38 protein-coding genes, 1 tRNA gene and 3 pseudogenes (1 of these 42 running past the window's edge) are annotated in these 57,671 nt (G+C 35.3%); 21 read left to right on the top strand and 21 right to left on the bottom strand.

The features are described 5' to 3' along the window. A protein-coding gene (locus ACEN2H_RS08250; protein ID WP_441731857.1) for a Gfo/Idh/MocA family protein crosses the window boundary here: on the top strand, positions 1–502 show its 3' portion. It extends 485 nt beyond the left edge of the window; the window shows 502 of its 987 coding nt (coding positions 486–987); its start codon lies off the left edge, out of view; its stop codon occupies positions 500–502. Between the two features lie 73 nt (positions 503–575). On the opposite strand, the gene ACEN2H_RS08245 is transcribed toward ACEN2H_RS08250, so the two are convergent. From ACEN2H_RS08245 to ACEN2H_RS08210, 8 genes and pseudogenes are all read right to left on the bottom strand, one after another. Continuing rightward, the gene (locus ACEN2H_RS08245; RefSeq protein ID WP_441731856.1) at positions 576–2,240 is read right to left on the bottom strand and encodes a sodium/sugar symporter; all 1,665 of its coding nucleotides are present in this window, start codon (positions 2,238–2,240) and stop codon (positions 576–578) included. 44 nt (positions 2,241–2,284) lie between these two features. Then, positions 2,285–3,298, bottom strand: a complete 1,014-nt coding sequence (gene galE / locus ACEN2H_RS08240; RefSeq protein WP_441731855.1) for a UDP-glucose 4-epimerase GalE — start codon at positions 3,296–3,298, stop codon at positions 2,285–2,287. A 10-nt stretch (positions 3,299–3,308) separates the two neighbouring features. Beyond that, a complete protein-coding gene (locus ACEN2H_RS08235) occupies positions 3,309–5,531 on the bottom strand; it encodes an alpha-galactosidase (protein WP_441731854.1) in 2,223 nt (740 codons plus the stop codon). A 38-nt stretch (positions 5,532–5,569) separates the two neighbouring features. Beyond that, positions 5,570–6,619, bottom strand: coding sequence for a UDP-glucose--hexose-1-phosphate uridylyltransferase (locus tag ACEN2H_RS08230; RefSeq protein WP_441731852.1), 1,050 nt, complete (start codon positions 6,617–6,619; stop codon positions 5,570–5,572). 1 nt (position 6,620) lies between these two features. Next, a complete protein-coding gene (galK, locus tag ACEN2H_RS08225; RefSeq protein WP_441731851.1) occupies positions 6,621–7,793 on the bottom strand; it encodes a galactokinase in 1,173 nt (390 codons plus the stop codon). A gap of 918 nt (positions 7,794–8,711) precedes the next feature. Further along, positions 8,712–11,137, bottom strand: a pseudogene (locus ACEN2H_RS08220) (DUF4982 domain-containing protein). A 320-nt stretch (positions 11,138–11,457) separates the two neighbouring features. After that, positions 11,458–12,510: a glycoside hydrolase family 53 protein gene (locus tag ACEN2H_RS08215; protein ID WP_441731850.1), complete on the bottom strand. Its 1,053-nt coding sequence runs from the start codon at positions 12,508–12,510 to the stop codon at positions 11,458–11,460. Between the two features lies 1 nt (position 12,511). After that, entirely contained in the window at positions 12,512–13,549 is a 1,038-nt protein-coding gene (locus tag ACEN2H_RS08210; protein WP_441731849.1) for an aldose epimerase family protein, read from the bottom strand. Between the two features lie 117 nt (positions 13,550–13,666). Between ACEN2H_RS08210 and ACEN2H_RS08205 the strand changes: the two genes are divergently transcribed. Further along, a complete protein-coding gene (locus tag ACEN2H_RS08205) occupies positions 13,667–14,677 on the top strand; it encodes a GntR family transcriptional regulator (protein WP_441731848.1) in 1,011 nt (336 codons plus the stop codon). A 65-nt stretch (positions 14,678–14,742) separates the two neighbouring features. Here the strand turns inward: ACEN2H_RS08205 and ACEN2H_RS08200 are convergent. Next, positions 14,743–14,822 (bottom strand) — tRNA-Leu (locus ACEN2H_RS08200). Positions 14,823–15,110: 288 nt separating this feature from the next. Here ACEN2H_RS08200 and ACEN2H_RS08195 point away from each other — a divergent pair. The 3 genes from ACEN2H_RS08195 to pth all read left to right on the top strand — a co-directional run bounded on the left by ACEN2H_RS08195 (position 15,111) and on the right by pth (position 17,736). After that, complete coding sequence (locus ACEN2H_RS08195; RefSeq protein ID WP_441731846.1) at positions 15,111–16,052, top strand: ribose-phosphate pyrophosphokinase; 942 nt, start codon at positions 15,111–15,113, stop codon at positions 16,050–16,052. A gap of 118 nt (positions 16,053–16,170) precedes the next feature. Next, positions 16,171–16,785, top strand: coding sequence for a 50S ribosomal protein L25/general stress protein Ctc (locus ACEN2H_RS08190; protein ID WP_441731845.1), 615 nt, complete (start codon positions 16,171–16,173; stop codon positions 16,783–16,785). Positions 16,786–17,061: 276 nt separating this feature from the next. After that, positions 17,062–17,736 carry an aminoacyl-tRNA hydrolase gene (gene pth, locus ACEN2H_RS08185; RefSeq protein WP_441731844.1) on the top strand — a complete coding sequence of 225 codons (675 nt, stop codon included), beginning with the start codon at positions 17,062–17,064 and terminating at the stop codon, positions 17,734–17,736. Positions 17,737–17,781: 45 nt separating this feature from the next. Here pth and ACEN2H_RS08180 read toward each other — a convergent pair whose 3' ends face one another. Beyond that, the gene (locus tag ACEN2H_RS08180; protein ID WP_441731843.1) at positions 17,782–20,442 is read right to left on the bottom strand and encodes a zinc-dependent metalloprotease; all 2,661 of its coding nucleotides are present in this window, start codon (positions 20,440–20,442) and stop codon (positions 17,782–17,784) included. A 183-nt stretch (positions 20,443–20,625) separates the two neighbouring features. Between ACEN2H_RS08180 and ACEN2H_RS08175 the strand changes: the two genes are divergently transcribed. The 3 genes and pseudogenes from ACEN2H_RS08175 (at position 20,626) to ACEN2H_RS08165 (ending at position 22,804) form a co-directional block, all read left to right on the top strand. Further along, complete coding sequence (locus ACEN2H_RS08175) at positions 20,626–21,549, top strand: bifunctional riboflavin kinase/FAD synthetase (protein ID WP_441731842.1); 924 nt, start codon at positions 20,626–20,628, stop codon at positions 21,547–21,549. A 122-nt stretch (positions 21,550–21,671) separates the two neighbouring features. After that, positions 21,672–22,109, top strand: coding sequence for a hypothetical protein (locus tag ACEN2H_RS08170; protein WP_441731840.1), 438 nt, complete (start codon positions 21,672–21,674; stop codon positions 22,107–22,109). Positions 22,110–22,258: 149 nt separating this feature from the next. After that, positions 22,259–22,804: pseudogene (locus ACEN2H_RS08165) on the top strand (hypothetical protein). Positions 22,805–22,863: 59 nt separating this feature from the next. On the opposite strand, the gene ACEN2H_RS08160 reads toward ACEN2H_RS08165, so the two are convergent. Then, positions 22,864–26,490, bottom strand: coding sequence for a T9SS sorting signal type C domain-containing protein (locus ACEN2H_RS08160; RefSeq protein WP_441731839.1), 3,627 nt, complete (start codon positions 26,488–26,490; stop codon positions 22,864–22,866). A 515-nt stretch (positions 26,491–27,005) separates the two neighbouring features. After that, entirely contained in the window at positions 27,006–31,265 is a 4,260-nt protein-coding gene (locus ACEN2H_RS08155) for a PA14 domain-containing protein (RefSeq protein ID WP_441731837.1), read from the bottom strand. Between the two features lie 392 nt (positions 31,266–31,657). On the opposite strand from ACEN2H_RS08155, the gene ACEN2H_RS08150 reads away from it, so the two are divergent. After that, the gene (locus ACEN2H_RS08150) at positions 31,658–32,137 is read left to right on the top strand and encodes a regulatory protein RecX (RefSeq protein ID WP_441731836.1); all 480 of its coding nucleotides are present in this window, start codon (positions 31,658–31,660) and stop codon (positions 32,135–32,137) included. 505 nt (positions 32,138–32,642) lie between these two features. Here the strand turns inward: ACEN2H_RS08150 and ACEN2H_RS08145 are convergent. Continuing rightward, positions 32,643–32,897: pseudogene (locus ACEN2H_RS08145) on the bottom strand (aminotransferase class I/II-fold pyridoxal phosphate-dependent enzyme); the annotation flags it as partial. Between the two features lie 253 nt (positions 32,898–33,150). Between ACEN2H_RS08145 and ACEN2H_RS08140 the strand changes: the two are divergent. Then, positions 33,151–33,654: a DUF2975 domain-containing protein gene (locus tag ACEN2H_RS08140; RefSeq protein ID WP_441731835.1), complete on the top strand. Its 504-nt coding sequence runs from the start codon at positions 33,151–33,153 to the stop codon at positions 33,652–33,654. A gap of 2 nt (positions 33,655–33,656) precedes the next feature. Then, positions 33,657–33,863: a helix-turn-helix domain-containing protein gene (locus ACEN2H_RS08135; RefSeq protein ID WP_441731834.1), complete on the top strand. Its 207-nt coding sequence runs from the start codon at positions 33,657–33,659 to the stop codon at positions 33,861–33,863. An 89-nt stretch (positions 33,864–33,952) separates the two neighbouring features. On the opposite strand, the gene ACEN2H_RS08130 is transcribed toward ACEN2H_RS08135, so the two are convergent. After that, positions 33,953–35,773, bottom strand: coding sequence for a TonB-dependent receptor plug domain-containing protein (locus tag ACEN2H_RS08130; protein WP_441731833.1), 1,821 nt, complete (start codon positions 35,771–35,773; stop codon positions 33,953–33,955). 77 nt (positions 35,774–35,850) lie between these two features. On the opposite strand from ACEN2H_RS08130, the gene ACEN2H_RS08125 reads away from it, so the two are divergent. From ACEN2H_RS08125 to ACEN2H_RS08110, 4 genes are all read left to right on the top strand, one after another. Next, complete coding sequence (locus tag ACEN2H_RS08125; protein ID WP_441731832.1) at positions 35,851–37,347, top strand: aminotransferase-like domain-containing protein; 1,497 nt, start codon at positions 35,851–35,853, stop codon at positions 37,345–37,347. 226 nt (positions 37,348–37,573) lie between these two features. Next, positions 37,574–38,113 carry a hypothetical protein gene (locus tag ACEN2H_RS08120; protein WP_441731831.1) on the top strand — a complete coding sequence of 180 codons (540 nt, stop codon included), beginning with the start codon at positions 37,574–37,576 and terminating at the stop codon, positions 38,111–38,113. Positions 38,114–38,404: 291 nt separating this feature from the next. Then, positions 38,405–39,526, top strand: a complete 1,122-nt coding sequence (locus ACEN2H_RS08115; protein WP_441731830.1) for a hypothetical protein — start codon at positions 38,405–38,407, stop codon at positions 39,524–39,526. Positions 39,527–39,714: 188 nt separating this feature from the next. Further along, positions 39,715–40,137, top strand: a complete 423-nt coding sequence (locus ACEN2H_RS08110; protein WP_441731829.1) for a DoxX family membrane protein — start codon at positions 39,715–39,717, stop codon at positions 40,135–40,137. Between the two features lie 82 nt (positions 40,138–40,219). Here ACEN2H_RS08110 and ACEN2H_RS08105 read toward each other — a convergent pair whose 3' ends face one another. The 7 genes from ACEN2H_RS08105 to ACEN2H_RS08075 all read right to left on the bottom strand — a co-directional run bounded on the left by ACEN2H_RS08105 (position 40,220) and on the right by ACEN2H_RS08075 (position 51,317). After that, positions 40,220–40,501, bottom strand: coding sequence for a F0F1 ATP synthase subunit epsilon (locus tag ACEN2H_RS08105; RefSeq protein WP_441731828.1), 282 nt, complete (start codon positions 40,499–40,501; stop codon positions 40,220–40,222). A 74-nt stretch (positions 40,502–40,575) separates the two neighbouring features. Beyond that, complete coding sequence (gene atpD / locus ACEN2H_RS08100; RefSeq protein WP_441731826.1) at positions 40,576–42,087, bottom strand: F0F1 ATP synthase subunit beta; 1,512 nt, start codon at positions 42,085–42,087, stop codon at positions 40,576–40,578. A gap of 246 nt (positions 42,088–42,333) precedes the next feature. Further along, a complete protein-coding gene (locus ACEN2H_RS08095; protein ID WP_441731825.1) occupies positions 42,334–43,872 on the bottom strand; it encodes a G-D-S-L family lipolytic protein in 1,539 nt (512 codons plus the stop codon). Positions 43,873–43,907: 35 nt separating this feature from the next. After that, positions 43,908–46,742 carry a TonB-dependent receptor domain-containing protein gene (locus ACEN2H_RS08090; RefSeq protein WP_441731824.1) on the bottom strand — a complete coding sequence of 945 codons (2,835 nt, stop codon included), beginning with the start codon at positions 46,740–46,742 and terminating at the stop codon, positions 43,908–43,910. Between the two features lie 303 nt (positions 46,743–47,045). Then, positions 47,046–48,893 carry a glutamine--fructose-6-phosphate transaminase (isomerizing) gene (glmS, locus tag ACEN2H_RS08085; protein ID WP_441731823.1) on the bottom strand — a complete coding sequence of 616 codons (1,848 nt, stop codon included), beginning with the start codon at positions 48,891–48,893 and terminating at the stop codon, positions 47,046–47,048. Positions 48,894–48,902: 9 nt separating this feature from the next. Further along, positions 48,903–50,489: a DUF4270 domain-containing protein gene (locus ACEN2H_RS08080; protein ID WP_441731822.1), complete on the bottom strand. Its 1,587-nt coding sequence runs from the start codon at positions 50,487–50,489 to the stop codon at positions 48,903–48,905. A gap of 21 nt (positions 50,490–50,510) precedes the next feature. After that, on the bottom strand, positions 50,511–51,317 hold the full coding sequence (locus ACEN2H_RS08075; protein WP_441731821.1) for a glycogen/starch synthase: 807 nt from the start codon (positions 51,315–51,317) through the stop codon (positions 50,511–50,513). Positions 51,318–51,395: 78 nt separating this feature from the next. Between ACEN2H_RS08075 and panC the strand changes: the two genes are divergently transcribed. From panC to ACEN2H_RS08045, 6 genes are all read left to right on the top strand, one after another. Next, positions 51,396–52,274: a pantoate--beta-alanine ligase gene (gene panC / locus ACEN2H_RS08070; RefSeq protein WP_441731820.1), complete on the top strand. Its 879-nt coding sequence runs from the start codon at positions 51,396–51,398 to the stop codon at positions 52,272–52,274. 14 nt (positions 52,275–52,288) lie between these two features. After that, the gene (panD, locus tag ACEN2H_RS08065) at positions 52,289–52,639 is read left to right on the top strand and encodes an aspartate 1-decarboxylase (protein WP_441731819.1); all 351 of its coding nucleotides are present in this window, start codon (positions 52,289–52,291) and stop codon (positions 52,637–52,639) included. Between the two features lie 108 nt (positions 52,640–52,747). Continuing rightward, entirely contained in the window at positions 52,748–54,109 is a 1,362-nt protein-coding gene (gene radA, locus ACEN2H_RS08060) for a DNA repair protein RadA (protein ID WP_441731818.1), read from the top strand. Between the two features lie 164 nt (positions 54,110–54,273). Further along, positions 54,274–54,684, top strand: a complete 411-nt coding sequence (locus tag ACEN2H_RS08055; RefSeq protein ID WP_441731816.1) for a hypothetical protein — start codon at positions 54,274–54,276, stop codon at positions 54,682–54,684. Positions 54,685–54,753: 69 nt separating this feature from the next. After that, complete coding sequence (locus ACEN2H_RS08050) at positions 54,754–55,167, top strand: hypothetical protein (RefSeq protein WP_441731815.1); 414 nt, start codon at positions 54,754–54,756, stop codon at positions 55,165–55,167. A gap of 268 nt (positions 55,168–55,435) precedes the next feature. Then, a complete protein-coding gene (locus ACEN2H_RS08045) occupies positions 55,436–57,397 on the top strand; it encodes a transglycosylase domain-containing protein (RefSeq protein ID WP_441731814.1) in 1,962 nt (653 codons plus the stop codon). Positions 57,398–57,671 lie beyond the last annotated feature (274 nt).

Below are 57,671 nucleotides of genomic sequence, written 5' to 3'. Positions count from 1 at the left end.
TTCAAGTCAGGATCTTTCTGGTAGCTATCATTGGAGAACAGATTCCAAAATTGCAATAGCAGGGTATTTTGATGATTTGGCCAGTCATGGATTGGATTTATTTACCTTCTTACTAGGAGATATAAAGGAAGCTTCAGGAATAAGTTTGAACCAGCAAGGCTTATATTCTGCCAAAGATGCTGTATCGGCAAGTTGGCTCCATGAATCAGGAATCACAGGTTCCGGGAGTTGGAATTTTGGTTCTTATACTAGAGAAGACCTCGTTGAAATATACGGTAGTAAAGGGAAAATCACATTTTCCGTCTTCGAAAATGAACCGCTATTGCTAAGAAATGATGAAGGTGAAACTAGACTTTTTATAGAACACCCAGAAAACATTCAATTACACCATGTGCAAAAGATGTGCGAAAGCCTCACCTCTGTCAATAAACATCCATCTAATGGAAAGACGGCAACTCATACAAGCTGGGTTATGGACAAAATTGTCGGGAATGTATTATAAAAACCTAAGCAGTCGAAAAAAAAAGTGCAATTAAACGAATTTAATTGCACTTTTTTTGACTTAAAAAGATCTTTTATTTCCAGAAAATAGCGTAAATCACAACAATCAATATCATTATAGCAAAGGAACAAATATTAAAAAGAGGACTCGTTTTAAACAACTCTTTATTTAATGAAATTCCTTTTGCATCATTATTCCCTTTATTTTGAAACAAACTAATCACGATAATTAATAGCATTGTTAAAATAGCGGTATATCCCATTTGATCCATCCATGGCAACGTTGGGAAAATAGACTCTAAACCACTACCTTCAGCCCAAGATTTTGGTCCTACTTTAAAGAACATCGCAATAGGAATAGAAACTAATGCTCCCCAAATAGCAGCTATATTAGTTGTTTTTTTCCAAAATAATCCTAAAATGAAGACGGCTAAGATTCCAGGACTGACCACGCCCGTATATTCTTGTATGAACTGAAATGCTTGATCAATCCCTCCTAAAAGTGGCGCCATGATTACGGCAATTAACAATGCAACTCCACCCGAAAGGCGTCCTACATTAACTGTCGTTTTATCGTTTGCATTTTTATTGATGTATTGCTTATAAATATCCATTGTAAAAATAGTTGAAGTCGAATTTAACATAGAAGCCAAAGAAGATACAATAGCAGCAGCTAAGGCGGCAAATGCTAACCCTTTTAAACCTGCAGGCAAGAAATGCAACAACCAAGGATAGGCTCTATCAGCAGTACCAAGACCTGGTAAATTGTCTGCAGCTGCAGCACCTAATCGAGCCATAATAGCTGGATCATTTACCATCACATAAGCTGCAATACCCGGTATTACGACAATGAAAGGAATAAGCATCTTTAAAAATGCAGCTAATAATATTCCTTTTTGTGCTTCGCGCAAAGATTTTGCAGCCAAAGTTCTTTGAATAATATATTGATTGAACCCCCAGTAATAAATATTTGCAACCCAAAGTCCACCAACCAATACTCCTATTCCAGGCAAATTCATATATTCTGGATTAGATTCATCCAAAATCATAACAAAACGATCAGGTGCCGCTTCATAGATAGTTTTTAGACCCTGCCAAACACCTGCTCCATCAGAAACGGTATTTAATGCCAAGTATGTAGTAACTAAACCACCTAATACCAAGAATATTACTTGAATAACATCTGTCCAAGCTACAGCAGAAAGCCCTCCATACAAAGAATAAGCTGCTGCAAAAAGTGCTAATCCGATTACGGCATAGATCATATCAACTCCTAATATTGTCTGAATCGCTAAACCTCCAAGATACAACACGGTAGTAAGGTTAACAAAAACATATAAAGCAATCCAAAAAACAGCCAATATTGTTTTAAGGTTAGTTGAAAATCGCTTTTCTACAAATTCAGGAATGGTATAAATACCCTTTTCGATAAAGATGGGTAAAAAATATTTCCCTACAATAATCAGTGTAAAAGCAGCCATCCACTCATAAGAGGCAATCGCTAATCCTAATGCGAAACCAGAACCAGACATACCGATGAATTGTTCTGCGGAAATATTGGCTGCAATTAATGAAGAACCAATAGCCCACCAAGGCAATGATTTACTAGCAAGAAAATAGTCCTCAGCATTTTTTTGATGACCATCTTTATCGCGCGAAACCCATAAGCCAACACCTAAAATAAGCACTGCATAAGCAGTGAAAACTAAATAATCTACAAACCCAAATTCTGTTGTCATACTATTATATTGTGTTAATGAAGTATTTCAAATTAATAATTATATTAACCCCTACTCTTTTGTTCCCATTCCCAAGCACTTGCTATCCCTTCTTCAAGTGTGGATTTTGTTTTCCACCCAAGAATGGTATTCGCTTTATCCGTATTGGCATAAGCCGAAACAACATCTCCTTCTCTTCTGCCAACAATTGCATAAGGCAATTTTTGACCACTTACTTTTTCAAAAGCTTGAATCACCTCTAACACTGAACTTCCCTTACCAGTACCCAGATTAAAAATTTCAACCTTGTCCAAATTATTTTTGTTTACTAATCGTTGTAATGCAATGACATGCGCTTTCGCCAAATCAACAACATGTATATAATCCCGAACGCAAGTTCCATCAATTGTTGGATAATCATCCCCATAAACCGAAAGTTCTTTTCTCAAACCCATTCCTGTTTGGGTAATAAAAGGAACTAAATTTTGAGGTACCCCAACGGGTAATTCCCCAATTTCTATCGATGAATGTGCACCAATAGGATTAAAATAACGCAGTAACACAGCAGTAATGCCGCTTACTTTTGTAACATCGGTAATAATTTCTTCCCCAATTTGTTTGGTATTCCCATAAGGAGACATGGCTGGTTTAATCGATGCACTTTCATTAATGGGCATTTCATCAGCTTGTCCATAAACAGTACAAGAAGAACTAAAGATAAAATGTGACTCTTCCTTTTGTTGCAATTCCTGAAGCAAATATATTAAAGTACTGATGTTGTTTTCGTAATACAATAAGGGATTACTTACACTTTCTCCAACCGCTTTTGATGCAGCAAAATGAATTACATCGCTAATATCAGTATATTTCTTAAAGAAATCCTGGACAGCAGCCTTGTCTCGTAAATCCAACTTTTCAAAAATAGGCGTTTTACCCGTTATAGCAACAATACCCTTTAAAACATCTTCGGTCGAATTAGAAAGATTATCAATAATGACAACTTCAAAACCTTCATTTTGTAATTCAACCACAGTATGGGAACCAATAAAACCTAATCCGCCAGTAACTAGTATTTTCATTTTTATAATTTTACTTCACTTCAGATATTTCAAGAACTACACTTGTTCTTTTCAAATTAACATTCGGATTAAAACCTACTTTCATAAGAAAATCTCCTGAAAAAACGGCCCCAGAATCTATTGATGAAGTTGTACCTGGATACATATTTAGCTCTTTAACTGCATATTTTTTATTTGGATCTAATCCTTTCAAAACTACTGGCAGTGGCGTTGCTGTTATCATAAACCTATTATTAACTAAATAATTGAAAACAACCGCTTTGCTCTTATCCTTATCAACATACATTACCGCCGCAAGATCATTTTCATGAGGATTCACTAAACGATACATATCACCATGCCAAACAATATCTTTGAACGAGTCATAGTTTTGTATCGCTTCTTTGCAAAATAACTTATCAGTATCACTTAAATGACTAACTACAATATCAAACCCTAATTTACCCATACTGGCAACATCAACTCTAAATTTCAAAGGTTGTTTTCCCCAATCAGTCACATGATTATCAGTCGTAATGGAAGGAAAGAAATAAGAATAATCATATTGCATAAATATTCTTTCAATTGGCTCGGTATCATCACTAGGCCAGAATTCTGTGAAATATTTCAATAATTCATAATCGCCTCGGCCTCCTCCTCCTGAACATAACATCATAGGAACTTTTGGGTATTTAGCTCGGATTCTTTCTAGCACTTTATACAAACCTCTAGTATAATCCACATATAAATTTGACTGCAGAATACCTTTTTTATTTAGATAAGCTGAATAGGCATTGTAAATAACTGCGTTACAATCCCATTTTATAAATGCCAATTCAGGATTTTTTACAAAAAGATCATCAACAACCCCAAAGACAAAATCCTGTACTTCTGGATTCGCTAAATCGAGTACTAGTTGATTTCTATAGTATACTTCTGGTCTTTCTGGCTGACGAATTACCCAATCTAAGTGTTTTTCATATAACTCACTTTTAGGATTTACCATTTCGGGTTCAATCCAAATTCCAAATTTAATTCCTTCTTTTTTAGCTTCTTTTACTAAATAACCTAAACCGTGAGGTAATTTCTTTGCGTTTTCTTTCCAATCTCCTAGACCTGCTTTATCGTCATTCCTAGGATATTTATTTCCAAACCAACCATCATCCAACAAAAACATATCTACTCCAATATCTTTAGCCCCTTTGAACAAATCAGCAATTTTATTTTCATCAAAATCAAAATAAGTGGCTTCCCAATTGTTTAACAAGGTAAGACGTTCTCCCTCGCCATCTAAAACTCTATATTTCCTTGCCCAATCATGGAGATTTCTACTAGCTTCACCAGTACCATTATTAGACAATGCATAAATGAAAGAAGGTGTTTTAAAAACCTGATTGGCGGGCAAAAGATACTCAGATGCATATGGATTAACTCCGGCAATCAGGCGAAGATTTTTATACGAATCAATCTCAAAATCTAATTTAAAACTACTGCTCCAAGCCAACTGCCCAAGCATAACTGTACCTTCCGTTTCTGAAGCGGGTTTTCCAAAAGACAAAATAAAATTAGGGTTTTGAAGCAACATTGCTCTTGTACCTAATTTAGAATCTACGGTTCTAATTCCTTGCTCTAACTTTGACTCGATAGGTTGCATTTCTCTTAAATACTGTCCTTGAAAACTAGTCAAATAAAAGTCTTTATTAGTAAAATACAAATTGGCCGAGGCAAATTTCTGCAACAGCACTGGTTTTTTTTCATTGTGTTTTATTTCTGACCATTGCTCGATTATATTTTCTTTTGGCCACACTTTATAAAACAAAGTCACTTCAAATGGGTACACGGGATCTTTTAAAACAATACTGGTAATAGAAGAATTTGCATCTACTTTCTCCGTTTTATGACTTACATATTTAAGCTCCACAGATGGATTCCCATCAGCATGTTTCACTTGAATAGCTGGTTCAGAAAGGTTCCAAGTCCCGGCAGGAGTATAAGCACCATTATAAATCCCAGCATTTTCATCCTTGAAATTATAAGCGGAAGAAGCAGCAGCAAATTCACCAACATTAGCAAGAGGTTTACCAAAATAAATGGTCATCAAACGATTTTCACTATCTGTTTGTAACAACATCATATTACTATTAGTTGCAATAGGTATAGTCACTTTTTGAGCCCATAAACTGATGAAACTAATCATAAGAAATAAAGTAAAAATACCTTTTTTATGGAAACCTGATTTTAATTTTTCATTCATAATAATTCTATTTAAATTTAATAATTCTCAATTTAATTTCAGCGTTGTTTGTAATGCAGATCCGATTGCTCTTTTAACATCTGAGCACTTTTTTCTGGAGTAATATCCCTTTGTGATTCTCCCATCATTTCATATCCTACCATGAATTTTTTTACAGTTGCAGAACGCAATAATGGAGGATAAAAATGCATATGAAACTGCCATTCCGGATGTTCCTCTCCGTCAGTTGGCGACTGGTGTATTCCTGAAGAATAGGGGAATGATGTTTCAAAAAGATTATCATATTTTATGGTTAGTTCCTTAAGAGCAGTAGCAAAAGCCGTTTTTTCTGTTTCAGTAAAATCGGTGATTTTTCCAAAATGACGCGTACTGATTATCATAGTTTCAAATGGCCAAATTGCCCAAAAAGGAACCAATGCTACAAAATGATCATTTTTAATAACAATACGTTCGTCTAGTTTTAATTCTTCTTTCAGATAATCCTGCAATAAATTACTTTGATGTTTAACATAATACCCTTTGAGGTTATTCTGTGTCTTCTCAACTTCTGTAGGCAATGAGGATTGCGCCCATATTTGTCCATGAGGATGTGGATTGCTACAACCCATCACACTTCCTTTATTTTCAAAAATCTGAACGTGATTGATGTAATCGACATTACCCAATTCCGTATATTCATTTTGCCAAGTACTGATAATATTTTCAATCCCAGCAACAGGCATTTCTGGCAAGGTTAAATTATGTTTTGGCGAAAAACAAACCACTCTAGAAATTCCTCTTTCGGGTTGCGCTTTGAAAAATGTATCTTCTTTACTGCTTTCAAATGCAATTTCTTCTTGTTTTAGAGCGGCAAAGTCATTTTCAAAAACAAAAGAACCCTCATAGTTTGGGTTAGCCATCCCATTAGCACGCACATTTCCGGGACATAAATAACAGGTCGAATCATATTCTGGTAAATTACCAGTAATACGTTTTTCGTTTTGGCCTTGCCAAGGACGTTTAGCACGATGTGGCGAAACCAAAACCCATTCATTGATTAATGGATTGTAGCGTCTGTGTGGATCTTCGTTAATATCGAAATTTTTCATTCTAATTATTATTATAAAGTGATGTCCCGTTTCCGATTTTAACATCATAAATTTTTAATTCAATTCCAAATGCGTCAAAATAAAGGGTCGAAAGTTGCTTCTTGATTCGCTCTTCATGTCCTTTTTTAATTAAGTTAATGGTACAACCGCCAAAGCCACCGCCCATTAATCGGCAACCAACTACAGCAGCTTCTTTTTTAAGGGTGTCAACAATCAAGTCTAATTCTGCGCAGCTCACTTCATAATCAACAGAAAGCCCTTCATGAGTTTCATACATCAATTTTCCTACAGTTAGTATATCTCCGCTGTCTAATGCATCACAAGCTAAGGTGACACGTTTAATTTCTTTTACTACAAAATGACATCTTTTAAAAACATCATTACTCATTACATCTTGTAATTCTAAAATATGCTCTTCTTTACAATCTCTGAAACTAGTTATATCCGGAAATTTACTTTTTATAATAGCAAGTCCCTCTTCACATTGCAATCTTCTTTCGTTATAGGCGGATGTCATTAATTCGTGTTTCACATTCGAATCAAATAAAACTAAGGAGTAATCCTTAAAATCAGCATTATGGTATTCATATTCCAATGTCCTGCAATCAATTTTTATAACTTTATTTTCCAGACCCATAACACTCGAAAACTGATCCATGATACCGCAATTGATACCTACCCAGTGCTCTGCCCTTTGTCCCATCAAAGCAATATCTACTGGTTTTATATTCAAATTAAAAAGCTCATTAATTCCGAATAAAAAACCGCATTCTAAAGCCGCAGAGGACGATAAACCAGAACCCACAGGAATATTACTACTGAATACGCAATTAAAACCTTCCAGTGCGAATCCGTTTATCTTCAATTGATTGATCACAGCACGAATATAATTGGTCCAAACAGTATCTGTTAATTCCATTGCGATCGTAATATCAATCTCAAACTCATCATCAAGATCAATCGCAATTATTCTTGACTTATTAGAATTGTTTTTTTCGAAAGCAAAACAAATAATTTTATCAATCGCTGCTGGTAAAACATAACCATCGTTGTAGTCGATGTGTTCACCAATAATATTAATTCTTCCTGGTGAAAGGACAATTTTTTCCGCTTTTGAACCAAAGATTTTCTGATAAAAATCAGTTGTATTTTTAATTAAAATGTCATTCATCATTTAGAAATTGTAAGTGTTCCTTTTATAATCAATCGGAAACGTATGTTATTTTATCGGTTTATTTATAATTGATATTTTTGAGAATAATAGTTGCAATTAACAAAAAATAATAATCTCACAACCTAACATTAAACCAAACAATTCTACTATATATTTTAGTTTAAAAAACTAAAAGTGTTTTATTTAAATTCTTTTATTACGAAATTCGAAATTCAAATTTAAATTATTAATTTATTTTATCATACCAGTACCTACCAGTTTTTGCTCTGTCACACCAAAAATTACTTAATCATGAAAATCAACGCAATACAAATAATCATGAAGCGACAAAATAGAGATAGATAAATACCATATTTAAAAATAACTAGATTAATAAAAAACTGACAGACTATGCGCGCAAACAAAGTCTCTTTGAGTTCCTCTTTTCACAAGGATACAATACCAATCAGGTATAAACCGGATTAAAAAACTCAGAACTAATACCAACATTCCTTACAAATAGTATTACCTAAATGTCTTGCAAGCCTTATCAATAAAGCCTTGTTTAATTTTAAGGCGTTTACATTTTCAAAGGAATACCATGTACTTCATTGCTCAAACAATAAAAAAAAGTTTGATATTTTATAAACCAATTTTAAAAGCCTAGTTTTCCCCAAAGTAAGAAGTAAATTAAAGAAGATACCCTAAGTATTTCATTCGAATTAAAAACATTCCTATCGCTCTATACCGATTATATAAACCCTACCAGTTAATAAAGCTACTAGTTTAAATCAATTCTATCTGATAAATACTAAACTTGCTCGAATGTCTATTCTAGTGATAGGTTTCGTTATTTTAATCGAAGCTTTTATAGCCATTTTATTTTTTAAAATTTTTTTGTCTCAAAATGTAGCTGAGCTATCCTATCCAGCTTTATTTTTATTTTGTAGATACTAAATTCAATTTACCACTCTTAAGACCAGCACCATTTACTTCGAGCTTCATAGCGCCAGCAGTAGTTGTAGATTTTACAAGCACAACTAACTTACCGCTAAAAAGTTTCATGGTCTCTTTATGAAACATTTCAAGCGAAGTGGCATCACCATTGCAGGCTGCCCTATATGTACCTGCTCCTGTAACCTTAAATTCTAATTGGTTAGTTGCCGTAGGGCAAGGAATCCCCTTTTTATCAACTACAGATACGGTTACAAAGGATATATCGTCGCCATTAGCAGTAATTATTTTCCTGTCCGCGTCTAAAACTATTTGATAAGGCTTACCAGCAGTATGTACTTCTTGTTCAGCAACTGCCTTGCCATTGTCATCAAAAGCCACCACTTTTATCGTTCCTGGCTCATATTTCACACCCATCCACATTAAGCGGTAGCGATTTTGCGGGCTACTGTTATTTTTTTTCTGCACTCCCATGCTTTTGCCATTTATAAAAAGTTCAGCACTGTTGTAGTTCGTATATACAAAAACAGGGGTAACCTCCCCTTCACAGCCTTCCCAGTTCCAATGCGGCAAGATATGAAGCGTTGATTCCTTGGTATTCCAGCGGCTTCGGTATAAATAATAGCGGTCCTTAGGCAAACCCGCTAAATCATTAATTCCAAAATAAGAACTTCGGGATGGCCAGCTTTCATCATAAGGAGTCGGTTCGCCTAAATAATCAAAACCTGTCCAGACAAACTCACCAATTACCCATGGTTTATCATCTTGTAATACAAAATCTTCATCCGGTACATTAGACCAGCTACAGGCTTCCAAATCATACGAAGACGACTGAAAATCAGCATATTGTTTCATTTTTTCTTGAACCACAGGGAATTTGTAAATCCCTCTAGAACTTACTGTTGAAGCTGTCTCTGAGCCTAAAATAAATCCTTGCGGAAATTTTGCAAAGGCCTCGTCATATAAATGCACCCGATAATTCAATCCTGGAACATCCAGCACAGCTCCAAAACCAGATTCCATTGTCGCTTTTACTTGATCCATACCCACAGTTACTGGACGTGTTGGATCTTCTCTATGAAATATTTCTTGCAACCATTTAGCTCGTTTTACACCCGCTTCTCCCCATTGATCAGGTACTTCATTTCCAGAACTCCACATCACAATAGAAGGATGATTTCTTGTTGCCTGTACTAAATTCACGATGTCTTTTTCGGCGTATTCGTCAAAAAATCGATGATAGCCATTCTCCACTTTTGGTTTTGTCCATTCATCAAAACTCTCCGCTAAAAACATAAAGCCCATTTCATCTGCTAGCTCGAGTTGCTCAAAAGAGGGCAAATTGTGCGAACTGCGGATTGCATTACACCCCATGTCCTTTAATATCTTCATTTGCCTGCGTAGTGCCGATTTATTAACCGCAACTCCTAAGGGCCCAAATCGTGGTGAAGACAAACGCCTTTAAACTTGGTTACCTTTCCATTAAGGCTAAAACCTTTATTGGGCTCATATTTTATTTCTCGAATTCCAAAAGAGGTTGAAATGGCATCTTTCAGTTCTTTACCAACATACAATTGGGAAACCACTTTGTACAAATAAGGGGTTTCAGGACTCCACAATTTTGGATTTTCTACTTTTATATTTTGATCGAACTCATTTCCGAATTGTATTTCTGATTCCTCTGAATTGAGTTTATGTCCTTCGGCATCAAAAATAGTGGTGACTAAACGACTATTTTCTCCAGAAGTTTTTGTCTTAATATTAACTTTAGCAACTGCTGAACTGATAAAAGGTGTGGTTATAAACTGCCCCCACTGGTCAATGCTCTCGTTATTTTTTATAATAATACTTACATTTCGATATAAACCAGCACCAGGATACCAACGTGAAGCAAATTCTTTATTAGTTAGCTTTACTGCTAAGGTGTTCTCTCCTTCGTTTATAAATTGGGAAACATCAAAATAGAAGTAACTATAACCATATGCCCATTCTCCCACTTTTTTACCGTTCAAATACACTTGAGGTTCGCTCATTGCTCCTTCAAAAAGTAAAATTATTTTTTTTCCTTTTAAATCTTTAGGCAATCTGAATTTATTGCGATACCATCCTGTTCCTATATGAGGCAGCGCCCCTGTGCGTCCTGTTTTTTCTGTAGCTATATTTTCTCCATTTTGAACAATTGCAACACTCTGTTTGTCTACATTTTTATCAAAGGGTCCGTAAATTGCCCAATCATGCGGAACGGTTACGGTTTCCCATTTCGAATCATTAAAATTTACTCTATACGCCTCTTCAAAATCGGCTTTTTGAAATTTCCAATTAGTATCTAACACCTTAACCTCCCGTTTTTGCGACAAAGCCACTTGCGCGAGTGTTGAAAAAAGAACAAGAATGGTTATTAATTTCTTCATTTATAAACCTATTTAATTATTAGATATCTATGAATTGCTGATACAGTATAAAACTGTAATTATAATTCGCTCCCTTCTTCTCTCAATATCCCACCAAATACTGAACGCTATTGAAAGAATCAGTATTTAATTCTAAAAATATAAGTCATATAAGTTAAAAAATACTAGTTTGCCAAATTAGTGATAAAAAGAAAATCTAAGTTTATAAGTTCTTTGCAAGGGCATTTACCTTTGCTTAAATGAAATGTTATTTTTACTTGATTATATTCAAATTAAAAACTCTCATGACTTATATGTTTTAATAATTTTTCGAATCAAAACTATTCTTTAAATGCGTCCAGAGCTGCAGTCGGTTTGCCGTCAGATCCCCAAGCACTTAAGGAATATCCACTCCAAGTGTTCTCTCCTTGTGGTTCCCAATAAATAACACCAAGTCCTTTGTTATTGGGTACATTTTTAACCGCTTTTATTGTTGCTGACAACATATCAAATGTGTTTAGAACTTTATCGTATTCACCTCCCACTTCTACAATCATCACTTCTTTGTTATATCTAGCGGCCATATCTTTAAGATTGTTTTCTAAATCAACAATCGTTTCCGTATAATCTTTCTTAATCCAAAAAGGATAGTATGACAACCCAATGATATCGTACTTTACATTATTTTCTTTAGCACTGTCAAAAAACCATCTGAATTTTTCGTTATTATTTCCTTCATCCAGATGAACGATTACTTTAATTTTAGTATCAACTGCCTTTGTAGCTTCAAATCCCTTATTAAGCAATTGTGCTAATTCCGGCCAATTTTTAGTACTTCCTTCCGGCCATAGCATACCGCCTGGAATTTCATTTCCAACTTGTACCCATTCTGGCGTAACTCCAACCTTTTTTAATGCGATCAAAACATCAAAAGTGTGATTGTAAACATCTGCCAACAATTCTGAAAAACTATGGGTTTCCCAAGCTTTGGGTTTAAATTGTTTTCCAGGATCAGCCCACGAATCACTATAATGAAAATCAATCATGATGCGCATTCCCATTTTTTGAGCTCTCAAAGCCATTACTACAGTTTCTGCTGCATTGCAATGTCCACTTGCCTTATCATTTGATGGATTTACCCAAACACGAAGACGAATTGTGTTGATTCCTCTGTCTTTTAAAATTTGTAGACAATCTTTTTCAGTCCCAGCAGCATCATAAAATTTATATCCTGTTGCTTCCATTTGTGACAACCAACCAACATCTGCCCCTTTAACAAAACCGGTGTCAATGGATACTGGAACTGAATTCTGATACTCATTTGTTTGTGAATTACATGAAGTTACAAACAAAAGACAACCTAACAACAAACCTATATTTTTGATTTTAATCATATTAAAAAGATTGAAATTTATAAATACTTTTATGTTGGTACAACTCTCCTTTTTTCAAAATTGAATTCGGAAAATGATTGTGATTAGGTGCATCGGGAAAATTTTGGGTTTCAAAACAAATTCCGCTTAGCGAATGATAATCCTTATTCTCTTTACCTTTAATTGTATTATAACAGTTACCCCCAACATAAATATGAACTCCAGGTTGACTGGTAAAAACCGTCATTCCTAGATTATTATTTTTATTAAAAAGCGAAACTGCAAATTCATCAGGACTTTGCAAAACAAACGTATTATCAATTTTTGAAGGACATTTTTTAGGCTCACTAAAATCAAAAGGCGAATTAACCGTATCTACAAACTTTCCTGTTGGAATATTTTCATCTGTAGTCTCTAGCATTTTTTCGGAATTTATTGTCAATTCCTGTTCTAGTAAATCAGATCCGTGGCCGTCTAGGTTAAAATAACTGTGATGTGTCAAATTAACGATCGTATCTTCAGTTGTATTTGCTTGATATTCTATGATCAATTCATTTTCTTCAGATAGTGTATATTTTAATTTTACTGCTAATTCACCAGGATAATTTTCTTGGTTATTACGACTTAAATAGCTTAGTGTTACCGATGGATTTTCCCCTTTATTGACGTTTTCAAGCTTCCAAAACTTTTGACTAAAATTCCTGTTTCCACCATGTAATGAATGACCACTATTATTTTTATTTAAATGAATTTGTTTACCATTCAGATTAAAGATGCCCTTATTTATTCTTCCAGCAAATCGCCCAACCGTCGCCCCAAAATAAGGAGCACTTTCTAAATTAAAAGATTTCTTGTATGCTTCTACAGTATCAAACCCTAAAACAACATCGATAGTTCCCCCATCTTTCAATGGCACTTTTAAAGAAGTAATCGTTGCTCCAAAATTCAAAACACTCAACTGCATCCCCTTTTTATTAGTCAATTCACAAGAATCGATAATTCCTTCTCTATTTGATAAATCAATTAATTCCATTATATAATTAGCTATAAAATATGACATGTGTTTTAAAATCATTGTTTTGTCACGAAAATCTAAAAATCAAAATTACACGAATAATCCATCTTTGCATACCAGCACCTACTAGTTTTTCTTATATTGCGGTAAAATAAATTTTTCATGAAAATTATTTCGATAGTAGACAACCTTGGGATACCAAAATACAAACAGATTATTCTTTCAATTGAAAAAGCAATAGAAGAAGAGCAACTAAAAAAAGGAGACCGCCTGCCATCTGTAAATAAGGTTTGTTTGAGTTCCTCATTATCGAGAGATACGGTGCTATTAGCCTATCATGAATTAAAAAAAAGAGGCATTATTTACGCCATTCCCGGAAAGGGATATTATGTTAAAAGTGTTGAGATAACTATAAGACAAAGGATTTTTTTACTTTTTGACGAATTAAATAGTTTCAAGGAAGATCTTTACAATTCTTTTGGAAAAAATATCAAAAAAATTATTGGAGAAGATCTAGAAGTTGACATTTTCTTTCATCATTTTAACATTAAAGTTTTTAAAAAGCTAATCAATGACAGTAATGGAAACTACACTAAGTACATTATTATGCCTACAAATTTAGCTGACGCAGCATCCATAATAAAAACCCTACCAGTCAATGAAGTCTACATTTTAGATCAAACTAACCCTGAACTTAAATCTTATCCTGCGATTTACCAAAATCATATGAAAGACACCCATAATGGTTTAGTAAAAGGAAAATCAAGATTAATTAAATACAAAAAACTCATTATGATTTTCCCGGGCTTTAGAGAACCTTTAGGAATGAAGGAAGGTTTTTTAGTTTTTTGCAAAGAATTTTTATTTGACCACGAAGTCATTACTGAATTTAAAAATCGAGAAATCAGCATTGGTGAAGTTTATATCATACCTAATGACAGGGATTTGGTAAAGGTGATTGAAAAGTCACAGTCTCAAAACTTAAAACTAGGCCGCGATTTCGGCATCATTTCTTACAATGAAACAGCTCTCAAAAAAGTAGTAGCAAATGGAATAACAACAATTTCTACCAATTTTGAGGCCATGGGTAAAATTTTAGCACAGATGATTGCCAATGAAAAAAAAGAGCAGATTGAAAACAAAAGCGCCTTAATTATCCGGAATTCTTTATGAAAAAAAATTAGGCATAAAAAAAAGCCTGTAATACTTGATAAACAAGTGATTACAGACTTTTTAAGTACCCGGAGCCGGAGTCGAACCGGCACGGTTTCCCACAGGTGTTTGAGACCAGCGCGTCTACCAATTCCGCCATCCGGGCTTAGCAGACATGAAATAACGACAGTTATCTCAACGCAATAAAAGAGGTGATTCTGTTTAAATCAATCATCAATTCCTTTAACACGGTGCAAATGTAAAAAATATTATTAAAATTTCTACTAAAATTTCTAATTTTTTCCTTTCAGAGTTGAATAAATTTCATAAATTTGCACCTCGCTAAAAACGAAACACACAACTAACTACACCCGAGGCAAATACAAACATAAGGCTTTACAGAAATGACAAAGCCGAACGGTATGGAGCGCAGCGGAATAAAACAACAAATTAAATGTCACAGCTAGAACCAGAAGCTAAAATTTTTGCATGTTCTCAAAGTGTTTACCTAGCGGAACAGATTGCCGAAAAATACGGAATCCCATTAGGTAAGGTTACGATGTCAAAATACAGTGACGGTGAGTTCCAACCTTCGTACGAAGAGTCGATCAGAGGGCTACGTGTATTTATTGTTTGTTCTACTTTTCCAAATTCGGATAACCTAATGGAATTGTTACTTATGATAGATGCAGCTAAACGTGCATCTGCAAGACACATAACTGCAGTAATTCCTTATTTTGGTTGGGCAAGACAAGATAGAAAAGACAAGCCAAGAGTTCCGATAGGGGCAAAACTGACAGCTAAATTGTTAGAAACTGCTGGAGCGACAAGAGTAATGACCATGGATTTACACGCAGACCAAATTCAAGGGTTTTTTGAAAAACCGGTTGATCACCTTTTCGCATCTACTATCTTTCTACCTTATGTAGAAAGTTTAGGATTGGAAAACTTGACCATAGCCTCTCCAGATATGGGAGGTTCAAAAAGAGCTTATGCGTATTCTAAATTTTTAGATTCTAGCGTAGTGATTTGTTACAAGCAAAGAAAAGAAGCAAACATAATCGACACCATGGAGTTGATTGGTGACGTAAAAGACAGAAATGTAATATTAGTGGACGACATGATCGACACAGGTGGTACATTGGCGAAAGCCGCCGATTTAATGATGGAAAAAGGCGCATTGAGCGTAAGAGCGATTTGTACCCATGCTATATTATCAGGTGATGCTTACGAAAAAATAGAAAATTCTAAATTGTTAGAATTAATAGTTACCGATTCTATTCCTTTGAAGAAAAAATCGAACAAAATAAGAGTAGTGAGTTGTGCACCGCTTTTTGCAGAAGTTATGCACATGGTGCACCACAACAATTCCATCAGTGGAAAATTTTTAATGTAACAAGAAGACGACTTAAGGTCAAGAACTGCAAGACTTCCTGTTATAAATAAAAGCATTGAGCACTAGGCTTAAGGCGTCAAACAAGTATTTTTTTATTATTAACTATATATTTTTTACAATGAAATCGATTACAATTAAAGGATCAGAAAGAGAAAGCGTGGGAAAAGTTGCGACTAAAGCCTTACGTAATGCTGGAGCGGTTCCTTGCGTTATATACGGAGGAGATCAACCAGTTCATTTTTCAGCAGAAACAAAAGTGTTCAAAGACCTGGTTTACACCCCAAACGCGCACACAGTTGTGATTGAACTTGCTAACGGAAAATCATTCGATGCAATTCTACAAGACATCCAGGTTCACCCGGTGACTGACAATATTTTACATATTGACTTCTTTCAAATTTTTGACGATAAAGAAATCACTATTGAAATTCCTGTGAAAATCATTGGTGACTCTAAAGGAGTTATGGCTGGTGGAGATCTACGTTTAAACAACCGTAAACTTAAAGTAAGAGCTTTGCCAAAAAATCTTCCTGATTTTATTGAAGCAGACATTACTCCGCTTGACATGGGTAACAAATTATATGTTACTAAAGTGCCAACACCAAACTTCAAAATCATGCACCCTGACAACACAGTAATTTGCCAAGTGAAAATTTCACGTGCAGCTATGAAAGCAGCTCAAGAAGCAGCAAAAGCAGCAAAAGCAGGCCCTGTAAAAGGAAAGAAAAAATAATATTTTTTCAAACATTCAAAAAGCATCAGTTGCAAAACTGGTGCTTTTTTTATGCCTAATTTTTTGTCTTTTCAAAAACAACAAATTGGTTTACTTCTTTTTTTAGAAGCACTTCCAACCCCATTTTAATGACAAATCCTCCTGCTGTTCATTTTATCTTTCATGCCAAACACTGTCATAAAAGGATGCCATTCCCATCAGGGCTAGACAAAAAATTATTTACCCTTAATCATATTTTTTTTGCCCATTTTAATCAAATAAACTTATTTTTACCAGATGATAAAATGGATAAGAACTATATTTTCATCAAAACAAACAGAAGACAATACTTGTTTTGTGAAACCGGAAGTTCACGAAAACCAAAAAAACAATATAAAAAGCATGAGTAACAAATATTTAATTGTAGGGCTTGGCAACATTGGTGCTGAATACGTGAACACCCGTCATAACATTGGATTCAAAATACTTGATTATTTTGCTAAAAAAGAGACCCTTTCGTTCCAAACAGTAAAATTGGGCGCATTAGCCGAATACAAATTTAAAGGAAGAACATTCTTTCTATTGAAGCCTAATACCTACATGAATTTAAGCGGTAAAGCAGTTCAATATTGGATGGAAAAAGAAAATATTCCTCTCGAAAACCTCCTAGTGATTACAGATGATTTAAATCTGTCTTTTGGCACTATCCGCATCAAACCAAAAGGAAGTGATGGCGGGCATAATGGGTTAAAAAACATCAATTTGATTTTAAATACAAATCAATATACCCGTTTCCGATTTGGGATTAGTGACGAATTCAAAAAAGGCAAACAAATTGATTATGTCCTTGGAGATTGGGATGATGAAGAAAAAGCCGCTCTTCCAGAAAGACTAGAAGTAGCATATGAAATAGTAAAATCTTTTGGAACTGCGGGACTAGAGAATACCATGACTGCATTTAACGGAAAATAAGAAGGGAAGTTCTTAGGATTCCCTCCTTTGTTTATTACATACTAATTATTCGATCACTATTTTTTTGACTTTTTTCCTATCGCCATCAATAACGGTTAAAAAATAAATGCCTGATTGTATGTTTTTCAACTGAACGCTTTCATTGAAATTACTTTTCTTTTCGTATTGTTTCTCAAATAATTTTCTTCCCAAAAGGTCATAAACTACCACCTTAACCTCGTTTATGGAATCACTAGTAAACTGCACATTAAAAATACCTTTATTAGGATTTGAATAAATCACAAGATCACTCATGTTAACATCTGCAACGGAAAGCGTATATGTTTGTGTACATAGTGTCAGTGATGCTGAATTTAAAGTACCAGTGTCATTTGGATAGGCATCTCGAATTCTAAAAACCCAAGTCCCTGAGGGATTTTCGCCATTAAATGCAGCCAAAGCTTGAAAAGGAGTTACTGTTTGTAATGTTGTAATACCACAGGCAAGATCCACACCTGAATCATCATAAATCAAATTTAAAGTACTGTTATTATCTCCGCAACTTTTATCAAACAATTTTACCGTTGTACCCTGTGGACTTATTATTTCCATTTCAACATCAGCGAGATAAGCATGCGTAAAACTTACATTAAAATTTACGTGAGACATTGATGCAGTTGTAGTCGGAACGAAAATTGTACTAGTGGTGTAAGCCAATTGTTCTGGTATAGGGAATGGTGCAGTAAATGAATAGGAAGCACACGAGGACGCAACCTCATACCCAATAGCAAAAGCTTTGCTATTGACTGCATAAAAAATATTTGCAGTGGGCTCGATTAAAATCCTACAATTTTCAGCTGTAATATTAGGTACTACAACCGTCTCCGAGCCATCATTTGGAGTATTAGCCACTAAAACTGTAGCAAAAGTTAAACCCCCATCAGTAGATAATTTAATATTTACATTTGTAGACCCACTCATGACATCAGAACCGTTTACACTCCAAGTTATCGTTTGATTTGAACCTCTAAACCAACTTAAGTCTTCTGTTTTTTGAGAGGTTACAGCGAACGGACCAGCTGTTCCGCTCACATTAACAATCATTTCGTCTGAATTAGTTTGCGCAGTGCCAAGTCGCGCATTATCCCTTCCCGTTAAAACAAAATGAAGTGTTCTCGCTACAGTTGCGACGGACTCCCATTTGCTTGTCAATTTATTAGCCAACACATTACTATAATCGGGCATATACCTATTTGGACTACTCCCAGGGTACAAAGACCTAAATAGTGGCCCATCCGTTTTTGCGGGAACAGCTAAACTATTTGCAGCAGTTGAATTTATCGCCGAATCATTTTGTTCCCAAGTATAGGATACCTCAGCACTATTGACATCTGCTCCGATAGCTTTTAGCACAAAAGCAGTTCCTTTAGGAATCACATAATTTGAGCCTGCATTTATAACTGGGAGACTCTTTATTAAATTAACAGAGGACCCACAATTTTTTGTACTAAGGTTTTCCTGAATTTGCTTAATACTAGCATAGGCAAAATAATCATCAGAGTTAGACTGAACATCATAGTCTGTAGTTATTCCCGCGTATCCCATAATAGTAGACCCACTGCCTGGTTCAACATTAAATCCAGTAATTTCACTGGCATCCCAAGAAAAAGTATGATTTGCGCCAAGTTGATGTCCCATCTCATGAGCCACAAAATCGATGTCAAAGGTATCACCTTCCGGCTTCTCGTCTGCAGGAGATGTATAAGCGCTACCTTTTCCAGCATCACACACACAACCAATACAGCCAGCATTGCCACCACCTCCTGAAGCACCAAACAAATGGCCAATATCATAATTACCATCGCCTATATCGGCGGTTAAAACATCCTGTACTTCCTGCGTCCAATCTCCAGCAGTACCAGCGGCTGCGTCAGAATAAGGATCTGTAGTCGCATCTGTGTATATTATGATGCTATTATTAGCAATGATCTCTAATTTCACAGCGAGGTCTTTATTAAAAATACCATTGACCCGCGTCATGGTAGCGTTCATTGCAGCGAGTGCATTTGCTTCGGTCCCGCCGTGATAAGCGGCATATTCACCCGTGCAAGACAAGGCTAAACGTAAAGTTTTAAACACCCTATTGTTGGCTGATATTTTGCTGTTTATATTTGTCAATTCCTTGTTCAAAATTTTATCTTCAGTGCTGCAAACGAATGGTAACTCCCGATTATTCACCATTTTAGAAGAAAAAAGTACATACAAAGACGAATCTTCGGGGGATGCTTCAATAAATTCTGATCCGCTATCAGCTCTTAAAACCATCGTTTGTATTCCTTTTGGAGACAAACTAAAATTAATAGAAGCCTTAGGATCGCTGAGCCCAACTCCTGCATACCCTCTTATCTCAGGATATTTAGCTTGCAATTTGGGTTCGAAATTAGAAGACTCCCATACGAGAAACTTCTCCATTACTCCAGCGATATTAGGGATGCTGATTTCCACACTGCTCCTTTTTGCAGTCCTACTATTTATTGCAACTAATGATTGCATCAACATTTCTTGATCAAAACGAAATAATGATTTTTTATTGGAACTAGATTTATTAGTGTTATTATCAAAAAAAGACAGAGAACCTTGGTCTATTTTTTTCCAAGGCACTTTATTTTGGGCTTGAATCGACGAGCACCAAATCAAGATAATTATATATAGGAGGTGTTTTTTCATGACTCAAGATTATTTACAATTCAAAATTAACATATTTAGTTTAATAGATAAATCTAAAGCCATGATAATTAAAAAAATTAACTTTTAATTTTCAACTTGTAGCTTAATTCAATGAAAATAGTTTGACTATACTTTACATTTAAAATAGATAGTATAAATTTGCACCATTATAAAACAGCTATTTTGAAAATTTTCAATTCTATACTAGATTTCAGTACTACAAAAAAAACCATCCTTACTTTAGGCACTTTCGACGGAGTCCACTTTGGCCATAGAAAAATACTAGAAAGAGTATTACAAAATGCAGAAAATAACAAATACGAAAGCCTAGTACTTACATTTTTTCCTCACCCCAGAATGATTTTAGAGAAAAAATCAAATATAAAACTACTAAACACCATTTCTGAAAAAACAGATCTATTGGAAAAAATAGGAATTCAAAACCTTGTTATTCATCCGTTCGACGAAAGCTTTTCAAGATTGACCGCTGAGGAGTTTGTTCGTTCCGTCCTTGTTGATCAATTCAACATTCATAAAATAATTATTGGGCACGATCATCGTTTTGGGAAAGACCGTACAGCAAATATTGATGATCTAATCCGTTTTGGAAAGCAATATGGATTTGAAGTGGAACAAATATCTGTTCAGGAAATAAATGAAATCTCGGTGAGTTCTACTAAAATCAGAAAAGCATTATCAGAAGGAAACATGACTTTGGCAAATAAGTATTTGGGATATAATTATTTTCTGACTGGCACCGTTTTTAAAGGAAAACAGCTAGGCAGAACGATAGGCTTCCCTACAGCCAACTTAAAAATAAAAGAAGACTACAAGCTGATTCCCAAAAATGGCGTTTACATTGTTAAAAGCATTATTGATCAAAAAATTGTTTTTGGAATGATGAATATCGGATTTAACCCCACGGTCGCAGGAGAAGATCTATCCATAGAAATTCATTATTTTGATTTCAGTTCTGACTTGTATAACCAAGAAATATCCGTTTCTATACTCCATTATATCCGTCCTGAAGAAAAATTCAATTCAGTTGATTTATTGAAAGTACAACTGGAAAAAGACAAAACCTTCGCATTAGAGTACCTGGATTAATTTTGATGTGTTTTAAAGTTTCTTCGTCCTTTTAGTAAAATATCTTTATATTTTGTGTAAGTTTGATAGGCAATCTACTGTTTACAAAAGAGATGATTTTTTAACTTTAAAAAACCAAACGTATGAAGCTCCCAAAAGAATTATACAACGGCGTCATTATTTTGATTGGAATTAGCCTCTATTTTATGTTGATGGAGATTTTAGGACTTGCTAATTTATATTACTTACGCCTATTTAATGTTTTATTTGTCTTTTACGGCACTAACAGGACGCTGAGGATGAACTACAAACGGGGCAAGAACCTTTTTGCCAGCAACGCCTTTTCCGCGTTGGCTACTTCTTTACTAGGTGTGTTTTTAAGTGTTCTCGCATTAATTGCTTACAGCTATTTTCAAGGTGGTGATGCTTACCTGGAATCATTGTCTAAAACCTTTTTATTTGGTGGAGACCCATCAATTATGACGTACAGCATTAGTTTACTTTTTGAAGGAATCGTATCCGCTGTAATAATTTCATTTATGCTGCTGTTGTATTGGGACAACCATCTTAAAAATGATTAACAATCCTTATCAAAATTACAGTAGTTATTCGTTTTTCAACAGTATTATATTGCTTCTTTAGAACAATTTGATTGGTCGTTCAAAAAGGTGCAATCAATTAAATACACAATTGGACAACAGAAGAAGTTATTGCAATCTATAACAAACCTATGATGGACTTGCTTTAGAAAGCAGCTAGCATACATAGAGAACGTTACGATCCAAACGTAGTTTAGGTTTCAATATTATTGTCTATGAAAATAGCTGGTTGTCCAGAAGATTGCGGTTATTGCTCACAAGCCGCAAGATACCACACTTCTTTGAAAGGCAACGACTTAATGTCTGTTAGCCAGGTAAAAGCCCAAGCATTACGAGCATAATGCCCAAAACTCAAGTTTGTCTCGCCGCAGAAAGGATAAATATGAGTCGTAAAGATCATGCCATGTGCTTTTTTGCAGGTGACAATTCAATTTTTGCAGGTGACAAACTACTGACCACTCCAAACCAAGATGTCAATGAAGACATGAAAAATGTTTGAAATGTTAGGTTTAATTCCTCAAAAAACATTTACTAAAGTTTCAGTATCCTCGAGTGTTGAAGCTAGTGATTCTAAATTTCTACCTTTAGCAGAGAAACCAAAATGGCGACGTCCTGGATACACCGTTGAAAGGAACTGTGAAGCCTCAACTATAAAAATAAGTTTTGAACAGGTATAAAAAACCATTCGTTAATCCGAACGGGGGTTTTTAAGGGCTAGACACTTATTTCCGCTACATTAATAAATTATCTTTTTAGTAATGAATTTCCCGTTTTGTAACACGACCTTAACCCACAATATCTGGCGGCTTGACATCAAATCTAATATCCTTAATTCCTGGCTATCAACATTTCCTTTCTCGCAAACCTTCCTAGCTGTTGTGTCAAATATTACAACTTTATCAATGGCATCGGCCGTAGAAGTAATTATTAACTGTTTGTTTTTATTTGAAACTACTACTTGATTTTCCAATGTCGTTTCAAAATCAGTTAATTCTAATGTTTTATTAGCATAACTCAATACAAAACGATCATTGAAAGTCCCCTTCCCTGACGAAAATGTATAAGCATTGGTTTTTAAGTTGGTAAACGTTTTGCTGAGCTTGTCTTCTAAAAACACTTCCATCGCAATTAATAGTCCATCAGTCTTATCAATAGATATTGTGAAGTCTCCCTCAATTGCTGAACTAAAACCCAATGAAACAGTATCTGCTTCCGGAATAGGCAGTGCCCTGCCCTGAATAGTCAAAAGGCTGTCGTTATTAATGCTGTAAAAGTCGACATAAGCGTTTCCGTTGATACTGACAGCATCAAACCCCCGATCATAATTATTGGTCGCTCCGTTGACGTATCCTATCAATGTCTGTTTAAACGCACCTTGGGTATTGGACAGGTTGAGCCAAATTCTGCTTTTTACTGTCTCATTCGTAGTGGTCACTTTAGATGTTTTGGAACCAGATGCAGATCTTAAAAATTGCGAGTTATCAAGGATCTCTCCTACTTTAGTCAACCTCATGCTGTTCGTAAATCTAGCAGTACCTCCCTGACTGCTTCCAATAGCAATAAACGATTGTCCAGCAGCAATTTTCGACGAAGCAACTCCCCCTGTTAAAGAAGTACCAACACCTCCTGTTAACGTATATGCAGCATAATCACCGGTGGTATATGCATAAGCACCTGAACCTGCTGTCCCAACAGTAATACTTCCTGCTAATTTTATCTCTGATTTGTGAGTCCAAAAATACAATGTTCCTTCAAGAGCAGCTTTATTAGCTTCTAAAAAAGCATCTGCGGCTATAGCGGAAGGATATGGGTTTCCTATCAGATTTGATTTGCTGGCGGTTATGTTTACATCAGTAATACCATTGTTTGGCAGTCCTTTAAATGTGGCCGTTCTAGCCGAGCTTTGTCCACTGGCAAGGCCAGCTCCAGCACCCCTAACGATATATCCTATTCCGTTTAACATCTCGGTAGTAGTGAATGCTTTTACCCATGAGTTCCCTGCGGCGTTAAACGAATAGTATAAAGTACCTGTTTGTATTGCTCTCAATTCAGCTCCGGTAACCGGTGACGACCAATAGACGTAATCCGTGTCTAATATAGGAGTCGTCTTTCTTTTGTATGTAATACTACCTAAATTGGCAGCGGCATCATTTATTTGAACCAAACTGGCATTGTTTTCGAAAGTTAATGTTCCTGTGCCTAATACTTCCACTTGATTAGTTATTTTTAAGGTATGTCCTGAGTTAGGATCCACCGATTCAAAAACCACATTCACACCCGTATTCACTTGGCAAGAACATCCTTCTAAAATTCCAATAGAATTATAAGGTGCATCAAAAATAATTTTGTCAATACTTGTCGGTTCGCTCGGCGACCATGAATTTCCATTCCAAGTTGAGACAACTGGAGCTGCTGTTATTACGCAATTAGTAACAGAAGAAAGACAGCCTTTAATATTCTTTATCTTTACATTATACGTTCCCGGAGATAAATCTGTTTTGACATTACTAACCTGGTATTTATTCCCATTATCAAAACTATATAAGTCCGTTGCACTCTGTGCGGTGACGGCTATTGTACCAAAACTTACATTACAGTCTGGGTTTGTAGTAGTTATTTGTGGAGTTGTTAACAAAGGTAGAAAGGTTAATAATCTTACTTTTGAAAAACTACTAACACTACAGTTCCCTCCTGTTCTACTAAACAAAACATCAACACGATATTTAGCAGATTCTGCAGGAGTACCACTAAGTATATTAAGCGTAGGCGTAGCTGCACCCAAAAAATGTATTCCATCAACTACGTTATCCCAAGACCCTGATGCCGCTTGACTTTTCCATTGGTACGAAATCATTCCATTTAAGGGGTTAGAAACTTCAGCAGTATAAGAATAATTCGACCCATAGCAAAGTGTAACATCCACTATTGATTGGTTAGGCGTGAGCGTTGGTGAAATTATATTAGTTATTTCATTTACTGAGAGTATCACTGGAGATGATGTAAGACTGCAACTTCCATTAGAAACCACAACTTGGTATTGTGTTCCGTTAGGCGATAACGTAGTCCCCACATTCTTAAGTCGAATTTCATCTTGACTTGGAATAGAATAAGTAACATTATCCTCGGCAGGAATTGAAATAAATGCTTGATCTATATTAGGCCTTTTTCGTTGCCATGTATAAGTCAGAATACCTGTTCCCGATGCTACTACTTTAAAACTAACAATGCTTCCCTCACAATCCAACTGGCTTATTGGTTGAGCCGTAATTGTAGGCGAAGAGTTTACTATTACCGTTACTGGTTTAATATCAAAACATCCTGCTGCTGCGGTTCCTTTTATGTAGTAGGTTCCTGCTGTAGCTGCTGTTGGTGTTGTGTAAGCTATTGTTGCTGCTGAATTCGTCCAAAACGTATATGTCAAACTAGGGGTACTTCCTGAAGTAACCACTGATGAAGTAAGGTCAACCGTTGATGGTGCACATACTGCTGCTGGGTTGGTAATCGTTACAGTTGGTGTTGGATTAACTGTTACCGAAATAGTTGTAGTGTGCGAGAATACAGTTGTTCCAAAATAAGTAGTACAAGTCAAAGAAGCTGAGTAATTTCCGATTTGGGTTGTCGTAAAACTATAGTCTTGAAGGTTACTAGTTAAGACGCTACTATTTGGGTCGGTTACATACCACGAGTATGCTACTCCCGTAGTTGAACCGCCAGAAGTTGTCGTACCAATGGATCCAGTAGAGGCTCCTATTAAGTTAATTGAACTCCCACTGCAAACTGCTGATTTTGATGAAGGGTTTGCATTTAAAGTACCACCAGAATTCATTAATAGTGTGAAATCAGGTAGACTTCCTCCTCCATTACATTTAGAATACGCTGTACTACCAATATAGATTACTTGATTTGCAGAACACCCTGAAGCTACATCTAATCCTTCTTTTGACACTTCAAGATAAGCGGATGTAGGTAATTTTAAATTCAGTTTGCCGTTAAATTCAATAAAGCCTCCTGAGGGTGCAGGAGTAACATAAATTTTTGGAGTAATTATATTAAAATCCACCCCTCCAGAACTATTATCTCCATTTAGTTGGAGAGTTCCTGTTATAGTCAGTACTCCTATAGTTTGTGTTGTAATTGTTGTACTTAAAGCTATCGTATGCCCAGCTTGAATCAAAACTGCATAACTTCCTGCTATTTGCCCGGGATAATTTGTTGCAGGCGTCCAAGTAAGGGGCGAAACATTTGTACAGGTTTGCCAACTACCGGGAGTTATCCAATTTCCAGTAATATTTACATTAGAACGATAATCCCCAATCGATTGCCCAACAACTGCAGCCTGAACAAATAACAATAAAAAAGCCAAAAAGATCTTTTTTACAGAATGCCCAAAAACAAAAAAATCCCCGAAACTTTTTATTTTCAAAAAAATTAAATTGATGATAAATATCGTTTTTTGTCTGTAAAATTTCTTCATAAAAAAAATTGATTAAGTTGTCAACCGTCCTGAACTGGTCCTTACCTGCGTAGGAAAAATACATTACGCACACAAAATAAATTCAAAATTCTATAAGAAAATTACGCTTTAACAATAAAACCGTTAAACGGCATATATATCTGTTGCAAAGTACTTAACACGCGCATTAACATTATTTTTTTATACGTTTTATCCTGTTTTATAAAAACCAATTAACAAGAAATAATTCCTAAATCACAAACTCTCCCCTTTTTAGACTAAGTCTTAAAAATAAATTTTTCACTACTTTACAAATACTTTAATTAACACTCCTCTATGTCAATAATAGCATACTTATTTAAAAACAAAAAACCCATTACTTTTAGGTAATGGGTTTGTGCTACTGCAATTTATTTTTTTATAAACTATAAAATAATTTTTTTGGTGATTATTTCTCCGTTTTGCAATATCACCTTAACTATTAAAGCTTGGTTATTTATTAAAATCAAGTCCGACACCTTTAAATCGGTTTCATTAACATTTTTGTTACTAAACACTTGCTTCCCTAGAAAATCATAAATCAACACTTTGTCTATTATTTCTTCTGAAGATTTAATTACTATCTCCTTATTTTTATTATAAATTAAAACCCCAAATTTCTTCTCGTCAATATTATCAATAACTTCTAATGTTCTATTAGCATAACTCAATACAAAACGATCATTGAAAGTCCCTTTTTCGGTGGTAAAAGTATAAGCACCCTTTTTTAGGTTATGAGCAGTATTCGTTAATTTATCCTCTAAAAAAACATCCATAGTAGATAAGGCTCCATCGGTTTTATCAATTGAGATACTGAAATCTCCAACAATAGTCGAACTATATCCAAGTGGTACAGTATCAGTTTCCTGGATAGGAAGTGCTCTACCTTCAATAGTTAAACGACTAGTATTATTAATACTGTAAAAATTGATAAAACTGTTCCCGTTAAAGCTCAATGCATCATAACCTCTATCATAATTATTGGTTGCCCCGGTCATGTAGCCTAATAGCATTTGCTTGAAAGCGCCTTGAGTATTGGTTAAATTTAACCAAATTCTACTTTTCTCTATTTTATTTGTGGAAGTTGTTTTTTCTGTTTTCGAAGCAGAAGCCGGTTTCAAAAAAACACTGTTATCTAGGATTTTATCACCGTCCAGTCTCATACTATTAACAAACTTAGCTTGCCCTCCAATAGTAGAGCCCCTAGCAAAAAAACTTTGGCCTGCTGCAATACTACCTGTCACTGAATTAGTTCCTCCTACTTTAGTAAAGGGTGTGTAATCATCTGATGTATAGGCATACGCTCCAGAACCAGCTTTGCCGGGGTCAATTCCTGATGCTAACTGTATCGCTGATTTATGTGTCCAAAAATACAATGTTCCTTCAAGAACATCTGTCGGCCCTTCAAGAACGTCGGTATTTGCTTCTAAAAAAGCGTTCCCATCTATAGCCGATGGATAAGGATTCCCAATTAGATTGTTTTTACTAGCTACTATGCTTACTGGGATGACACCATTATTAGGTACTCCAACAAAGTTAGCCGTTAAAGTAACATTACCCGTGTCAAACCATGTACCTGCACCTCTAACAATATATCCTTTACCAGTATTCATTATTGTATTAGCATTAGCATTTGCCCATGAATTTCCTGAACCATTAAAGGAATAATATAAAGTACCCGTTTGTATAGCTTTCAAAGCAGCTCCGTTAACTGGTGATGACCAATAAACATAATCTGTTTTTAAGATTTCAGGAGTAGTTCTGTTATATATTATACTTCCTGAATTACTAGCGTTGTCATTTATTTGAACTAAACTAGCGTTGTTTTCAAAAATAAGAGTCCCACGCACCTCCAGATCATTAACAATTTTCATTGTTTTTCCAGCTTTAATAGTAACCTCTTTACTTCCGGTAACCAAACAAGAGCAACCATTTACATCGGCATCCTCATTATAGTTATCAGTAAACACAATCTTTTGATCAGTTGTTGTAAGTCCTTTATCCCAAGAGCCGTTACTCCAAGTATTGGTAATAACAGTAGCGGCCTTTATTTTAATATTTGAAGTAGCGTCTGACGTACAGCCTGAATCATTAGTCACTGTAAAGTTATAAGTATCTTCTGTCAAACCATTAATTGTTATACTGCTGCCATTCCCTGAAATTCCTCCCGGATTAATAGTCCAGTTTCCTGATGGTAATTTAGTCAATACTACACTTCCAGTTGGAGTAATACAATCTGGTTGAGTTGGTGTTTCAGGTGTAGGTGGGGCAGGTGTTACTGGCTGCGCATCAATAACCACATCCTCTGAAGCTGGAGAACCACAAATTGCACTTGGAAATAATTGAGATTGTGGAATTATTTCTTTTGCCTGACTTGTGCTGTTCCAAAATAACTTAGAAACCGCTTCTCCAGCATTTTCATAATATTCTAAAACAATGTCATATTTTACGCCCGCAGTAAGACTAATAGTTCCCGTATTATCTTTTACAGGATAGATATTCCAATCATTAATGATTGGAACACCATTTACTCGAAGCCTGACACCATCATCACTTCTTGTTGTAAATGTGTAGCTTTCGCTGTAAAGCGGCTGCACTTGACCCGACCATCTTACGAAAAAATTATCGGTACCAATTGGCGCGGCTGGATTTACCCTTTCCCAATCGAAAGCAACTGTAGCGTCTGTACGGGTTAATGTGGGTGAGGTAGTTGGAAATGTCGGATTACTAGCGCTAGTTATAGAAGAAGTACTGTTAAAATATTCCCCTTTTAATCCCGTCCCATTATTTGCACCAATTACTGAATAGGTGTATTTACCAGGATAAAGTCCTGAAATTGTTGTACTTGTTCCTGTTCCTGTAGTTGTTATACCTCCAGGATACTGTGTCAATGCCCATTCGGGAGGCATACCGTTTAAAACTACACTTCCTGTTCCTACAGTACATGTAGGTTGTGTAATTGTTCCTACTATTGGTGCAGTAATAGCTGCATTTACTGTTACCACCGCATTACCAGTCATATCTGCTGTACAACCTCCATTTGTCGCTTTAACGGTATAAGTTCCTGCAGCAATTTGATTACCAAAACTGATGGCACTTCCTGTACCTGAAAACGCAGAACCAACTGTTGAGGTGCCATTGTACAATTGATAATTTACACCGTTGTGTGAATTTGCAAGACCAACGGCAACTCCTGCACCACCGGCACAATAACTGCCACCGCCAGTAACGGAATAATTAGATGGTCCACTAACAATATACGTAATAATTACTTGGCCGTTGGCACCATTACCAGACTGGTTTTCTTCTGAAATTTCACCACCTTTTCCACCACCACCACCTCCTGGTGCCGTCCCGTTATTTCCTGCAGATTTCTTATTTCCTCCATCTCCGCCTCCAAGAGCGCCACCTGTTTGTTTATTAGCGTTTGAAGCTGTTGCCCCGCTACCACCACCACCACCGCCTTCATTATCTTTATTACCAACCCTATCCGAACCGTTACCGCCTGATTTACTGCCTGCACCATAAGCACCGCTAATAGGGCCACCAGTACCTCCTTTATCTTCATCTGTGATTGTACCACCACCTGCAGTTACTAAACTCAAATAGTTATAACTAGAATCACCTCCATTTACCCCTGGTTTTTGTTTTGCATCAGTAATAATGCCACCAACACCAACTGTAAAATCAATTTTATCGCCCTCTGAAACAGCATAAGTGTTTGTAACATATCCGCCGCCGCCGCCGCCGCCTCTTGCATCTCTGTTTTTTGCCCCTCCACTGGCACCACCACCCCAAGCTTGAATTGTTAAACTTGTAACGCAAGAAGGTACTGTAAAGGTGCCGGATGAAGTGAATGTTTTTGTTGAAGTATTCCGATCAATGTACGACCTTAAGGCTAACAAAATGCCGCCATTTCTTTCATCATTATTGTTGGATAAATTGGCAGTACCTTCTCCTGTTGCCCCTGGTGTTGTTTTAATTGCCCAAGAACCACCGACAGACGTGTCCTGTCCATTATTATTTTCTACATCAAATAATTCCGTAAGAGTGCCAGGAGAAGTATTGGTATTCCAATTTGAATATGAACGATTATTCCCAACTTGTCCTAGCATTACAATTGCTGCATTTGCAGAAATGGTAGTTATAGAAGTGGCTGTTACAGTCCTACTATCGTCAGTGTTAATTGTACCAGGAGTAACGTCAAAAGGGCTTAATTTATCTACGCCTGAAAAAGCGATGATCGCACCTGATGAACTGTTAGTTCCTGAATTTAATGTAAAATTATATTCAGTTACTAGTACATCAGCAGAAACAGCAATCTTATACAATACCGTTCCTCTCATGCGATTATCGCCAAGATTCCCTCCCGCGATTAAAGTCCATCCTATACTTGAGACATTGACTGAAAGATTACTATTATTATCGCTCTCTGAAAAATTAGCAAGCATTAAATCACCTACCGCTATTCCTTCAGGTTTACTAATGGTTAAATTAGAGTTTGTACCTGCGGCAGTTGTCGCGTCCCCGCGTTGCGCAATTTGCCCAAAACTAATAGTACCAACTAGCATCACGCAAATAAAAAGGAATAAATTAGTTGTTCTTGATATACAAAAAAGAGCATTCGTAGGGTAATTTTTCTTCATGGGATAATTATTGATTCGGGGGCAAAATCTATGTAGGAGCTTTGTTTTTATAACAAAAACTAAAGTGCCTCAGCGACAAACATATGCCATAAAATACCTACACGAAATAAATATCGCTCATCACCTCTTTTTAACGATAAACTACATCTTTTGACATTTTAAACCACTTATATCTGATCTTTTAAGCGCAAATTAATTCCTAACTTATTGATAACAAAAACGATAATACACTATTTCAGCACCCATTTTGCCCATTTTTTAGACATTACTACAAGGTGTTTAGTACAAAACAAAAACGCTATACATTAGATAAAAGCACTCAAGTAACCTTGTTTGATAAATCAATTAAAAAACCGAAATTTGAATCAAATAATTTCAAATTATAACCCAGCATGAACGACGTATATTCCATAAAAGACGCTATTAAAAAAATAGAACACTATTGTGCGTATCAGGACCGTTGTCATCAGGAAGTAGAGTCTAAACTGCGATCTATGAAAATGGACTCAGATGAAATTGATCAGATTATTGCGCATCTTATTAACGATAATTTCCTTAACGAAGAGCGTTTTGCCTGCAGTTTTGCCCGGGGAAAACACCGCATAAAATTCTGGGGGACGATCCGGATTACAAATGAGCTTAAATTCAGAAAAATAAACTCTCGCTTGATTACCACAGCGCTGAAAGAAATCACTCCTGAAGAATACTTAGAAACTTTTCATAAACTAGCAGACAGAATTTGGGAAAATAGCTCCGAAAAAAATGCTTTAAAAAAGAGAAAAAAATTTTGTGATAACTTATTACGAAAAGGTTTTGAGAGTAATTTAGTCTATGAAAAAGTTAAAGAATTAGAAGGAATGGAACGCGAATAAGACGGGTTTTATTTTTAAACATATAAGTCATATGAGTATTTATAAAAATGCAGTTAAACTGCTCGTCTGTAAATAGTAAAAGACCAAATAAGTGCGAAATAAAAATTGAAACGAAAATCTGCATTAAGAATAAAGGGGATGCTAATGAGACATCTTTTATTTTTAAACATAAAAGCCATGTAAGTTTTTATAAAAATGCACTTAAACTGCTCGTCTTTAAATAATAAAAGACCAGATAAGTGCGAAATAAAAATTGAAACGAGGATTTAAATTAAGAATAAAGGGAAGGCGAATCAGACAGATTTTATTTTTAAACATAGAAGTCATAGAAGTTTTTATAAAAATGTCGCTAAAGAAGTACAGTCTGTAGAGTAAATGGCACGCGGATGACACCGATATTGCGGATCAAAACGGATTTTTTTTAAATCAGTGAAAATCATTCGAATCTGTGGCCAAAAATAGCACTGAGATATTTACTTCTAAAATCATTGCCAATCTTTTAAATCTAAGATGAAAAAATAAAAACGCTCAGCAATTGCAACAGTTTGCTAATTTCTTCTTCCGAATTATAACTGTGTAAACAAAAACGAAGTCGTTCCTGCCCTTCGGGAACCGTTGGCGAAAGTATCGCTTTCACATCAAATTCTTTTTCTTGAAGTTTTTGAGCTATGGATGTAACATTTTCATTCCCCGGAATGATGGCGTATCGTATTGCTGATTTACTGTGTACAAAAAGTGGTTTTAAACTCAATAGGTTTTTCTACTTCGAAAAGGCTTCCAAAGTCAGTTGGTTTATGAGAAAGTAAAAGACTTAGAAGTTAGTTGGCAGTAATCCATCGCTATACTTTTGACTGTTTTTAAGCCATCAAATCTCATTACTCAATCTCTCCTTTCCTCTTTGTTCCTATTGAGGAAATCTATAAAACTTAAATTAGTTTTGAACTATATTTATTGCTTTAGAATAATTTATTATTGTTTATCAATAATTTTTATATATTTGTAAAAAATTAGTTATGAAAAAATTAAACTTTTTAAAAGCAATTGTTGATTTTGTTTGGATTATGGCTTTAATCAGCATTCCATTTTTAGTGTTTTTCATCGGCTATTTAGTGTTTTCAAAGAACCCTATCGACTTTCCGATAGAGATGAATGGAATCGAAATTACGGTTTTGGATCGGAATGCGAAGCTGGCTTTATTTTTTGCAACAGCATCTTATATCATAATCTTATATAGTTTGTTTTTATTTCGAAAACTACTTCGCTTATTTCAATTAAAAATTATTTTTGACGAAACAACTATCTTCTATTTGAATAGAATTGGTAGGTTATTTATTATTTCCGGTCTATTATCCGGGATTCCTGCTTTCTTTTTTAAATTAGCAGAACGCGAAATAAAAATAGAAATTGGATCAGATTCTTTGCTATATCTTATTTCTCTTGGATTATTTTTTATGGTTTTAAGCGAAGTTTTTAAAATCGCCAAAACCATGAAAGAAGAAAACGAACTAACGGTTTAATTATGGCTATAATAATCAATGTTGACGTGATGCTTGCGAAGCGAAAGATGCGTTCCAATGAATTAGCAGAACGAATTGGTATTACTACGGCCAATCTTTCGATTTTAAAAACTGGAAAAGCTAAGGCAGTTCGGTTTTCGACTTTGGAAGCGATTTGTGAAGTGCTGGAATGCCAGCCGGGAGATATTATGGAGTTTGTGAAGGAATAAATCTCAAAAATTACTTTGCGTCTACGAGCCTTGGAATAACAAAAAAAGTCCCGCACCGCTGCGGGACTTTTTAATTATATAGTGGTTGTCTATCTAAAATTATATTGTACTCCAAACAATAAATTCCCTTTTGGCATAGGAACTAAATTTGTTTCTGTATACTCCGTGTTGAAAATATTATTAGCAAACAAAGACAACTCAAAAGCATGTAAAGTATAGGAAGCACCCAAATCTACTACTGAATACGAAGCTCCAGCAGTTCGTTCCGAATAACGATACGAAATCGTATTGCTGAAATTTTTCAAGAATTGCATATTGTAACTCCCCACAAACTGATGCTTTAGTGAATTCAAAGAATACTGGGAGAACGTATAGGTACTTTCTTCTATATCATTCTGAATAAAAGAATAACCAAACTGTAGCTTTTGAGCAAATGAATTAAGAGTAAAGCTATAAAGCAGTTGTGTTTCAAAACCTTTGGTGGTGACATCTTGAATGTTTTGCGCTTGCCAAGGATCCGTAAGTTGCATTTTTACGTAATCAATTAAATGATCCGATTTGCGATTAAAGACCGCCGCAGACAAATTAAAATTAGAGGTATTCCATTTCAAACCAATTTCTTGCGAAAATGCTTTCTCAGGTTCTAAATTAGGATTCCCTATCGTATTTGGAGATTTATAATTCAAATCGGTAAAAGTTGGAATTCTGTAGGTATAACCCAAATTACCATATACTTTTAGATTATCAACCAATTGATATCCAACATCTATTCCTGGGAAAGCAAAAAACTTGAAGTCAGAAAAATAACTCACGGCTACTCCTGGAGTAATATCCAATTTTTTATTAAACAATTCCAAACGATGCTCTAAAAATAAAGTAGTTAGAAAACGGTTATTTTCCCCAAGATTATTACTCGAAAGAAGCACTTTAGCTGTTTCTATACCAAAACCAGTAACACCAATATTTGAGGTATATGATCCATTTAATTCTGCAGCAATTTTGTTTGAAATATGCAAATTCCTGTAAATAGACGGATTCTTTCTAATAAAGACATATTCGTCTTCATTACGTCTCCAATATAATTTGGGCTTCCAGGTAAAATTACCTTTTTTAATAACCGTTGAAAAACCAACTAAACTAGCCGTTGTTTCCTCATATTGCTCAATAGCGGCTGGAGTAGAATAAAAACCATTTGACCCGAATTTTTTGTCTGAAAGAGCAACCAACATCGTTATTGGCAATTTATTTTTATTAAAAACACTCTTCAACACAAAATTCTGATTGTCGAAATCTGTATTGTAACGATACCCGTTCGATGTGTTTTTTGAAAAATGCAAAATATGACTGCTTTCATTCAAATTAACTCCAGCGGCAACAGCAGCACTAACTTGACCATAAGAACCCGCCTGAAGACGAACTGATGCATCATTATCAAGTGAATCCTTTGTAACAATATTGACAGCGCCAGTAAAAGCATTTTGACCAAATACGCGACTTGCGGGCCCTTTTATAATTTCAATTCTCTTAATAACTTCAATCGGCAAAGCTAAATTCATCGAGTGATGTCCAGTTTGAGCGTCATCTACCTTGAATCCATCTATAAGTAGCAGCGTTTGATCAAAACTTCCGCCTCGTATATACAAATCTGCTTGCATACCACTAGTCCCGCGACGTCTTACATCAATACCTGCAATTTGCTGTAAAGCATCGGCAACATTTGTCACTCCAGATTTTTTTATATCCTCGGCAGTAATCAATTGAATGGTTCTAGAATTTTCCTTGAAAGGCAAATCAATCCTACTGGATGTAATAACCACTTCTTGTAGAGAATCTATTTTTTGCTTATTTTCCTGCGCATTTACTATCAAAGAAAAGATTAAAAGAAGGCCTAAAAAGTATTTATTTTTCATTTATTAAAGTGTTGAATTATTTTAAAACCTTGCAAAAGTAGTACCTTTCCGGACTACTAAAATAGTCCAGTTTCAAAATGATTGATAGTCCGGTTAATGCATTGTTAAAAAGCCTGATCCACTTTGATAAATCAAGTGCCAACCCTGTATATATACAAATTTCCCAACAACTCATCAATGCCATTCAGCGCAGTTATTTAGCAGGAGGCTCTTTATTGCCTGGAACTAGAATCTTTAGCCAATTAATAAATGTCCACCGAAACACAGCCGTCGCGGTATATGAGGAATTAGCTTCGCAAGGTTGGGTTGAAATAATTGCTAACAAAGGGACTTTTATAGCAGTTCCTGAACAAAGAACAGCTACAATAAAAGCGAGTTCGAACCGACTAGGAGACATTTATAATTTTGCAGAAACAACTGGGTTTCCCTTCCAGCCCTCTTTTCATTTATCATCTACACAAGAATTTTCAGAAGCGAAGTATGAACTAAATGATGGGCAACCCGATTTAAGGCTACATCCCATTCATGAATTTTCAAAATGGTATGGCACTTCCATGAAACGCAAATCATTGATTTCGAAATGGAATCAAAATAAAAAAACAAGCTATTCTGTATTTGAAAACCAGCTGTGTAATTATCTAAATGCTACAAGAGGACTTCACATAACGCCAAAAAACGTCATCAGTACAAGAAGTACAGAAATGAGTTTGTACATCATCTCGCAACTTTTAATTCGACCAAAAGATGTGGTTTTGGTTGGGGATTTGAGCAATTATGCTGCCAACATGATTTTTCAACAATCGGGTGCCATTATTAAAACAATCCCCATTGACGAACAAGGCTTAGATGTAGATTATATTAAAACCCATTTTGTAAAAGGCACCATTCGGACTGTTTATATTTGTGCCAATCGTGATTATCCTACCACTGTTTCATTAACAGTAGAACGTCGCCTAAAGCTGTTACAACTTGCAAAGGAATACCAGTTTGCCATTATAGAAGATGATTATGACTATGATTTTCAGTTTGAAGGCTTGGCTATGCTACCTATGGCCAGCTCAGATGCAAATGGAATGGTAATTTATTTGGGAAAGCTTGGACAATCTTTATTTCCGAGTTTTCAAACAGGATTTGTAGTAGCTCCAGAAAATTTAATTTCAGAAGCCAAGAACTATTTGCGAATGCTGGACCACCAAGGCGATTTAACACAAGAACAAATGCTATCCGAATTAATTTATGAAGGTGAAATTCATCGATTACTCAAAAAAAATATACTGGTCTATAAGCAAAGACGCGATTTTTTATACCAATGTCTTGAAGAAAATTTCAAAGACGCTATCCGTTTTAAAAAACCAACGGGTGGTCTTGCAATATGGTTACAGTTTAATACGGTAATTTCCTTGGTTCAACTTTCAGAACAGGCGCTACGCTACGATTTGTTTTTGCCCAAAACCATACTTTATCAAGACAAAAATACTTGCGCTATCCGTTTAGGCTTTGGCCATTTGAATGAAGAAGAAATAGAAATCGTAGTAAAAAAATTAAAACAGGCTTATGATTTGACCTTACAATAAAAAGGCACCTTACTATTGTTTATTTATTTTTAAAAATAATTTTGATTTGGCCTATTGTTTTTTTGCAACCACTTTTAATTCGAAATCAAATTACTTTGATAATAAAATACTTAAAAATTTACGAAAAGCTTTTCGTTTTATGACTTTATCAATGTTATGTTAAAAAACACTTAAAATTCATCTCTGAGGAATCTTACTATTGAATAGTTTTCTATTTTCGAACATTATGAAGCGAATTGCATCCTTATTCTTATTAGTATCGTTGTTTTACAATGTACTAGGATACTATTTACTGTTTGCCTTTCAAGAAGAGCAAGCATGGGTTTCTGCTATGGAAAAAACACCCCGTCTAGAATTTGAAGTAATAGAATTGAATGCCTCTTTGTACTCCTTTGTTGAAGACACCGATTTTGAGAACGTGAAAGAAAACATAATTATTGATAATAAAAGTTATCACATCTTCAAAAAAAGAATTCATAACAACATCCTTAGTTTATACTACCTACCCAATTCTCACCAAGATAATATAGGAAAAGATTTAAATGACATTGTAGATAATCAATTATTTAATAGTTCCTCTTCTAAAGAATCCCCAGTAAAGAAATTATTAAAATCAATTATTAAAGATTACTTACCCAACACAAGTTTAGCCCTTAACTATTCTCCAAGTTTAGATTTAGACTTGTGCGAATATACTACAGTTCCTAATCTAGCGATAAATGCAGGCTACTTGCATTCTCTTTATTCGCCTCCAAAATTTATTTAATATTTTATTTCTAGCAGCAGAACGATTTTGTAATTTGACACTATAGTGTAAAAACAATCGTGCCTTTTAATTAAATCAGCTTGATAAGGCACTATTATGCTTCTCAAATTATTAAACAAACCACTATTCTTTTTGTGATACTATGTCTTTTTTAATAAAAAAAATGACATATTTATTTGTATCAGACATTGTGATTTGCTTGTTTTCTATTTACAAAATCCTTTTACTGTTTTCCTTTGGTACTAGCTACCAAAGGGACAAACCTGCTTTTAATTTATAAAAAAATGAAAAATGAAAAAACAAAACTCATTCTATATCTATGTTATAGTACTAATTTCTACATTCTTACAAAATCAAACTAGTGTTGCACAGGGATGCGTTGCAATTAAAGGAAATGCAACAAGTTGTATGATGATACATCCTGACAGCACTAATGTTGCGGGCTGGCAATTATCCACTAGTGGCCGCTATTTTAGATCATTTAGGCATTTTTCTGGAACAGAAGAGAATAAACAAAGACTGATACAAAAAACAGAAGTTATAAATTACACTTCCGTTTTTAACCTTTCACTCACTAGAACCCTTAACAATAGATGGTCTATAATGATTGATATTCCTGTTTCAAATAATGTTCGGTCCTCTCTTTATGAACACGGTTTAGTAAATGGCGCCTATATAAAAAAAGAAAGACACTCTACGAGCTCCTTTGGAATAGGAGATATCAGATTTGCAGCTTACCGTTGGCTATTAGACCCTACAAAAAGCACAAAAGCAAACATACAATTAGGACTAGGGCTTAAATTACCAACAGGAGATTACAATTACAAAGATTACTCATATAACGTTGGTCCAAACGGAACGAAAGAATTACGCCCTGTAGATCAATCCATACAATTAGGCGATGGTGGAACTGGAATTACCTTTGAGTTAAATACATTTTACAATTTCATTGAGAACTTTGGAGTTTATGGTAACTTTTACTATTTAATAAACCCACGCGAGCAGAACGGAACGAGAACCTATAGAGAAACCTTATCCCCGAACTTAGCTAATGAAGCTATTATGAGTGTTCCAGATCAATATATGTTTAGAGCAGGATTTAATTATTCTTTCAGCCATATAAAAGGAGTATCACTTGCCGCTGGAACAAGAATAGAAGGCATACCGGTTTATGATCTAATAGGAGCTAGCGGTGATTTCCGTCGTCCTGGATACATTTGGTCAATAGAACCATCTGTTAATTACGACTATAAAAAAGTAACAGTGTTCGCATCAGTACCATTTGCAGTGGCAAGAAACCGCACACAAAGCGTTACTGACAAAGAGAACTCAGATATTCGTAGCACTCATGTGCAAGGCGACGCCGCATTTGCTGATTATACCATAAACGTAGGGGTATCAACTAGATTTTAAGAAGTACTAAGTTACTTTACGGCTGTACATAACTAAATAGAACTAGTCATTTAGGTCTATGCAATAACATAAAAACACTTTCAACCAGTAATACTATGACGAAGGCAATTCGCTAGCATTACACTTTCAATAAAAAAAACACTATGGAAATTACTTTTAACTCATTATATTTTTCGTTTAGCAAAAAAATGGAAAAACACAACGTAACTATCATGCGAATTGCGCTCGCAACCGTTTATATTTGGTTTGGCGCGTTAAAAGTTTTCGGGATGAGTCCCGCAGGAGAACTAGTAGAAGAAACCGTATTTTGGTTTAGACCAGAAATATTTGTCCCAATTCTGGGGATTTGCGAAGTAATTATTGGTATTGGTTTACTTATAAAACGGATCATTCCTTATGCGATTGTTCTACTATTACTGCATATGTGCGCAACCCTTTTACCTGTATTTATCTTAAAAACTATTTGCTTTGACTCGTTTCCGTATTGCCCAACCTTGGTTGGTCAATACATCATTAAAAACCTTGTTTTGATTGCAGGTGCACTTGTGATCGCAGGAAAACACAATGCCGAATATATGAAAGAATTAGACACAATAAAGTCTAATAAATAACAACATTAATTGTTTCTATATTTATAAAACAAAAAAGGCCTAACATCACTGTCAGGCCTTATTAATCTAATTTCAAATTATTCTAGTCAACTAGAACAATTACTTTATTGTCTTTCATTTCTAATGTTCCTGCAGATATACCTAAGGTATAATTCTCAGCATTTACTTTGGTAAACAATCCTAGGGTCTCTTTGTTAAACTGAAAAGTTGGCGCCGTAATACTGACAGTCCCTTTTTGAAGCAACGAAACAATCGGTGCGTGATTATTTAAAATTTGAAAACTACCATCAATACCAGGTACAGATATTGAAGTTATTTCTCCTTTGAATAATGAAGCCTCTGGTGATACTATTTCTAAAATCATTTTTTATTTATTTTAAATTCTAAATTTTAGATTTTAAATTAATTTATAATTCAAAATTCAATATTTAAAATAGATTAAGCCTCTGCCAACATTTTCTCTCCAGCCTCGATAGCTTCTTCAATAGTACCTTTTAAGTTAAATGCTGATTCCGGCAAGTGATCTAATTCACCATCAATAATCATATTAAACCCTTTGATAGTATCTTTGATATCAACTAATACACCTTTTAATCCTGTAAACTGCTCAGCTACGTGGAAAGGTTGAGATAAGAAACGTTGAACACGACGTGCTCTAGAAACTGCTAATTTATCTTCTTCAGATAATTCTTCCATACCTAGAATCGCAATAATATCTTGCAATTGTTTGTATTTTTGAAGAATCTCTTTTACTCTTTGTGCACAGTCATAATGCTCATCACCAAGAATTTGTGGTGTTAAGATACGAGAAGTTGAATCTAACGGATCAACCGCTGGATAAATACCTAGCTCAGCGATCTTACGAGACAATACAGTTGTTGCATCAAGGTGAGCAAACGTTGTTGCTGGTGCCGGGTCAGTTAAATCATCTGCAGGTACATAAACCGCTTGTACAGATGTAATAGAACCTTTGTTTGTAGATGTGATACGTTCTTGCATCGCTCCCATCTCTGTAGCTAATGTTGGTTGGTACCCTACTGCAGATGGCATACGACCTAAAAGTGCCGAAACCTCAGAACCTGCTTGTGTAAAACGAAAGATATTATCAACGAAGAATAATACATCTTTCCCTTGATCTGTTCCTGCTCCATCACGGAAGTATTCAGCAATAGATAATCCAGAAAGTGCTACACGAGCACGAGCTCCTGGTGGCTCATTCATTTGACCGAAAACGAAAGTAGCTTTAGACTCTCTCATTCCTGGCATATCTACTTTAGATAAATCCCATCCTCCATTTTCCATAGAGTGCATGAAATCGTCACCGTATTTTATAATTCCTGACTCTAACATCTCACGAAGTAAGTCATTCCCTTCACGTGTTCTTTCTCCTACTCCTGCGAATACTGAAAGTCCACCGTGCCCTTTTGCAATATTATTAATCAACTCTTGAATCAATACTGTTTTACCAACACCTGCTCCACCAAACAATCCAATTTTACCCCCTTTTGAGTAAGGCTCAATTAAATCGATTACTTTAATACCTGTGAATAAAACTTCAGAAGAAGTTGATAGATCTTCGAATTTTGGCGCTTGACGGTGAATTGACATTCCGTGCTCTCCTGTTTTAGGTAAATTACCTAAACCATCAATGGCATCTCCAATTACATTGAACAAACGTCCGTAAACATCCGCACCAATAGGCATCTGGATAGGAAAACCTGTCCCTACTACTTCATAACCTCTGCTCAAACCGTCTGTTGAGTCCATTGAGATAGTACGAACGGTGTTTTCACCAATGTGAGATTGTACCTCAAGTACCAATAGGGTACCATCTTTTTTTGTGATTTCTAATGAATCATAAATTTTGGGAAGTTCAACATCTTTACCGTTGAAAACTACATCAACTACTGGACCAATGATTTGCGCAACTTTTCCTATTACTTTTGACATTACTTATGTATTTATTAAATAGCTATTTAGGTTTATGAAATAGAAGCAACCGACTTTATCGATTAGCTGCTTTTTTCAAGTTGCAAATATAATTTTTTAAAATAAAAAATCAACACCTTTTTCTATAAAAACGATAAATAAATAAAGGATTATTTATTAGTACTAAATAAATTATGAAAATTGATTAAAAACAAAAAACCATTCGACTTTCGACGAATGGTTTTTTACTATAAAAAGATCTTTAATTTAAAGGGACTTTGGAAATAATATTCGATAATTACCTAAATCTACTGCTTTTAAATTAGAGCCATAGGTTGTATTAATAGCTTCAATGAATTTATTTGCAATAAGAGCATATCCTCTAGGAGTTGGATGAACTCCGTCGAGAGAGAAAGCGCCACCTGTCACATAAGCACTAGTAACCGTATAACCATTTGCGGTAATTCCTCCATTGCCTAACTTATCCATCACAACTTTAGTATCCACAAAAGCCAATCCTTTGTCAGCAGCAGCAGATTGAATAGTTATATTAAAAGCATCTGTAGCTACCTTGACCTGCAAAGCTTCATCTGCAGTTAAAACATGTCTATCTAATAATGGATAAGACACCCCTAATGTACTAAACGGCCCAAAAGGAGGAACGGTTACAGTAGTATTTGGATCTAAACCATTTACAGACTTACCAAGAACACCTTGGGAAGTTAGTAATATATAATCTTTACTTCCTGCCACATTACTTGCATGACGTGCTTGACTAAAGATATCTCCAATTAAACCCGCAAAAGTAGGTCCATAAGTCGATGTCAATGCCGCTTTGATTGCAGCAGACCTAGGCTCTAATGTTTCGTCAATAATTAATAATGGATTAGTTGATACAGCAGCCAAAGTTGCAAACCTTGGTTTTGTTTCGTTTAAACTAGCAAATAATCCATTTAAACTAGCAAATAATCCATTTAAAGTAGCCGCGTTGGCAGCATCTAATGGAATTGGATTCGTAGGTACCGTTGTAAAGAAAGGCAAAGTACTCACATAAGGAAGATTAGCCACGACTCCTTTTGCACCGTTGGCGGTTAGACCTGTAACTAACGCATTAAAAGCTCCCGCAAAAACAGCAGGATTTGTAATATCGTTAGATCCATAATTAGCGGGGTTAGTGTCAATAACCCGGTTAACCCCAATCCCCCCTGAAGTAGCATAAGTCAAAACATCATTGCCACCAATCCATAAGGAAAAAAACGTGGCACTTTGACTAACCCCATCAGCTGCAACAGTTGTTCCAGTACTTGATGCAAAACGGCCGAAATAAGGATTCAAAGCTGCATAACCCGGAGTTACCAAGTGAAAACTCTTAGCCCCAGGTATTCCCATATTATTGAAAGACCCAGTCAACTTAGTCGTTATTTCGGTCGTTGGAAGTCCCGAAACTGTTACAGGAGCTTTCCCATCAAAATAGAGTCTAGGACTTCCCGCCAAGTTGCCCATAAACAAGAACCCTCCAATATTATCTGCCATTAAGGGAGTCGTAAAAGCACCTCCTCCTACTAAAGCAAATTGCTGCGCCATAACATTAGGATAAGCACCTTCTTGCCCCTTAACAAACAAAGCACCATCACTATACCCAGCAGCAAAGGAATCTCCTAAAGCCACATATTTGGCGAAATTTGCTGAACCTGCCGTCAAAGGCAATCCGTCTGATGAATTAGACACTGTTATGACTTCATCATCATTATTACACGCTACAAAGGTTAGAGAAACCAATAAAAGCCATTTGAAATTTTTTATCATTACGTATGTTTTTTAAATTTTTTTTTATCTCAATATTACGGGTTGATTGTCCAAGAAGCAAAATACTGTTGCCCGATCAAACCAGCTCCTAACACTTGGCCATATTCCTTTCCTCCAATATTTGAGGCACCTAGTTTTAAAGTTGATTTAAGTTTTGGAAAATCGTAATTAACTTGCGCATCAATTACAGTAGCAGCAGCAATTAAACCGTCTACCATTGTAGATTGCCATAAATATTCATTATTATATCTTCCGCTTACGTTAAAACCAAAGTTTTTGAATAATTTTTCGTTTCCAAATGATGCTTTCACTCTATGTTTTGGCGTATTGAAACCAGCTTCAAAACTTGGATCCCTTGCTTGATCAAATTTGAATTCAGCATAGTTATAAGTAACACCCACTTCAAAATCCCTATACACTTTTCTGGAAAGACCAAGACCAAAACCAAGTGATTTAATCTCAACATCTGTATTAGTATATAATTGATACACTCTAAAGTCTCCTCCTTGCAGTGCCGCTAATGTTTGGAATCCCGGGTCAGCAGGATTTGGAGTAGCATTTGGAGCATCTTGTGTTGTACCGTAATAAGGTGCAATTACATTTAAGTTTCCGATAAAATCATTATAAATATTATAATATCCATTAATATCAACTGACACGCCTCTTATCAACGAACGGTAACCCAACTCAAATGCTTTAACTTGCTCCGGCTTTACGTAATCAACATTTGTTTTTCTTAGTAAGGCTGTATTTCCCGTTGCACTAAACTGACCTACAGATGTTGCAGTATAAGAATTATTATATGCATTTAAACCTGTCAATGTAACCGTATTTGACCCAAGTACTGCTTGACCAAAAGCAGAGATTGTACCACTTCCATCCACATCATTCCCTCTCACTTCTGAAAATCTAGTTAAGTTATCCGGAGCCGAACCGATTAAAACGGCGCTACCTACATTAAAACCAATGTATTGATCTTGTGTTGTTGGGTTTCTGAAACCAGTTTGAAACGACCCTCTAAAATTATGTCTTCTACTTTCTCCTCCAGAATACACTAGCGAAACTCTTGGCGAAATATTACCATCAAAATTCTGCGCTTTATCATAACGCATTGAGCCTGTAAATTTCAATCGGTCATCAATAAACTTTTTTGTTAATTGCGTATAAGCTCCGTATTCATTATAATTAATTGGACCATCCTTGTCCGTGTAAATTCTACCTTGAGAATTTAACTGGTATTCTCTAAAAGAACCACCTACTTGTATTTCGGCAAATTCAATAAGATCTTTAAAGTTATAGTTCGCATCTGAATGATATATTCTAGAATTATCAACTAATTTCGAACCTGTTAATACATCAGCCTCATTTGTTACTTTATTAAAAGCAGCATTGAAAGCAGCCGTTCCAGGAATTAATCTTCCTGTATCTGCAGTAGTTCTTGCAGCAATATGCGCATTTTCTGGTGTCTGACCAGCTAATGTAGCCTGCACAAATGCTCCTGCATATTGTCCAAACCAAGTTTTATCATCTTTCCAAACTCTGTTTATATTAATACCGGTAAAAAGCATATCATATGATTTCCCACCATCTTCATTAGTAGTATATCCTCTAATAAAAAAGTTTTTGCCTTTTATTTCTAATTTATGTTGTTGCATAAAAAAGTTGTTCAAATAATACCTATTCGCACCTTGATAAACAGCATTCCCAAAACCAAACTTACTCTGCCAAATAACTTCTACGTCATTTGCAAACGGCTTGTAATGTAGTGAGAAGTCTATTTTAGTATTGCTCGCCTTGTTATCCGTTAAACTAGTTTCATTATATCCAGTTCTACTCACATTTGTGCTAGGAAGTAAATTCACCGCTGAAGAAGGGATTAATCCAAGAGCCGCTAACGATGATCCAACCCCTTTTATGTTTGTAGAAACCTCGTCACCATACACATTTATACCGTCATAATTGATATGACTTCTATCTCTGCCAACATTCGTTTTATCATCATAATTCGTCGCAAACCAGTCTGTCCCTCTCATGTAGGTGAAATTAGCCTTAGCAGCCAATTTAGGACTGAAAGCGTGCGCCATTCTAATCCCATAATCTACATAGTCATTTGAACCTGCCGCTTTTTGGCTTGTCTGACCAAACTTTGCATAAGCAGTAATTCCCTGACTTGTGAAAGGACTTTTACTATTCATAAATAATATACCATTAAATGCATTCGCTCCGTATAAAGCTGAAGAGGCACCTGGCAAAAGCTCAACACTTTGAACATCAATTTCAGATATACCAATCAAATTTCCCAAAACAAAGTTTAACAATGGGGAAGAATTATCCATTCCGTCAACCAACTGCATAAAACGAGTATTAGCCACCGTTGCAAAACCACGGGTATTGATTGATTTGAAGGACAAACTGCTTGTATTCATTTGTACTTCTTTCAAGTTCTCTAAGCCGTCATAAAATGTAGCCGAAGCAGACTTTTTAATATCGGCGATTCCCATTCTTTCGATGGTAACAGGAGATTCCAAAACTCTCTCTGGGGTTCTAGAAGCAGACACCACAATCTCATTAAGTAAGGTTTGCTCCTCTTTAAGGACAACTCTAACGTTTTGGTTATTTGATGTAATACTTATTCTTTTTGAAATAAAACCTATACTTGTAACCTCGATCACATAAGGTGCTTTTACTGATGAAATTAAAGTAAACTTTCCATCATTGTCGGTAACTGTCCCTGTGGCTTCTCCAACAATTTTAATATTAGCACCAAAAATAGGCTGGTTGTCATTTTCGACAACGGTACCTGAAGTTGAATTTTGAGCAAAAGTGATGCTGCAAAAAAACAATGACAACAAAAGTAAATACATTCTCATTTGGTTGGATTTTATAGATTTATACAGCCAAAATACAATTAATTTTGATATTAATAAAAAAACGTTAAAAATAATTCGTTATTGTTAAGGTATTATTTAGATTTTAACACAATTACAGCAATTTAATTTTTGTATTTATCTTCGATAATATGTTAAAAAAATGAAATTTACTATGCGTACATACTAATTTTAAGATATATTTGAATTAATCGTAAAAATAATCGCTCAATATATATTTTTTAACAAAAAAAAAGCGAGATCAAAAATCTCGCTTTTTTTCTTAAATATTATTCAACTAATGATTTATTCGACCGTCACTGACTTCGCCAAATTTCTAGGCTGATCAACATTACAACCTCTCAAAACAGCAATATGATATGATAAAAGTTGTAATGGTATTGTTGTTATGAGTGGAGATAAAGCATCTGATGTTTCAGGTATTTCAATAACATAATCTGCCAATTCACGAACTTGCGTATCTCCTTTAGTAACTACTGCAATGATTCGCCCGCTTCTTGACTTAATCTCTTGAATATTACTCACTATCTTATCGTAATGCCCTTGTTTGGGAGCAATAACAACAACTGGCATTTGCTCATCGATAAGAGCTATCGGGCCATGTTTCATTTCAGCTGCGGGATAGCCCTCGGCATGAATATAAGATATCTCTTTTAGTTTTAAAGCACCTTCAAGGGCAACCGGAAAATTATAACCCCTACCCAAATACAGACAATTAGGTGCATCTCTAAAAGTTTCAGCAATTTCCTTAGCCTTTTCATTGGTTTCCAAAGCTTCTCTAACTTTCTCTGGAATTAATTCGAGTTCTTGCAAATACATATGGAAATCCGCTAACGATAAGCTTCCTTTTGCTCTTGCCAAACGAAGTGCAATCATCGTTAAAACGGTAATCTGTGTTGTAAAAGCCTTAGTAGAAGCTACGCCTATTTCAGGACCTGCATGGGTATAAGCGCCTGCATGTGTTTCTCTCGATATAGAGGAGCCTACAACGTTACAAACTCCAAATACGAAAGCTCCCTTTTCTTTAGCCAACTTAATGGCGGCCATCGTATCTGCTGTTTCACCAGATTGGGATATGGCAATAACTACGTCCTTACTATTAATTATTGGATTCCTATATCTAAATTCAGATGCGTATTCTACTTCAACCGAAATTCTAGCAAATTCTTCAAAAATATATTCAGCAACTAAACCTGCGTGCCATGAAGTACCACAAGCGACTATAATAATTCGATCCGCGTTTAGGAACTTTTCTAAATTATCCTCAACTCCAGACATTTGAATTAGGCCTTTGTTTGCATGAAGCCTTCCTCTGTAAGTGTCTTTAATAACACTTGGCTGCTCATATATCTCTTTCAACATAAAGTGATCGTAACCCCCTTTTTCAATCTGCTCCAAATTCATTTGAAGTTCTTGAATATATGGATCTACTGTCGAGTCGTCTTTAATTTTCCTTACTTTCATAGGCTTATGTAGCCTAATGTTTGCCATTTCACCATCTTCTAGATAGACCGCATTTGAGGTGTATTCGATAAAAGGAGAAGCATCTGAAGCGATAAAATACTCGCCTTCACCTATTCCAATTGCTAAAGGACTGCCTAAACGAGCAGCTACAATTTCATTAGGGTTTTTTTTATCAAAAACAGCAATTGCATATGCTCCCACCACTTGGTTAAGCGCAATTTGAACCGCCTTCCCTAACTTTATATTTTCTTTTTTCTGTATTTCTTCAATTAGGTTTACAAGAACCTCACTATCAGTATCAGAATGAAAAACATAACCCCTTTTTTTTAATTCTACTTTTAAAGGAGAATAGTTCTCAATAATACCGTTATGGATTATTACCAAATCGCCTGAATTAGAAAGATGGGGATGTGAGTTTACATCATTAGGAACGCCATGCGTTGCCCAACGCGTATGACCAATTCCTATCGTACCATTGGTAGAAATTTCTTTGGCAGCCCTCTCTTCAAGGTCTGCAACTTTACCCTTTGTCTTACTTAGCTTTATAGCCTCACCGTCATAAATCATGACTCCGGCACTATCGTAACCTCTATATTCAAGTCTTTTTAATCCTTTTATAACAATCGGGTAAGCCTCTCTGTAACCTATATATCCAACAATTCCACACATAGTATTCTCTTAATTAGGTTTAGTATAATAAATTTCCAATTTCAACCTTTTATCTTCAGGCACGGTCGACTTACTTCCGTATAGAATTGTCCCTAGCGGACTCATAACTGAAGCTCTCGGAGCCTGAGATATCAAAGATCCTGCTGTTCTTAATCGAGATGACGCCGTCGTATTTATATCCTCAGTAACAACAACACCCAACCTAACGTTAGTTGAATCAGCATTTTTAATAAGATTCCGTATTTGATTTGTAATTCTTATCTTATAAACTCCATTTGTGACATCTTCTTTATTTAAAAGACCCCCAAATACTATTTTCCCGTTTTTAGCATTAGTACCTGCAGTCGCGTCTACCGCATAGTCAAAAACCGGTCTGTTATTATTTAAATCATATAAGTAAATTCTGCTCGGCTCATCTGCACTTGCCATTGCACTTGCATCAACATGAAAAACAAGATTAGCCTCATTAATTAACCATCCATTATTCCTAATAGTTTCTAAATCATCCGCTACCCCGTTCTTGTCGGCGTCCGGACCAAAAAGTTCGATTATCGCCATAGCGCCTTCTCCTCCTTTTAGATAAAGCTTTTCATCGCCAAGCGTTGTGCTAATATTAGCAGAACTAGTAGCGTTAACATACGAGGTATTTGTATTGCTTTGTTCCAGCAAACTAACTGTATTACCAGTCAGATTAAGAACAATCGCTTTTTCAATTTTTGTATTGTCCGTAGATGAAGTATCCTCCTTGTATTTTATTGTAATTTTTCCCTTCTTGAAATCTAATTGCGCTAGTGCACTTGGACTACTTCCTGATTTTTCTACCTTAAAATACAAACCTCTAAAGTATTCTTTAAAAACCTCATTTGTAGATAATTTCCCTGCTGCAACACCATCAATTATTTTGGTTTTAAAGTAACTTGAATTAAGAGTCAATCGCATTCCAGGAGCTGTTCGGGTAACAACGTCCTTGCCATCCGTCGTAGTGGTTTCTTTATATTCAGCAGCACTGAAAGAAAACGAATCATTCTGTGAAGTATTACTGTCGTTATTTAAACGACTTCCTACTTTAGAACCATCAAAATCTGCGTTTTGATCCGTAAAATATTTTTGCGCTTCCTGAAAACCACCTGCAGGATCTAAATCTCTCATAAAATAACCTGACTCATACACGCTTAGTTTAATTTTAGCATCGGTGGCGCCATATATAGAATCTAATGCATATAGCTGATCCCCATTAGTTTCAGTAGATATTAATGTACTGAAATAGGGTATTGTTAAAATTACACTTTCGATTTCCGGGTTAATCCCTATCACAGGATTTGGAGAATTCAGTGACAATTGAGTTGCGAAATTTGCCGTTGTCGTACCGAAAGCAGGATTATCAAGTATCCCTAAAGAGTTTATTGCAAGATTATTTGATTGAATTGGACCAATTTTTTGATTATAAGCTAATACACTCGCTGTATATTTATCAAAATCAAAATGATTATCACCTATCAGTCCGTCTCCGATTGTATTAAAGTCTTTGTCACAGGAATATAAAAAGACAACACAGCTGACTATTAGAATTTTCTTAAAAAAAGAATTATTGTACATATTAGATAATAAAAGTTTAAATTACAGGACCTCGTTATTGTAAAAATTACTGTATGCTTCCGCAAAAGCATCTTTGGCGACGAAAGGTAAAAAAGGTTTTCCTGAAGACTCTATAAATTTTGTTAAACTTGGAGACAAGCTGTCTGTTGCAATAATAACAGAATCTGAATGCTGAATTGAAGTTTTTATAATACTTTCATAATCAGGTGTTTTTAAGTCGGCTATAGCTTCAACAGGGATTCCGTCTAGTACTATTTTATTCATCATTTCGGGATCTAAAGTACCCTCAAACGATTGACTGTAAACAGAAGTAACAATCTTAGTATCTGAAAACAAAGCTTCATTTTTATAATAATGTTTCATGTAGATAGGCAACATCGCCGCCATCCAACCATGAACATGTATGATGTCAGGCACCCAGTTCAATTTCTTAACGGTTTCTACAACTCCCTTTGCAAAGAAAATGGCGCGCTCGTCGTTATCAGGATACATCACTCCTTCTTCATCTGCAAATGTGGCTTTCCTTTTGAAATATTCATCATTATCAATAAAGTAAACTTGTATTCTTTCTTTTGGTATAGACGCCACTTTTATTATCAGCGGCATATCTAGGTCATTTACTACTAAATTCATTCCCGAAAGTCTAATTACTTCATGTAATTGATGTCTTCTCTCATTTATGTTTCCATATCTAGGCATAAAAATTCTAATCTGTCCACCTTGATCATTAACCATCTTCGGCACATCGTAAGACATTAAAGAAACCTCATTTTCAGCCAAATAAGGCACCACTTCAGATGATACATATAATATCCTCTTATCTTTCATATTGTAATTTGATTAATTTATTGGTAATAAAAACCAGGCAAAATTACAAAAATTTATGCAGTTATTAACTAATATATTATGTTTGCATTTAATTTTAATAATACGACCATGCATATTTTCAATGGAAAAGAAGCTTTAATAGACTTTTTGAAATCTATTAAGTCTACAAATTCCACCACTGGTTTTGTTCCCACTATGGGGGCATTACATCAAGGGCACTTGTCGTTGATGCAACAATCATTGGCAGAGAACGATAATACCGTGGTTAGTATTTTTGTAAATCCCACTCAATTCAATAATCCTGAAGACTTATCAAAATACCCAAGGACGTTGGAATCCGATATCGCCAAAATATCAGGTTTAAGTTCTAAAATAATTTTGTATGCCCCGTCTACTGAAGACGTATATGAGGGAAAAATCTTGTCACAGGAATTTGATTTTGACGGATTAGAAAATCAAATGGAAGGAAAATTCAGACCTGGCCATTTTAATGGAGTTGGAACCATAGTAAAAAGGTTGTTTGAAATTGTAAGCCCAACAAATGCTTATTTTGGAGAGAAAGATTTCCAACAATTGCAGATCGTAAAAAAAATGGTCGAAAAAAACAACTTGGATGTTACCGTAAAAGGATGTGCTATATTTAGGGAAACAAACGGTCTTGCCATGAGTTCGAGAAATGAACGCCTATCAGAGCAAAAAAGAGCCGAGGCCGCAATAATTTACAAAACCTTAAATGGCGCAAAAGAAAAATTCAAAACGAATAGCGCCGTGGCAGTAACGCAATGGGTTGAAAAAACATTAAAAGAAACCACTTCCTTTGACCTAGAGTACTTTCAAATCGCTGACGAAACCGCATTATTACCTTGCCTTAGAAAAGATAAAACCAAAAAATACCGTGCCTTTATAGCGGTTCTTGCCGATAATATTCGATTGATTGACACCATTTCATTAAATTAATTTACTTTTGTATCATGCAAATTCAAGTATTAAAATCAAAGATCCATCGGGTAAAAGTTACCGGAGCTGATCTAAATTATATTGGTAGTATTACCATCGACGAAACATTATTGGAGGCTTCAAATATCATTGAAGGGGAAAAAGTTTCAATCGTGAATATCAACAACGGCGAGCGCTTTGAAACCTATGCCATAAAAGGAGAGAAAAACTCTGGTGAAATAACACTTAATGGCCCTGCAGCCAGAAAAGTACAAAAAGAGGATATTATTATTATCATTTCTTATGCTACTTTGGATTTTGAAGAAGCCAAAACCTTCAAACCTTGGATTATTTTTCCAAATGAAAAAGACAATTCTTTAACATAATTTAAATTAGTTCGGAAATAAATGTAATTTTAACATTACAAAAGACAATAGCCCTCCTACCTATTGTCTTTTTTTATTCTAATTCAAACAAAAATAATTACACTAGCTATGGCCAAAGTAAAAACCTCCTTTTTTTGTCAAAATTGTGGTGCGCAATATGCAAAATGGCAGGGACAATGTAATTCCTGTAAAGAATGGAATACCATTGCCGAAGAAATTATCCAAAAAGAAGAAAAGACAGCCTGGAAAAGCGAATCTTCCTCGAAAAGCAAAGCCCCAAAGCCATTAAAAATTAACGAAATAGATTCTACTCAAGAAATCCGAATGGACACTACTGATGCAGAACTAAACCGAGTTCTAGGAGGCGGTATTGTTCCTGGATCGCTAACCCTTTTAGGAGGAGAACCTGGAATAGGGAAAAGCACCCTTTTACTTCAAATATCCTTAAAATTACCATACAAAACTTTATATGTTTCCGGCGAAGAAAGCCAAAAACAAATCAAAATGAGAGCAGAAAGAATCACCTCTATCAGTGACAACTGCTACATACTTACCGAAACAAAAACCCAAAACATATTCAAACAAATTGAAGCGATTGAGCCCGAAATCGTCATCATAGATTCGATCCAAACTCTTCATACCGATTATATCGAATCGACCGCTGGTAGCATCTCCCAAATTCGTGAAACCACAGCAGAACTGATCAAATTTGCCAAAGAAACCAATATCCCGGTTATTCTTATTGGTCATATTACCAAGGATGGTAATATAGCCGGCCCAAAAATTTTAGAGCACATGGTTGATACTGTTTTACAATTTGAGGGGGATAGAAACCACGTTTACCGTATTTTGCGTTCTCTAAAAAATCGCTTTGGTTCTACCGCTGAAATAGGAATTTACGAAATGTTAGGAAGCGGCTTACGCGAAGTTTCAAACCCTTCTGAGATATTAATTTCACATAAAGATGAAGAGTTATCTGGAACCGCCATTGCATCTACTCTAGAAGGAATGCGCCCATTAATGATAGAAATACAATCGCTGGTAAGCACTGCAGTATATGGAACACCTCAACGCAGCACAACGGGTTACAATGCAAAGAGACTAAACATGATATTGGCCGTTCTGGAAAAAAGAGCTGGTTTTAGGCTTGGCGCCAAAGACGTATTTCTAAACATAACCGGAGGTATAAGTGTTGATGATCCCGCCATTGACTTGGCCGTCGTTGCAGCCATTTTATCTTCTAATGAAGACATTCCTGTAAATAAAGGTTTTTGCTTTGCTGGAGAAGTTGGTTTGTCAGGAGAAATTCGTCCCGTAAACCGGGTCGATCAACGCATTCAGGAAGCCGAAAAACTGGGCTTTTCGACCATTTTTGTATCGAAATATAATAAAATTGCCTTGAAAAATACTGGCATAAAAATCCAATTGGTTACAAAAATTGAAGATGTGGCTAGAATGTTATTTGAATAAACTCTGTTTAAAACACTACTAAAGAGACCTTCCATTTATCTAATCTTTTAAAAAATATATAACTCTGATTACCAGACATTAGTAGGTTAATTATAATTGCTTTGTCATTTTTTTTTGTAACTTTATGTAGTGAGTATTATACTTCTATAATAAAGAAAGCTAAAATGAAAACCTCTGACAAAACAATGGTTCTTTTTTATCAACAAATCGGCAAAGTATTTTACAGCATTGCCGCTGTAGACAAAACAGTTCGCCCTGAAGAAGTTAAAGAATTAAAGAAAGTATTACAAAAAGAGTGGTTACCCCTTGAAAACAGTGTTGATAGCTTTGGATCTGATTCAGCATACCAAATAGAGATTGTATTTGACTGGTTAGTGGAAAACGAATGGAATATAGATCAAATAATACCCGATTTAAAAACATTCAGAATAGTACATAGCAGTTTGTTTACAGACCAAGTAAACGCAATGATTTTGAAAACTGCCAAAGCAATTGCAGACTCCTTTGCAGGCAAAAACAAATCCGAACATGTTTTAATAAGCCAGCTCAATGCAGTTTTAGAAAAGCAATATTAGAATAAAACTCACAGCATAATTACTTAATGAAATCTAAAATTGTCCACTGTAATTTAAAAATAAGAAAAGATGAAAAAGCAAACAGGTATTTGGATTGACTCAACAAAAGCAATCATCGTAAGTCTTGAAGACGGTAAAGAAGCAGTAACAGAAATACAATCTGATCTTGAGAATCGTGTGTATCATGATAAAGAAGGAGACAAAGGAAGTTTCTTTGCTGGACAGCATATTGACTCTCAAAAATCATTTGATGAACGTAAAAAGCACCAAATAAACAGCTATTTAAAAGATGTTATCTCGACAGTTAATGGAGCTGACGAACTTTATATTTTTGGACCAGCAGACACAAAAACCAAATTAGAAAAAAAAATAAATGCTGAGAAATCGACTATTGCCAGCAAACCTAAATCTATTGAAACAGCTGATAGCATGACTTCAAACCAGATTGTGGCAAAAGTCAAACAGTTCTATAATCAAAAATAATAATTTTCCGTTGAGGAGATCAACCTCTTGTTATAACAATTGCCGCAAAAACTACAGCAAAAAATGTTGTGGTTTTTTTTTATATTCCTAATAAATAATTTATTCAAATTAGGAGCTTATCAAAACTTTTAATAGTTTACATCCCTAAAAGGTCTTCATTTGCACAATCTAAAAAAAGCTGGTCCAGATAAATCATTTTTTGAATAGAAGCTTTTAACGATATATTTATATGTTTTTACAAATCAAAAACTAACCGACACTGCAATTCATGAAAACCAGAAAACAAAAAACAATTATTTTGCTGAGTGTGCTTACGGCAATCTTTCTGGTTTTATCTATAGCTTTCTTTGCCTTTAGAAATTTTCTTTTGCAGCAAGCCATCACAAAAGTTTCAACCAAAATGGAACAAGAATACAGCAGTCGACTCTCTGTAAGAGAAGCTACTTTTGAAGGTTTATCAGGAGTAAAGCTAATCGAAATAACATTAGTTCCAGAACATGCCGACACCCTATTTAGAATTAAAAAAATCAAAACCAGTGTCAGTTTCTGGCATTTATTTCTTGGTGAAGTGCAACTAGGCAGTTTAGAAATTCAAAACGGTCTCGTACAACTAATTCAAAAAGGCAAAGTAAAAAACTTTGCAGCATTTCTAAAAAAAGAAAACAAGGAACCTACAAATAAGGATAAGAAAGATTATGCCGCTTTTGCTTACAGAATCATTTCCAAAGCACTCAATCTGGTCCCTACGGACATGCGAATAGAAAATTTGACATTCAAACTAGATGACAATGGTAAAAAAGCAATCATCGCCATAAAAAAATTAACCATTTTTGACGAGCAACTGGAGACATCCATAAACGTACAAACCAATACTTTTTCGCAGCGCTGGAAAATAAAGGGGTTTGCAGATCCCAGAAATCAAAAAGCAGATATCCGCTTATTCAATATTGACACGGGCGCCATTAAAATGCCTTATTTTGACGAACGGTACAATCTGAAATCAAGTTTTGATTCCATTCGATTAAAGATCGAAAATATTGACAAAAGCGGTGATGAATTGCATATTGACGGCCTTACATCTATCACAAATCTCAGGTTCAATCATCCAAAAATAGCCAGCAAAGATGTACTAATAAAGAACGCCCAATTTGACTTTCGATTGCTACTGGGTTCCGACTTTATTTCCATAGACAGTAGCTCAACCGCTCAGTTTAATGCTGTGAAATTTCATCCTTATGTAGCTTACGATACGGAATCAGATACAATTTACAAACTCAAAGTCAACATCCCAAAGATGAAAGCCCAAGATTTCATCTCGTCTCTTCCAGAGGGTCTCTTTACCCATTTTAAAGGAATGGAAGCCGAAGGTACTTTTGATTATAACTTAAATTTTAAATTCAATAAAAACAAACCCGAACAACTCGCTTTCGACAGTACTTTAAAAAAAGAAAACTTAAAAATTACAAAATACGGCGAAGCAAATCTTAACAAACTCAACGGAGAATTTATCTACAGAGCAATAATAAATGACGTATTACAACGACCTGTATTAGTAGGAACTGCTAATCCTAATTACACAGCTATTGATCAAATTTCCCCCTATTTAAAAAAATGCGTCCTGACCACAGAAGACCCTTCTTTCTTTTCACATCAAGGTTTTATCAATGAAGCCTTCAAACAGTCGATCGTAAAAAACATAAAAACTAAAAAATTCTCTAGGGGCGCGAGTACCATTAGTATGCAATTAGTAAAAAATGTGTTTCTTACCCGAGAAAAAACAGTTTCCCGAAAACTAGAGGAAATCCTCTTGGTTTACATTTTAGAAAACAACAGAATAGTAAGCAAAGAACGCATGCTGGAAGTTTATTTTAATATTATCGAATGGGGACCTAATGTATATGGAATAGGAGAAGCCAGTCATTTTTATTTCCAAAAAAGTCCTTCAGAATTAACGCTAAACGAATGTTTGTATCTTGCCCGAATTATTCCCAGTCCGAGAAAATTCATGTATCAGTTCAATGACCAAGGGAAACTTAGAGATTTTGCCATAAAACAGGAAAGTTTTTTAACGAATATCATGATCCGAAGAGGACTTTTGAATATTGATGATACGATCTATAAATCACAGCCGATGAATATTACTGGGGCTGCTAAATCACTTATTAGATTCCGAGTTCAGGATTCTACTACTGTTGATAGCTTAGCGATGCCTCCTGAATTTGCGTTTTAATGTCTTCGCAGAATGAATGTCCGGAGTCCGTGATAGTCTTAATATTTGAATAGAAAAAAGCCCACAAAAAGCTTTTCTTTTGTGGGCTTTTTTAAAAAATTTGCTCGTCTTGCTATTACAAATCAGGGAGCAGGATCTGGAATTAAAGCCTGAACTTCATTAATTGCTTGCAATACATCCTCAGCTAAAGTGACCTTGATGGGAACATTACCCGTGTATTATCACGGAATTAAAAGCCATATAAACCTAGTATTTATAAGAGAAGTAATGATTT

The sequence above is a fragment of the Flavobacterium sp. W22_SRS_FP1 genome, assembly GCF_052113685.1.
Lineage (GTDB): Bacteria > Bacteroidota > Bacteroidia > Flavobacteriales > Flavobacteriaceae > Flavobacterium.
This window is presented reverse-complemented; position numbering and strand designations above follow the sequence as displayed.

Coding starts and splice junctions, on each gene's coding strand:
- ACEN2H_RS08140 (WP_441731835.1), top strand. CDS start 33,151: ATGAAAAAATTAAACTTTTTAAAAGCAATTGTTGATTTTGTTTGGATT.
- ACEN2H_RS08120 (WP_441731831.1), top strand. CDS start 37,574: ATGAAGCGAATTGCATCCTTATTCTTATTAGTATCGTTGTTTTACAAT.
- ACEN2H_RS08205 (WP_441731848.1), top strand. CDS start 13,667: ATGAAAATTATTTCGATAGTAGACAACCTTGGGATACCAAAATACAAA.
- ACEN2H_RS08115 (WP_441731830.1), top strand. CDS start 38,405: ATGAAAAAACAAAACTCATTCTATATCTATGTTATAGTACTAATTTCT.
- ACEN2H_RS08055 (WP_441731816.1), top strand. CDS start 54,274: ATGAAAACCTCTGACAAAACAATGGTTCTTTTTTATCAACAAATCGGC.
- ACEN2H_RS08235 (WP_441731854.1), bottom strand. CDS start 5,531: ATGAATGAAAAATTAAAATCAGGTTTCCATAAAAAAGGTATTTTTACT.
- ACEN2H_RS08180 (WP_441731843.1), bottom strand. CDS start 20,442: ATGAAAAAACACCTCCTATATATAATTATCTTGATTTGGTGCTCGTCG.
- ACEN2H_RS08170 (WP_441731840.1), top strand. CDS start 21,672: ATGAAGCTCCCAAAAGAATTATACAACGGCGTCATTATTTTGATTGGA.
- galE (WP_441731855.1), bottom strand. CDS start 3,298: ATGAAAATACTAGTTACTGGCGGATTAGGTTTTATTGGTTCCCATACT.
- ACEN2H_RS08090 (WP_441731824.1), bottom strand. CDS start 46,742: ATGAGAATGTATTTACTTTTGTTGTCATTGTTTTTTTGCAGCATCACT.
- panD (WP_441731819.1), top strand. CDS start 52,289: ATGCAAATTCAAGTATTAAAATCAAAGATCCATCGGGTAAAAGTTACC.
- ACEN2H_RS08190 (WP_441731845.1), top strand. CDS start 16,171: ATGAAATCGATTACAATTAAAGGATCAGAAAGAGAAAGCGTGGGAAAA.
- ACEN2H_RS08230 (WP_441731852.1), bottom strand. CDS start 6,619: ATGAAAAATTTCGATATTAACGAAGATCCACACAGACGCTACAATCCA.
- glmS (WP_441731823.1), bottom strand. CDS start 48,893: ATGTGTGGAATTGTTGGATATATAGGTTACAGAGAGGCTTACCCGATT.
- ACEN2H_RS08080 (WP_441731822.1), bottom strand. CDS start 50,489: ATGTACAATAATTCTTTTTTTAAGAAAATTCTAATAGTCAGCTGTGTT.
- ACEN2H_RS08050 (WP_441731815.1), top strand. CDS start 54,754: ATGAAAAAGCAAACAGGTATTTGGATTGACTCAACAAAAGCAATCATC.
- ACEN2H_RS08150 (WP_441731836.1), top strand. CDS start 31,658: ATGAACGACGTATATTCCATAAAAGACGCTATTAAAAAAATAGAACAC.
- ACEN2H_RS08105 (WP_441731828.1), bottom strand. CDS start 40,501: ATGATTTTAGAAATAGTATCACCAGAGGCTTCATTATTCAAAGGAGAA.
- radA (WP_441731818.1), top strand. CDS start 52,748: ATGGCCAAAGTAAAAACCTCCTTTTTTTGTCAAAATTGTGGTGCGCAA.
- panC (WP_441731820.1), top strand. CDS start 51,396: ATGTTTGCATTTAATTTTAATAATACGACCATGCATATTTTCAATGGA.
- ACEN2H_RS08210 (WP_441731849.1), bottom strand. CDS start 13,549: ATGTCATATTTTATAGCTAATTATATAATGGAATTAATTGATTTATCA.
- ACEN2H_RS08155 (WP_441731837.1), bottom strand. CDS start 31,265: ATGAAGAAAAATTACCCTACGAATGCTCTTTTTTGTATATCAAGAACA.
- galK (WP_441731851.1), bottom strand. CDS start 7,793: ATGATGAATGACATTTTAATTAAAAATACAACTGATTTTTATCAGAAA.
- ACEN2H_RS08110 (WP_441731829.1), top strand. CDS start 39,715: ATGGAAAAACACAACGTAACTATCATGCGAATTGCGCTCGCAACCGTT.
- ACEN2H_RS08095 (WP_441731825.1), bottom strand. CDS start 43,872: ATGATAAAAAATTTCAAATGGCTTTTATTGGTTTCTCTAACCTTTGTA.
- ACEN2H_RS08125 (WP_441731832.1), top strand. CDS start 35,851: ATGATTGATAGTCCGGTTAATGCATTGTTAAAAAGCCTGATCCACTTT.
- pth (WP_441731844.1), top strand. CDS start 17,062: ATGATAAAATGGATAAGAACTATATTTTCATCAAAACAAACAGAAGAC.
- ACEN2H_RS08215 (WP_441731850.1), bottom strand. CDS start 12,510: ATGATTAAAATCAAAAATATAGGTTTGTTGTTAGGTTGTCTTTTGTTT.
- ACEN2H_RS08045 (WP_441731814.1), top strand. CDS start 55,436: ATGAAAACCAGAAAACAAAAAACAATTATTTTGCTGAGTGTGCTTACG.
- ACEN2H_RS08135 (WP_441731834.1), top strand. CDS start 33,657: ATGGCTATAATAATCAATGTTGACGTGATGCTTGCGAAGCGAAAGATG.
- ACEN2H_RS08075 (WP_441731821.1), bottom strand. CDS start 51,317: ATGAAAGATAAGAGGATATTATATGTATCATCTGAAGTGGTGCCTTAT.
- ACEN2H_RS08130 (WP_441731833.1), bottom strand. CDS start 35,773: ATGAAAAATAAATACTTTTTAGGCCTTCTTTTAATCTTTTCTTTGATA.
- atpD (WP_441731826.1), bottom strand. CDS start 42,087: ATGTCAAAAGTAATAGGAAAAGTTGCGCAAATCATTGGTCCAGTAGTT.
- ACEN2H_RS08245 (WP_441731856.1), bottom strand. CDS start 2,240: ATGACAACAGAATTTGGGTTTGTAGATTATTTAGTTTTCACTGCTTAT.
- ACEN2H_RS08195 (WP_441731846.1), top strand. CDS start 15,111: ATGTCACAGCTAGAACCAGAAGCTAAAATTTTTGCATGTTCTCAAAGT.